The sequence below is a fragment of the Saprospiraceae bacterium genome (genome assembly GCA_016719615.1).
Classification (GTDB): domain Bacteria; phylum Bacteroidota; class Bacteroidia; order Chitinophagales; family Saprospiraceae; genus Vicinibacter.
The window spans coordinates 1,433,601-1,491,271 of sequence record JADJYQ010000001.1 but is presented as its reverse complement, the minus strand read 5'-3'; the positions used below and the strand labels follow the sequence as shown (position 1 = coordinate 1,491,271).

General features: G+C 36.4%; 52 protein-coding genes, 1 tRNA gene and 1 pseudogene (2 of these 54 cut by a window edge). 24 read left to right on the top strand and 30 right to left on the bottom strand.

The genetic code is table 11. The features are described 5' to 3' along the window. Positions 1–1,806 carry the 3' portion of a TonB-dependent receptor gene (locus IPM92_06140; protein MBK9107959.1) on the top strand. Its footprint begins 1,050 nt before the window's first position, so the window shows 1,806 of its 2,856 coding nt (coding positions 1,051–2,856); its start codon lies beyond the left edge, outside the window; its stop codon occupies positions 1,804–1,806. Here the strand turns inward: IPM92_06140 and IPM92_06135 are convergent. Together IPM92_06135 and IPM92_06130 are read right to left on the bottom strand one after the other, a co-directional pair. Further along, positions 1,803–2,504: an NAD-dependent deacylase gene (locus IPM92_06135; protein MBK9107958.1), complete on the bottom strand. Its 702-nt coding sequence runs from the start codon at positions 2,502–2,504 to the stop codon at positions 1,803–1,805. The two genes, IPM92_06140 and IPM92_06135, sit on opposite strands and share 4 nt — an antisense overlap. After that, positions 2,501–3,985: an NAD(P)H-hydrate dehydratase gene (locus IPM92_06130; GenBank protein MBK9107957.1), complete on the bottom strand. Its 1,485-nt coding sequence runs from the start codon at positions 3,983–3,985 to the stop codon at positions 2,501–2,503. The genes IPM92_06135 and IPM92_06130 overlap by 4 nt, the downstream gene beginning before the upstream one ends. 239 nt (positions 3,986–4,224) lie before the next feature. On the opposite strand from IPM92_06130, the gene IPM92_06125 reads away from it, so the two are divergent. From IPM92_06125 to IPM92_06095, 7 genes are all read left to right on the top strand, one after another. Continuing rightward, the gene (locus tag IPM92_06125) at positions 4,225–5,244 is read left to right on the top strand and encodes a PorP/SprF family type IX secretion system membrane protein (GenBank protein ID MBK9107956.1); all 1,020 of its coding nucleotides are present in this window, start codon (positions 4,225–4,227) and stop codon (positions 5,242–5,244) included. 11 nt (positions 5,245–5,255) lie between these two features. After that, positions 5,256–7,709, top strand: a complete 2,454-nt coding sequence (locus IPM92_06120) for a PD40 domain-containing protein (protein MBK9107955.1) — start codon at positions 5,256–5,258, stop codon at positions 7,707–7,709. A gap of 13 nt (positions 7,710–7,722) precedes the next feature. Next, positions 7,723–11,346, top strand: coding sequence for a gliding motility-associated C-terminal domain-containing protein (locus IPM92_06115; protein ID MBK9107954.1), 3,624 nt, complete (start codon positions 7,723–7,725; stop codon positions 11,344–11,346). A gap of 157 nt (positions 11,347–11,503) precedes the next feature. After that, positions 11,504–12,529: a PorP/SprF family type IX secretion system membrane protein gene (locus IPM92_06110; protein ID MBK9107953.1), complete on the top strand. Its 1,026-nt coding sequence runs from the start codon at positions 11,504–11,506 to the stop codon at positions 12,527–12,529. Next, positions 12,514–14,955, top strand: coding sequence for a PD40 domain-containing protein (locus IPM92_06105; GenBank protein MBK9107952.1), 2,442 nt, complete (start codon positions 12,514–12,516; stop codon positions 14,953–14,955). Before IPM92_06110 ends, IPM92_06105 begins: the two co-directional genes overlap by 16 nt. An 11-nt stretch (positions 14,956–14,966) precedes the next feature. After that, positions 14,967–18,584, top strand: coding sequence for a gliding motility-associated C-terminal domain-containing protein (locus IPM92_06100; protein MBK9107951.1), 3,618 nt, complete (start codon positions 14,967–14,969; stop codon positions 18,582–18,584). Positions 18,585–18,644: 60 nt separating this feature from the next. Continuing rightward, a complete protein-coding gene (locus tag IPM92_06095; GenBank protein MBK9107950.1) occupies positions 18,645–19,544 on the top strand; it encodes a class I SAM-dependent methyltransferase in 900 nt (299 codons plus the stop codon). Positions 19,545–19,555: 11 nt separating this feature from the next. Here the strand turns inward: IPM92_06095 and ychF are convergent, their stop codons facing one another. Beyond that, the gene (gene ychF, locus IPM92_06090; GenBank protein MBK9107949.1) at positions 19,556–20,650 is read right to left on the bottom strand and encodes a redox-regulated ATPase YchF; all 1,095 of its coding nucleotides are present in this window, start codon (positions 20,648–20,650) and stop codon (positions 19,556–19,558) included. 73 nt (positions 20,651–20,723) lie between these two features. Between ychF and IPM92_06085 the strand changes: the two genes are divergently transcribed. Then, positions 20,724–21,323, top strand: a complete 600-nt coding sequence (locus IPM92_06085; GenBank protein MBK9107948.1) for a DUF479 domain-containing protein — start codon at positions 20,724–20,726, stop codon at positions 21,321–21,323. Here IPM92_06085 and IPM92_06080 read toward each other — a convergent pair. Then, positions 21,295–21,972 (bottom strand): PorT family protein, encoded by a 678-nt coding sequence (locus IPM92_06080; protein MBK9107947.1) that lies wholly within the window; start codon positions 21,970–21,972, stop codon positions 21,295–21,297. The genes IPM92_06085 and IPM92_06080 overlap by 29 nt on opposite strands. Before the next feature lie 11 nt (positions 21,973–21,983). Continuing rightward, entirely contained in the window at positions 21,984–22,715 is a 732-nt protein-coding gene (ubiE, locus tag IPM92_06075) for a bifunctional demethylmenaquinone methyltransferase/2-methoxy-6-polyprenyl-1,4-benzoquinol methylase UbiE (protein MBK9107946.1), read from the bottom strand. Positions 22,716–22,897: 182 nt separating this feature from the next. Here ubiE and gyrA point away from each other — a divergent pair. From gyrA to IPM92_06060, 3 genes and pseudogenes are all read left to right on the top strand, one after another. After that, positions 22,898–25,427 (top strand): annotated as a pseudogene (gene gyrA, locus IPM92_06070) (DNA gyrase subunit A). A gap of 83 nt (positions 25,428–25,510) precedes the next feature. Beyond that, entirely contained in the window at positions 25,511–26,803 is a 1,293-nt protein-coding gene (locus IPM92_06065; protein MBK9107945.1) for a hypothetical protein, read from the top strand. 100 nt (positions 26,804–26,903) lie between these two features. Next, positions 26,904–27,380 (top strand): nucleoside triphosphate pyrophosphohydrolase family protein, encoded by a 477-nt coding sequence (locus tag IPM92_06060; protein ID MBK9107944.1) that lies wholly within the window; start codon positions 26,904–26,906, stop codon positions 27,378–27,380. An 85-nt stretch (positions 27,381–27,465) separates the two neighbouring features. Here the strand turns inward: IPM92_06060 and IPM92_06055 are convergent, their stop codons facing one another. From IPM92_06055 to IPM92_06035, 5 genes are all read right to left on the bottom strand, one after another. Further along, on the bottom strand, positions 27,466–27,858 hold the full coding sequence (locus IPM92_06055; protein MBK9107943.1) for a hypothetical protein: 393 nt from the start codon (positions 27,856–27,858) through the stop codon (positions 27,466–27,468). Positions 27,859–27,901: 43 nt separating this feature from the next. Continuing rightward, positions 27,902–28,294: a hypothetical protein gene (locus IPM92_06050; protein ID MBK9107942.1), complete on the bottom strand. Its 393-nt coding sequence runs from the start codon at positions 28,292–28,294 to the stop codon at positions 27,902–27,904. A gap of 30 nt (positions 28,295–28,324) precedes the next feature. Then, a complete protein-coding gene (locus IPM92_06045) occupies positions 28,325–28,912 on the bottom strand; it encodes a hypothetical protein (GenBank protein MBK9107941.1) in 588 nt (195 codons plus the stop codon). Between the two features lie 268 nt (positions 28,913–29,180). Continuing rightward, positions 29,181–29,699, bottom strand: a complete 519-nt coding sequence (locus IPM92_06040) for a hypothetical protein (protein ID MBK9107940.1) — start codon at positions 29,697–29,699, stop codon at positions 29,181–29,183. An 82-nt stretch (positions 29,700–29,781) separates the two neighbouring features. After that, complete coding sequence (locus IPM92_06035; GenBank protein MBK9107939.1) at positions 29,782–30,447, bottom strand: hypothetical protein; 666 nt, start codon at positions 30,445–30,447, stop codon at positions 29,782–29,784. 82 nt (positions 30,448–30,529) lie between these two features. Between IPM92_06035 and IPM92_06030 the strand changes: the two genes are divergently transcribed. Next, a complete protein-coding gene (locus IPM92_06030; GenBank protein ID MBK9107938.1) occupies positions 30,530–31,270 on the top strand; it encodes a hypothetical protein in 741 nt (246 codons plus the stop codon). Positions 31,271–31,416: 146 nt separating this feature from the next. On the opposite strand, the gene IPM92_06025 is transcribed toward IPM92_06030, so the two are convergent. Further along, positions 31,417–31,794, bottom strand: coding sequence for a hypothetical protein (locus IPM92_06025; protein ID MBK9107937.1), 378 nt, complete (start codon positions 31,792–31,794; stop codon positions 31,417–31,419). A gap of 118 nt (positions 31,795–31,912) precedes the next feature. On the opposite strand from IPM92_06025, the gene IPM92_06020 reads away from it, so the two are divergent. The 3 genes from IPM92_06020 to IPM92_06010 are packed head-to-tail and all read left to right on the top strand — an operon-like array spanning position 31,913 to position 34,663. After that, entirely contained in the window at positions 31,913–32,155 is a 243-nt protein-coding gene (locus IPM92_06020; GenBank protein ID MBK9107936.1) for a hypothetical protein, read from the top strand. Continuing rightward, positions 32,152–33,354, top strand: coding sequence for a hypothetical protein (locus tag IPM92_06015; GenBank protein MBK9107935.1), 1,203 nt, complete (start codon positions 32,152–32,154; stop codon positions 33,352–33,354). Before IPM92_06020 ends, IPM92_06015 begins: the two co-directional genes overlap by 4 nt. Next, on the top strand, positions 33,299–34,663 hold the full coding sequence (locus tag IPM92_06010; GenBank protein ID MBK9107934.1) for a hypothetical protein: 1,365 nt from the start codon (positions 33,299–33,301) through the stop codon (positions 34,661–34,663). Before IPM92_06015 ends, IPM92_06010 begins: the two co-directional genes overlap by 56 nt. Before the next feature lie 11 nt (positions 34,664–34,674). Here IPM92_06010 and IPM92_06005 read toward each other — a convergent pair whose 3' ends face one another. The 11 genes from IPM92_06005 to IPM92_05955 all read right to left on the bottom strand — a co-directional run bounded on the left by IPM92_06005 (position 34,675) and on the right by IPM92_05955 (position 43,961). After that, positions 34,675–35,166 (bottom strand): CPBP family intramembrane metalloprotease, encoded by a 492-nt coding sequence (locus IPM92_06005; GenBank protein MBK9107933.1) that lies wholly within the window; start codon positions 35,164–35,166, stop codon positions 34,675–34,677. A gap of 274 nt (positions 35,167–35,440) precedes the next feature. Further along, positions 35,441–36,724 (bottom strand): IS3 family transposase, encoded by a 1,284-nt coding sequence (locus IPM92_06000; GenBank protein ID MBK9107932.1) that lies wholly within the window; start codon positions 36,722–36,724, stop codon positions 35,441–35,443. Continuing rightward, on the bottom strand, positions 36,721–37,011 hold the full coding sequence (locus tag IPM92_05995) for a transposase (GenBank protein ID MBK9107931.1): 291 nt from the start codon (positions 37,009–37,011) through the stop codon (positions 36,721–36,723). Before IPM92_05995 ends, IPM92_06000 begins: the two co-directional genes overlap by 4 nt. 60 nt (positions 37,012–37,071) lie before the next feature. Then, positions 37,072–37,485: a hypothetical protein gene (locus IPM92_05990; GenBank protein ID MBK9107930.1), complete on the bottom strand. Its 414-nt coding sequence runs from the start codon at positions 37,483–37,485 to the stop codon at positions 37,072–37,074. 739 nt (positions 37,486–38,224) lie between these two features. After that, complete coding sequence (locus tag IPM92_05985) at positions 38,225–38,740, bottom strand: hypothetical protein (protein MBK9107929.1); 516 nt, start codon at positions 38,738–38,740, stop codon at positions 38,225–38,227. A gap of 212 nt (positions 38,741–38,952) precedes the next feature. Beyond that, positions 38,953–40,014, bottom strand: coding sequence for a selenide, water dikinase SelD (gene selD / locus IPM92_05980; protein ID MBK9107928.1), 1,062 nt, complete (start codon positions 40,012–40,014; stop codon positions 38,953–38,955). Then, a complete protein-coding gene (gene mnmH / locus IPM92_05975; GenBank protein ID MBK9107927.1) occupies positions 39,992–41,089 on the bottom strand; it encodes a tRNA 2-selenouridine(34) synthase MnmH in 1,098 nt (365 codons plus the stop codon). The genes selD and mnmH overlap by 23 nt, the downstream gene beginning before the upstream one ends. Next, a complete protein-coding gene (locus IPM92_05970) occupies positions 41,082–41,627 on the bottom strand; it encodes an exonuclease domain-containing protein (protein ID MBK9107926.1) in 546 nt (181 codons plus the stop codon). The genes mnmH and IPM92_05970 overlap by 8 nt, the downstream gene beginning before the upstream one ends. 24 nt (positions 41,628–41,651) lie before the next feature. After that, entirely contained in the window at positions 41,652–42,500 is an 849-nt protein-coding gene (locus tag IPM92_05965) for a hypothetical protein (protein MBK9107925.1), read from the bottom strand. Between the two features lie 113 nt (positions 42,501–42,613). Beyond that, positions 42,614–43,360 (bottom strand): hypothetical protein, encoded by a 747-nt coding sequence (locus tag IPM92_05960; protein ID MBK9107924.1) that lies wholly within the window; start codon positions 43,358–43,360, stop codon positions 42,614–42,616. Positions 43,361–43,364: 4 nt separating this feature from the next. Beyond that, entirely contained in the window at positions 43,365–43,961 is a 597-nt protein-coding gene (locus tag IPM92_05955; GenBank protein MBK9107923.1) for a YihA family ribosome biogenesis GTP-binding protein, read from the bottom strand. 107 nt (positions 43,962–44,068) lie between these two features. Between IPM92_05955 and IPM92_05950 the strand changes: the two genes are divergently transcribed. Continuing rightward, complete coding sequence (locus IPM92_05950; protein ID MBK9107922.1) at positions 44,069–44,704, top strand: outer membrane beta-barrel protein; 636 nt, start codon at positions 44,069–44,071, stop codon at positions 44,702–44,704. Here IPM92_05950 and IPM92_05945 read toward each other — a convergent pair. After that, positions 44,694–44,981, bottom strand: a complete 288-nt coding sequence (locus tag IPM92_05945; GenBank protein ID MBK9107921.1) for an ABC transporter permease subunit — start codon at positions 44,979–44,981, stop codon at positions 44,694–44,696. The two genes, IPM92_05950 and IPM92_05945, sit on opposite strands and share 11 nt — an antisense overlap. Continuing rightward, positions 44,962–45,717 (bottom strand): ABC transporter permease, encoded by a 756-nt coding sequence (locus IPM92_05940; protein MBK9107920.1) that lies wholly within the window; start codon positions 45,715–45,717, stop codon positions 44,962–44,964. The genes IPM92_05945 and IPM92_05940 overlap by 20 nt, the downstream gene beginning before the upstream one ends. Positions 45,718–45,795: 78 nt before the next feature. Here IPM92_05940 and bshC point away from each other — a divergent pair, with 78 nt between their 5' ends. Beyond that, entirely contained in the window at positions 45,796–47,415 is a 1,620-nt protein-coding gene (gene bshC / locus IPM92_05935; protein MBK9107919.1) for a bacillithiol biosynthesis cysteine-adding enzyme BshC, read from the top strand. 11 nt (positions 47,416–47,426) lie between these two features. Here bshC and IPM92_05930 read toward each other — a convergent pair whose 3' ends face one another. Next, positions 47,427–48,284, bottom strand: coding sequence for an acetyl-CoA carboxylase carboxyltransferase subunit beta (locus IPM92_05930; GenBank protein MBK9107918.1), 858 nt, complete (start codon positions 48,282–48,284; stop codon positions 47,427–47,429). Between the two features lie 152 nt (positions 48,285–48,436). Here IPM92_05930 and dapB point away from each other — a divergent pair, with 152 nt between their 5' ends. Then, a complete protein-coding gene (dapB, locus tag IPM92_05925; protein MBK9107917.1) occupies positions 48,437–49,159 on the top strand; it encodes a 4-hydroxy-tetrahydrodipicolinate reductase in 723 nt (240 codons plus the stop codon). A gap of 24 nt (positions 49,160–49,183) precedes the next feature. Continuing rightward, complete coding sequence (gene dnaG / locus IPM92_05920; protein MBK9107916.1) at positions 49,184–51,133, top strand: DNA primase; 1,950 nt, start codon at positions 49,184–49,186, stop codon at positions 51,131–51,133. 8 nt (positions 51,134–51,141) lie between these two features. On the opposite strand, the gene trxB is transcribed toward dnaG, so the two are convergent. Together trxB and IPM92_05910 are read right to left on the bottom strand one after the other, a co-directional pair. Beyond that, positions 51,142–52,077: a thioredoxin-disulfide reductase gene (gene trxB / locus IPM92_05915; protein MBK9107915.1), complete on the bottom strand. Its 936-nt coding sequence runs from the start codon at positions 52,075–52,077 to the stop codon at positions 51,142–51,144. Beyond that, the gene (locus IPM92_05910) at positions 52,078–52,605 is read right to left on the bottom strand and encodes a hypothetical protein (protein ID MBK9107914.1); all 528 of its coding nucleotides are present in this window, start codon (positions 52,603–52,605) and stop codon (positions 52,078–52,080) included. It lies immediately after the preceding gene. Positions 52,606–52,798: 193 nt separating this feature from the next. Between IPM92_05910 and IPM92_05905 the strand changes: the two genes are divergently transcribed. Together IPM92_05905 and yajC are read left to right on the top strand one after the other, a co-directional pair. After that, on the top strand, positions 52,799–53,098 hold the full coding sequence (locus IPM92_05905; protein ID MBK9107913.1) for a DUF1573 domain-containing protein: 300 nt from the start codon (positions 52,799–52,801) through the stop codon (positions 53,096–53,098). A 67-nt stretch (positions 53,099–53,165) separates the two neighbouring features. After that, positions 53,166–53,447 carry a preprotein translocase subunit YajC gene (yajC, locus tag IPM92_05900; protein MBK9107912.1) on the top strand — a complete coding sequence of 94 codons (282 nt, stop codon included), beginning with the start codon at positions 53,166–53,168 and terminating at the stop codon, positions 53,445–53,447. 12 nt (positions 53,448–53,459) lie between these two features. Here yajC and IPM92_05895 read toward each other — a convergent pair whose 3' ends face one another. From IPM92_05895 to IPM92_05885, 3 genes are all read right to left on the bottom strand, one after another. Continuing rightward, the gene (locus IPM92_05895) at positions 53,460–54,215 is read right to left on the bottom strand and encodes a hypothetical protein (GenBank protein MBK9107911.1); all 756 of its coding nucleotides are present in this window, start codon (positions 54,213–54,215) and stop codon (positions 53,460–53,462) included. 21 nt (positions 54,216–54,236) lie between these two features. Then, positions 54,237–54,313 (bottom strand) — tRNA-Arg (locus tag IPM92_05890). Positions 54,314–54,498: 185 nt separating this feature from the next. Next, complete coding sequence (locus IPM92_05885) at positions 54,499–56,583, bottom strand: hypothetical protein (protein MBK9107910.1); 2,085 nt, start codon at positions 56,581–56,583, stop codon at positions 54,499–54,501. Positions 56,584–56,643: 60 nt separating this feature from the next. Here IPM92_05885 and ung point away from each other — a divergent pair, with 60 nt between their 5' ends. Together ung and IPM92_05875 are read left to right on the top strand one after the other, a co-directional pair. Further along, positions 56,644–57,327: a uracil-DNA glycosylase gene (gene ung, locus IPM92_05880; GenBank protein MBK9107909.1), complete on the top strand. Its 684-nt coding sequence runs from the start codon at positions 56,644–56,646 to the stop codon at positions 57,325–57,327. Positions 57,328–57,384: 57 nt separating this feature from the next. Continuing rightward, positions 57,385–57,671: the 5' portion of a hypothetical protein gene (locus tag IPM92_05875; GenBank protein MBK9107908.1), read on the top strand. It continues 211 nt past the right edge of the window; 287 of the gene's 498 nt are visible here — the first part of the coding sequence; the start codon lies at positions 57,385–57,387; its stop codon lies beyond the right edge, outside the window.

Below are 57,671 nucleotides of genomic sequence, written 5' to 3'. Positions count from 1 at the left end.
CAATCTGCAAACAATATCCTTTCCGAAATAAACAGGGTTTATTTTACCAATGAAAATATTGATCAAACTTATCTTGAAAAAACAAACAGTAAGCCCAATAATTACAACCATCGTCTACAGGGACGTTTCGAGCTAACACTTGATAGTATGAATTCCATCCAGATAAGGCCCCGACTGTCGTACCAATCCAATTCAAACAAAATAAACAACTACTCCATAAGTTATTTTAACGATAGGCCCGGCAATCAATCCTCTAATACCGCGTCAACCAATGCATCAGGTTTTAATTTTTCAAACAATATACTTTTTAGGCATAAATTTAATAAACCACGGCGTACATTTTCAATGGATTGGAACATGAACTCTGCTCCTAAATCAGAAGATAACTTCCAACTTTCATACCTCCAGTTTAACAATCCGATGGGTGAGATATTAGATACCCTGCGACAATTGGAAAACAATGAGTACACAAAAATTGGTTGGTCTGCCAATTTTGAATACACCGAACCCATTACCAAAGAGCATTCTTTACTATTTAATTACAGATATCAAAATGCTGAAGATGATACCGAGGTTTTGACCTATGGAATCCCAACTATGGATGGTTCATCTGAAATTTTGATTCCTTCACTAAGTAATTTTTTTGTTTCTCAAAACAAGTCTCATCAACTTGGTCTGGGCTATCAATGGAATATTGATCAGAAACTGAACTTATCTGCCCGTGTAAATTGGCAAAATGCACGATTATTAAATGACCAGTTTCTGCCTTTTGCAAACGCAAATACCAAGAGTTTTAATAATTGGGTTCCATCGCTATTTATGCGCTATACAATAAACAAATCTAAAAATCTGATGATTCATTACAGGACATCGACGCAACTTCCACGCATTGAACAACTTCAAAATGTAGTTAATAATTCGAATCCAACACAATTGTATTTAGGAAACCCAAATTTAAAACAGTCCCTTCAACATTTTTCGAGCATAAGGTACAATGTTACCTTGCCAAACTCAACCTTGTTTTTTGCCTCCGTCAGGTTGAATATCTCTGAAGATTATATTACTAATCATAATTTTATCCGAAATCGCAACCATCCCATTTTTAAAGCTCTTGATGTTCCTTTGGGAGTTCAATTAAGCATTCCACAAAATGCAGGTAGCAATTACCAGTTAAGATCTTACCTGAGTTATACTTATCCTATTTCAACGATCAAATGTTTGCTCTCTACGGATCTTTCTCATAGTTACATGATAACCCCAGGACTCATTGACGGTGATCAGATCAATTCTAAAACACATACGCTCAGTTTAGGCTTGTCACTAAATAGTAATATCAGTGATAAAATAGATTTCAATATTCAGATCAGACCTTCCTACAATAGTTTCACGAATCAAAATATTGATGATCGCTATTTTCTGTATGATAACAGACTGCGAGTAAGCTGGCAATTCTATAAGCGTATGGTTATTAAAACCGATGCCAATTACAGAATCAACGAAAGTTTACAGGAAGGATTTAATCAAAATATTTTATTGTTGAACCTCGCATTTGGAGTTAAAGTGTTTAACAACGAAAGGGGAGAATTCGCTATCGGCGTGAATGACCTATTTAATCAAAATCAGAACCTACAACGAAATATTGCCGATACCTACTATGAAGATACCTACAGCAATAATCTGCAGCGGTTTTTAATGGTTTCTTTTACCTATAATTTGCGCAATTTTAATACAGGAAAAAGAGCTCTCGAAAAAGAAGGTCAAAATGATTTTTTCATGCGCCCAAGGGAAGGCCATGGCAGATTTTAAATTTTGCTGAATTCCAGCAAAGAAGGTAAAATGATTTCCATACCTGCAACAGCTTTTTCTTCGATCAAATATGCATGTTTGAAGGCTGCCATGCTTGGATGATGCTGTGGTTTGGGATCAATGTAATATAAAAGCGCCTCCGCAGACAAATGAACCAATAAACCTGCAGCAGGATACACTTGTAAAGAGGTCCCAATAACGATGAGTATATCTGCCTTTTTGATCAAATGAGATGCTTGATAGATCATGGGCACATCCTCACCAAACCACACGATATGCGGTCTCAGTTGACTGCCATATTCACATCGATCTCCGAGTTTCAAATCAGTTGTCCAGGGATAAATAATATCAGACTTGTAGCTACTTCTGACTTTTAAAAGTTCTCCATGCAGATGAAGCACGTTCTTACTTCCTGCTCGTTCGTGTAAATCATCAACATTCTGCGTAACAACCCAAACTTGATAATGAGCTTCTAAATCTGCAATAATCTGATGTGCAATATTTGGCCTTGAATGAATCACTTGCTTTCGGCGTTCATTATAAAAATTCAATACCAATTCCGGATTTCGTCGGAAACCTTCAGGGGTTGCTACGTCCATCACTTGATGACCTTCCCACAAACCATCTGAATCTCTGAATGTTTTTAAGCCACTTTCTGCACTAATTCCGGCCCCCGATAAAACGACTAAATTTTTCATTCCTTTTTTAATTTGAAAAAAGAGCGGGGTAGGGCATCAATGATATCACTTGCCATTATAGATTCCATAGCCATTTCATTCAGGAGAAAATCAGCAGTATAGCCATGTAAATAAACTGCCAGCAAGCAAGCATCCAGACTTGGATAATCTTGTGCAAGGAAGGCCCCAATCATTCCACATAATACATCGCCGCTGCCAGCTTTAGCCAATCCTGGGTTGCCACTTGAGTTGAAGTACACAATCCCTTCTCGACTTACTATAGCTGTATAATGCCCTTTTAGAACAATGGTGATATTGTACTTGCTTGAACATTGAATAGCCTTATCAATCCGTTCAAAATCTGTTTGACATTTTCCAAAAAGGCGATCAAATTCAACAACATGGGGTGTAATTACAATTTCAGCATTTATACTTTCAAAATACGATTCATGACTAATCATATTTAAAGCATCTGCATCCAAGACGACTTTTTTATCAAATTCATTTAATAGCTCCAACATTAAACATCGCATTTCTTCGCTGCATCCCATTCCGGGACCCATAGCGAGCACGGTGTATTTATCCAATTTGACTTGACCAATTGGATAAAACATAGCTTCAGGCAATGCAGTTTGAAGGATCACCCGATTTTCTTCAAATGAGACTATTGTGCATAAGCCACATCCTGTTCTCAAGGCAGCTTTTGATGCCATCAATATAGCTCCGACCATACCAGGACACCCACCTATTGTCAAGACATGTCCAAATTTGTTTTTATAGTCAAATGGCTTTCTGACCCTTATCAAATTTTGAATGTCTTCTCTTAGAACATACCATTTATCAGGCAAACACCAGCTTAAATACAAAGGATGCAAACCAATATCCAGAATGGAAATTTGACCATACGCAGCACCACTAACAGGAAGTAAAGCTGACAATTTGGGACTTTGAATACATAGCGTAAAATTTGCCCTTACATAAATATGATCGGGGAGGCCATTTGCATACATACCCGATGGGATATCAATGGAGACTATTTGATGTCCGCATATATTGAGATCTTGAATAACTTTAGAAACATCTCCTGATGGTTCCCTATTAAGACCGGAACCTAATATGGAATCAATGATCATTAAATCTTGCCGATATTTCAACAAATCAAGGGCTTCCTCCATTTCTAAAATCGGCCCTAAGCCTACTTTATTGAATCTATCCAAATTTATAAGAAACTCATTGCTTGCGCTGGCAGTTAAAGGAATTAGCGAAACATATACTTCCAAGTTTTTTGCTGCTAATTGACGAGCGATGCAAATGCCATCACCGCCATTATTGCCATTTCCGCAAAAGATCAGGTATTTAGCAGTTGGGCCAAACTTCAATAAAAGCCATTCGGTACTGACTGTAGCTGCGCTTTCCATTAATTCCAAAGAACTAATTGATTCTTTTTCAAGGGTATATAGATCCCAATGCCTGGTCTGTTCTACATTATAAATAGGAAGCATGATCCAAAATTGATGCAAATTACATACCGAACTGCATATGAAATGCTTGAGTAGGGACTCATCATTTGCGAAATATTATAAATTATTTTAATATATTTAGAAAATATTTCAGAGAATATTTGAATATTTGCACAAAATCTCATAAACTTGCTAATTCTTTGAGAAATTCCCATTTTCATCTCCGAATTTTCATTAATCAAGTTCACTTTCCATTTACTCACTTTTAACCGGTTTCATTTATGCTTAAACGGCATACGTATTTACTTATAATTATTGGGTGGTGTACACTCTGCACCATGGGAAAAACTCAGGATATACATTATTCTCAGTTTTTTATGCACCTACCAGGGCAAAGTCCGGCCAATACTGGCTCTTATGCTGGTGAACACAGACTTACCGCTAATTACCGCAGCCAATGGCAAACGGTACCCGTGCCTTATTTAAGTTTGAGTTTGTTTTACGACAGCAAATTTAAAATCCGATCAAAACAGGATTTTATAGGTGTAGGTATAGGTTTGGATTACGATAAAGCCGGAGATTCCAAATTGAGTTTGACGGCACTTAATACTTCTTTTAATTATGGACTAAACATCAATAGGCACCATCAATTCAGATTTGGCATAAGTCCAAGTGTCGGACAAAGAAGGTTATCGGAAGAGCTTTTAAAGTGGGACAACCAATGGGATGGTGAAAAATATAATAATGGTCTTTCACCAAAAGAAAGTTTTGAGAATTCCGGTGCTTTTTTCTTTGATTTGGGAGCAGGAATCTCTTACCAAATTTCGAAATCGAACAGGACATATTTGGGCATCGGAGCCTCCATCAATCATTTACTGGAACCCGATCAAACTTTTTATACTCAACAACAAAACAAAGTAGGTTTGCCAATGCGCCATGTTTATCATGCCACGCTGAGCATCGGGATTGCTGGTTTTGTTGATCTCATTGCATATGGCCAGTATCAGGAGCAAGATGTTTATGAAGAAACCGCTGCAAGTGGAATGTTCAAATTTTATCTGGATAAAAATCCAGGAATCCGACTGAATCTCATTTTAGGTGCCGGTATCAGATTAGAAGATGCATTTTATCCGATGGCTGGATTTCAATATAAAAATTGGACTGCAATTGCAAGTTATGATATAAATACTTCAGCCTTTAAAACAGCTACCAATCAGAGAGGAGGCTTAGAAATAAGCCTACAATATTTATTTAAAAATGTTGATCCCGTGGGCTTATACAAAAAATGTCCACTTTATTAATTCACGTAAATATGAGAATTTTCTTTTGTCTTATTACATACCTAATATATACTCAAATAGGCCAGGCGCAATCATTAAGCCAGTATAAAGAGTCTATTACAAATTATCTTCAAAGAGAAGATTACTATGCAGCTTATCATGACATCCTCATTGCTTTAAGTTATAAGCAAGAGCTCGACTCCTTAAATATGCTTGCAGGTCACGCCGCTTTAAAACTGAATGCATTTTCAACAGCAACCAAACACTTTAGAGCTACGATTGGAAAAGAAATCCTCCAACGGCATCCGGGAACAGAATACTATTTGGGTGAGTCCCTTTTTCGTCAAGGATTTTATAGTGAAGCTTTAGTTTATTTTAAATCCTACCAATCAAGCGGACATGATGATCCTGAATTGCAAAACAGAACAGTTAAACGCATCAGTTCTATTCAGTGGGCAAAGGAGCAAATAAAGCGGAAGGACCCACTCATCCAGCAAAAAAAATTAGACGATCGCATTAACTCACAACAAAGTGAGTTCAGCCCCGTCTTTGCAAACAATTCATTGTACATTTCTTCTGATCATATTTTAGAGAAAAAACGCAAGGGTGGCGAACCGCTCAGAAATCAAGGTACAATTTTGCGTTTTGATGAAAGTACTTTTAAGCCATTGCCATTAGATTCAGGGCTTCTGGACAAAGATTTGCATATAGTCCATCCATCCTTCAGCAAAGACAGCAATAAGGTATATTTTACGATTTGTGGCTATTTGCAGGACATTGACAGGATTCATTGCCAGATCTACGTAAAATATAAAAACGGATTAAAATGGGGTCCCAAATTAAAATTACCGGAACCTGTTAATCTTCCCCATTATACTTCTACGCAACCTCATATTTCCAAAGATCCGGAATCAGGCCTCGATAAACTCTATTTTGTGAGCGACCGTCCCGGCGGAAAAGGGGGGTTTGATATATATGCTGTACTCATTAGCGAAGATGAATTTCCTTCTCAGGCTGAAAATCTGGAAAACTTCAATACAAGTGAAAACGAAGTAAGTCCATTTTTCAACACAAAAACTTCTACCTTATTTTTTAGCAGTGAAGGTCATATTGGGTTCGGCGGTCTAGATGTTTACAAATACGACTTCAAAGGAAAAGAGGCTTTGAAAATTATAAATCTGGGGCCTTCTATAAACAGTAGTTATGATGATCTATATTATAACGAAGATGACATACAACGCAAAGCTTATATGGTATCCAATAAACCGGGATCTAAGTTTATGGATGAAGTCATACAGGCTTGTTGTTATGATGTTTATAAAGTTAAATACATCCCTGCAACCTTAGACCTCATCGTAAATACATTAGATAAATATGATTCCACAGGTTTATTCGGAACCAAGGTAGAAATTACTGATGTTACAGAAATAGATAGCCTGCATTATTCAAATCAATTAACAGATAAATCAATTTATCCCGTTAAAATTACAGAAGACAGAAAGTACAGGATCATAGGCAGTAAGGATGGCTGGATATCCGATACTTTGTTTTGCAACACGATTGATCTGGCTGATTTATCGACCCTGACTAAGAATCTCTACCTTACCGAAATTAAATCATTGAATGCTTATACATTTGAACGCACTACAAATGTTAATTTAAAAGGTGCAACCGTAGAACTTTGGGATCTCGATCAGAACATCATGTTGAAGTCTACAACAAATCCTGACAGCAATTTTTTCGATTTCAAATTGTTAAAAGGTAAAAATTATAAACTAAAAGCGTACAAGCCAAAATATGAAAGCACAGAAATCACCATTACACCATTAGAGACTGCCCTTGAGCCTGTATTGAATCGGAAATTATTCCTGGAATTAACTGCAATTGCAGATCTCCGAAAACTATTGCCCATTCGTTTATTTTTCGAGAATGACATGCCTGATCCGAGGTCAGACTCAGACAGCACCAGTGTAGGATTCCTCGATATTTACAATGATTATTATGGAAAAAAACTCACTTATATTAAAGAGTTTACTAAAGGCATGAAAAATGTAAATAGGGAAAAAGTAATTCTCGAAATTGATACTTTTTTCAATAGGAATGTAAAAGCTAATGCCGAAAAGTTGAAATTATTTATGGAAAAACTAATCATCATTCTGGCAGAAGGACATGAGATTGATATTTTCCTTAAAGGCTATGCTTCCCCGCGTGCAAAATCGGATTACAATCAGTTATTGTCATCTAGAAGAGTTTATAGTGTGCGAAATGAATTTGACCGCTACGACAAAGGAATATTTCACGACTATATTGTGAATCAATTTTTTCAAATTAAAGAGATCCCATTTGGCGAATCAAAATCATCAACAGATGTAAGCGATGATTTAGAAGATACTCGAAATTCAATATACAATCTGAAAGCTGCTTATGAGCGGAGGGTTGAAATTTTAGAAATATTAAAAGGCGTTGATGAAAATATTAATCAATAACTCAATGGAACTTATGATACAGAGATTCAATAAGATAATTCAGCTGTTGGTTTATAGTATTATCTTTTGTACGATAGCTATACCAGAAGCCAAATCAAGTCACATTGTAGGTGGAGAGATGTCCTATAAATGTCTGGGTGGCCAGGTTTATGAAATCACATTAACCTTAAGAAGAGATTGTTTTAATGGGAGCCCGGAGGCAGAATTTGATGATCCTGCACATATTGGAATTTTTGACAGTGAGGGCGCTATCGTCAGGAGTTTAGGACAATTTGGACTATTGCTTATGGATTTCCGAAACGATGACACCTTAAATGAAATCCTGAGAACCGAATGTGAAGTGGTAGGAGGGGATGTATGCGTTCATACAACAACATATCGCGCTAAAATAGAACTTCCATTTTTAAAAGGAGGTTATGTTTTAGCATATCAACGTTGCTGCAGAAACAAAACCATTACCAATATTGTCGACCCGGAATTAATTGGTGCTACCTATAGTGTAGTGATATCTGAAGATGCACTTCGTTATTGCAATACTTCTCCAAAATTTGGAGCATTTCCATCTATTTACATTTGTGGAGACAGGCCCATTGTTTTTGATCATCAGGCATTTGACCAGGAAGGAGATTCTTTGGTATATAGCCTTTGCGTTCCATATGCAGGCGCAGATACTGCAAATTCGAAACCCACCAGGCCTAGCAGACCTCCGTTTCCACAAGTAACTTATAAATTTCCCTTTGGATTGACTGATCTTTTGGGTGGTAATCCTGCTTTACGAATAGATCCCGCCACTGGTTTGATAACTGGTCAACCAAATGCAATCGGCCAGTATTTAGTCGGCATTTGTGTCGACGAATATAGAAATGGTAAATTGTTATCTAGAGTACGAAGAGACTTTCAATACAACGTCAGATTTTGTACTACCAATCCCGTAGCCAGGTTTACGGCCAGCGACACGGTATTATGTGTTGGCGATAGCACCATTAAGTTTACAAACAACAGTGTGAATGCACGCGATTTTACCTGGCTATTTGATTATCCAAATACCAATTACATATCAAAAGATACAAATCCGGAATTTAAATTTCCAAAACCCGGAAAATACCGAGTTGCTCTGGTAGCAAACCGGGCTAAAGATTGCATCGATACCAATTATTTAGATGTTTACTTGTATGGTGATGGCTATTTAAAGAGTGATTTCGATGTAAGCTATGAAAGTTGTAAAGACAGTATCGAGTTGCTTGTTACTGATCATTCATTTGATTCATTATTAAGCATCCGAAATTGGCAATGGAATGCAAGGCTCAATAATCGAATTCTAACATCTACAAATCAAAATCCAAAATTCATTTTTCAAGATACCGGCAAAGCAATCATTCAACTCACGATCACATCAGAAGGCGGTTGCACAGATACGATTGAAAAAGAATTTATCCTCAACTTACTTAACCCTCAATTTCTCGGAGATAAAATTCCAATTTGTATTGGCGAATCCACAAAATTGCTTCAAAATCCAGACCCAAGATTCAAATACACGTGGTCACCAACAACATCTTTAAGTTGCGCATTCTGTCCGGATCCTATTGCAAATCCGGCAGCCGATATTTTATATAAATTGACCATTTCAGATGGGAATTGTACAGAAGAAGATTCTGTATTCGTTAGTGTAAGCAATTTATTAAATATAGACATAGCAGGTGATTCAGTGATCTGTGATACTCATATTCAATTACTCGCTAATGGCGGTGTTGAAAATACGATTGAGTGGTCTGATCAAGCTGATTTTTCAAACATTCTTGCGAGTGGATCCTTTAACTTTGAAACACAGGTAAATGGTAAAAAAACATTTTATGTAAGAGGTAAAAGTGGATTCAATTGCCCTGGTTCAGATAGTATTACTGTAAGTAATGAGGAAGTCTTAAGTAACATCAGACTTGATTCTGTGCGCGTTTGTGAAGGTGACACTTTTAATTTGCAAATTCAAAATGACAATCCCGAGCATCAACTAAAATTTGACTGGGATCCAGAGACGTATATTATTTCCGGAAAAGGAACGGAGAATATTACACTCACGATTCCCAAATGCGGCGAATATACATTTAGCGTAAAAGCCACGAATCAATATAATTGCAGCGCTTCTGATTCCGTCAGAGCAAACATTATTTGCAAACCAATTGCTGATTTTAAAGTTGAAAAAAATTGTGATAACACGCTCGTAAGTTTTTCGAATGAGAGTTCACCGGGAAATTACGCATGGGATTTCGGAGATCTCGAAACTTCAAATGAAAACAGTCCGGTGCATTTTTATAAAATTCCAGGTCGCTACACAGTAACTTTGAAAGTTGGAGCAGAATGTAATAATGAAATTACGAAAATTGTAGATGTAGGACTTATCATGGTTAGTTTGCGAGAAAGAGTAGTGAGTTGTATGGGAAAACCTGTAAAACTCAACGATAATCCCGATACCAATTATACTTATCAGTGGTCACCTATAGAAGGTTTAGATAACCCCAACAGCCCGAATCCAACTGCATCCATCAGTGAAACCAAAACTTATAAAGTCAGAGTAAGTGATCCTAATATACCCGATTGTTATGTGGATCGGGAAATAACTGTTTTTGTGCCGCCGCCAATCAATTTAAATGTCAATAACGATACAGTGTTGTGTTTTCAAAAACCCATCATTTTATATGCAAGTACCGACCCCGGAGCCAATGTACCCAGCATAGAATGGACAGATGAAATTGGAATTTTGTTAGGTACAGGTTATAGTTTGGAAAAACTATTTTTGGATTCCATGTATGTCTTTGCGTATGCCACAGATATATATGGCTGTGGAGATGTGGATTCGTTTAGAATTATACCTTTAGATACAAACTATACTATAATCGGGAAAGACAGATTATGTCCGGGCAAAGATGGACCTATTGAATTTATTAACCGGGATGGCCATACTTATCGCTTTGACTGGTCGCCGGAGCGATTTATTGTAACGAACAAAGATCAGGCTCGAATACTGGTTAAACCTGCAGATACAACAGTATTTTTCCTGACATTTATAAATGAATATGGTTGTGCTTATCAAGACAGTTTCAAAGTAAATATCAGTAGGTTTGATCCTCCATTATTGGCATTTGCTGATCCGGATACCATTTATCTTGGTCAATCTTCACAATTAAGTACTACACCCGGTTATATGGATTATGAGTGGATCATTCCTTACAATCTGGATTGTATTAAATGTCCGGATCCAGTCGCCAGTCCGGAAAATTCTACCTTGTATACGGTTAAAGCTAAAAATGACGATGGCTGTGAAGGCCAAACAGATGTTAGTGTTTTCGTTAAACGTCCAAAATGTAATGAAGAAGATGTTTATTTTCCAAATGTGTTCAGCCCAAATGATGATCAGGAAAATGACATCTTGAGAATTCGAAGTAACTTTTTGGAGTCTGTCGAGTTATATGTGTATAATCGATGGGGAGAAAAAGTATTTGAAACCAAAGACATCAATCAATGGTGGGATGGTACCTATAAGGGAGTTAAATTGGCACCTGATGTATATGGTTATTATTTTATTGCCACTTGTGTAGATGGCAACACTTACGCTAAGAAGGGAAATGTTACATTGTTAAGGTGATAATCCTCTGATTCTTAAGAATTCTTTTATATTTGTGAAGAGTTCGTTCATTTATGGACGCACTCAAGGCGAATATATAAATAGATTAAATAATTTGATCAACTATAAATTAGTAGTAATGTGCTATTTATAGTTTTTGAATTCGATATTACATCCTATGTATAAAGCAGTAAGAATTTTGCTTGGCGTGTTCATTTACCTGTACTCATTGAATACAGTTCATGCCCAGGACATTCATCACTCTCAGTTTTATACCACTCACCTCAATTACAATGCTGCAGCTACCGGCCTTTTTAATGGGGACCAGAGGTTATGTCTAAATTACAGGCGACAGTGGTTTATTGATGACATCGTGCGATATATGACCATAAGTGGATCCTATGATTTCAAGATTTATCCAAAATCCTGGAAAACCAAAGGAATGTGGAATATCGGCATTCAATTTAATTATGACCAGGCTGGTGATTCAAAACTAGGCCTTGCTTATTTAGGGCTATCAACTGCTTATACTTATCCGATCAACAATCATCATATTGTTTCCTTAGGTGCTGGTTTATCTTTTGCACATCGGAGATTCAAACCAGACGAACTTACCTGGGATGCTCAATGGAATGGAGACATATTTGATCCAACGCTACCTACCGGTGAAAATTTTGGAAACACTTCAAACAACTTCTTTGATGCAAATGCAGGATTTAATTACAGGTGGCAGAAATCTAAAAGAACACGCCTTGATGTTGGAGTTTCTGCATTTCACTTAACCAAACCTGAACAAAAATTTTTTGATCAATCTTTGAATATTAAACTGCCGATTAGATGGAGCTTTCAATTGATGCCATCCATCCAAATTACAAATGCATTCGATCTTCTACTTCATGGACTCTACCAAAAACAACAAGCTTATGAAGAAACATTACTTGGCGGATATTTGAAGATATACTTGAATCAAAGAAGAGGACAGGAGTTAAATGTATTACTTGGAATGGCCAGTCGTTTGAATGACGCATTGATCCCAAAAATTGCAGTTCAATACAATAATTATTATGGTGGAATCAGTTATGATTTGACCAATTCTGAATTTGAATCTGCTGTACGACAAAAGGGTGGACCGGAATTTACTTTCGTTTATATTTTTACAAAAGCCCGCCCGTTTGCTCAATTAAAATCATGCCCAATTTTTTAATTCTCACCACGATGTTTAGTAAATTGGCATATTTAATTTTCTTTATTTATAGTGTCTCTTCACTAAGTGCACAATCACTTTCTTCTGTGCTTACGGTCGCTGAAAAGTCAATGTTCTCTAAAAACTACTATGATGCCTTTCTAAAATACAAGGAAGCTTTGGAGTTTCAACCTGAGAATAATGAATTCAGATATAAGGCAGCGCTGGCCGGGATGCATTTTGGTTCTTATAAGCAGGCTGCAGAACTTTTTGAATTAATATCCACCGGTGAGGACAAAAACAAATACCCTGAAGCTACTATGCACTTAGGGCAATTGCGCCATATTCAAGGTGACTATGAAAAAGCCATTTTAGCTTATAAAATTTATAAAACAGAATTCGCAACAGATTCTTCGCCGAATCTTTTAAAAATTAATCGCGATATTAAAGCATGTGAATGGGCTCTTACTCAGATTAATAATCCCAACAAAGGTGTCAACATCGTTCGGATGGATAATCATATTAATTCTGTATTTTCAGATTTTGCACCAAATTTTCATAGAGATACACTTATTTATTCCTCTCTGCGGTTTGAAAATGTCGCTAACTCAGAGATTCCAAAAAGGCATAATGCCTCAGTTTTACAATCTGTAAAAGATGGAAATGCCGAAAGAATGCTCTCTGATTCATTTCCCGGATTAAATATGTCTGTAGCTCACAGCTCGTATGCTAAAGACCGGTCTTTAGTTTTTTATACGATTTGTGAAGATTTAAATGATTATGATAAAAGATGTGATCTCTACATTAGCAAAGTAGATGCCACAGGCAAATGGTTAAGCCCCGTAAAACTACCTGAACCTATAAACCTTGCACAATTCAGCAGTACACAACCTTGTTTTGTTTCATCTTCGAATGAAAATGGTGGTGTGTTATTCTTCGCTTCGAATCGCACCACGAATAGCAAAGGAGGTTTCGATATTTGGTATACATACCTTGATCCAAATGGCAATTTTTCAGAACCTTTAAATTGTGAACAAATAAACACCATTGAAGACGAACATGCTCCTTTCTTTTATGAGAGATCTAAAACTTTGTATTTCTCTTCCAGAGGACATCTAGGTTTTGGAGGACTCGATTTTTATTCTTCGAGGCAGAACGATATTGGCTTTGTAAATCCAGTCAATATTGGTTATCCGCAAAACAGCAGTTTTGATGATTTGTATTATTACATCACTGAACATGATACCCTGGCTTATTTGGCTTCCAACAGAACAGGAACTTTGTTTTTAGATGATGCCAATGAAGCATGCTGTCTTGATCTTTTTAAACTTTCGATTTTATCCTGCGAAATAGATCTGAATGCATTGGTTTATAATTTTTATACACAGGAAGCAATCAATGGTGCAACCGTCGTTTTGATTGACATAGAAAACCAAAATTTGCCGCCTATAGTAGTTCAAAACCTATTGAGTAATGAGTTTAAATTTAAAATTCTTTGCGAACGAAATTACAAATTGCTTGCTCATAAAGATGGTTATACCAGTGATTCCCTGGTTTTTTATTCAGGGAAGACAGGAGAATTTAAGTCACTTACCAAGAAACTGTTTTTAAAACCTTCGAAAGTTGAATTACAATTACTAACTTTTAATAAAAACAATAATGATCCTCTTGATGGCGTAACGCTCCATATTAAAGACCTTGATGGCAATCTGGACACAAGCATTCTCAACATACAAAACCATGTATTCACCATACCAGCTCTTCCTTGTCATAGATATAAAATTACAGCATCTAAGCCTGATTTTGCAAACGCAGATACCCTCATTTTAATCGATTGCGGCAGCAGTGGCATCATCCAGAAAAAACTTTATCTGCCTACCATTTTGTTTAGCCTATTGCCCGTTAGCTTGTTTTTTGATAACGACAGGCCTTCTCCGGGTTCGCACGATACTACTTGTCATACCGGATATGCACACACCTTCAGAAACTATTATGCTAAGAAACCAAAATTTGCAAAAGTATCCAATGAGCTCCACGTATTTGATGGCGTCCAACCATCTTCCGAGATGGATGATTTTTTTGAGGATGAAGTCAAACGAGGCAAAGAAATTTTAGACAAGTTTTTGTTAGTTTTAGAATCTGATTTGAAGAAAGGCAAGAAGTATGAAATCTTCTTGAAAGGATATGCTTCTCCGCTTGCGAAATCTGAATACAATTTGAAGTTATCGCATCGAAGAATTCATAGTGTCTATAATGATATATGGAATTATAAAGATGGACTTTTCAAAAAATACATCAAGTCAGGATATTTAAAATTGAGCGAAAAACCATTTGGGGAAAGTCAGGCTCCGCGAGGTATCAGCGATCAGAAAAAAGATCTTCGCTCTGTTTTTACTGTTGAAGCCTCGCGAGAACGGCGTGTTGAGATCATTGAAATTAAAGAGTAACAACGGAAGCCATGAAAAACCTGAATATAAATAGTATATACCGCCGAATAGCATTGCAATTATTCTTTTCATTTATATGGATAGGGATTACTTCCATAACCAATACTTTACAAGCGTCACATATTGTTGGCGGTGAGTTAACCTACAGGTATCTCGGACATAATCGCTATGAATTAAAACTAGTGGTCAGAAGAGATTGCATCAATGGATCTGATACCGTGCCTTTCGATAATCCAGCTATCATCGGCGTTTTTTACAGAGATCATCAAAAAGCTTTCAGAGTCGGTACAGACGGAACTTTTCGTCTAACTCAAATGAATAATGATACCATCAAACAGAAACCTGATAACGTTTGTCCGGGCACACTGCAAGAAGTATGCGTTCATGAAACCAGGTATATAGACACCGTAACCATACCATTTGATGACAGAGGTTATTTTATCGTTTACCAGAGGTGTTGTAGAAACTTTACACTTACAAATATTGAAGATGCGGATGAAGTAGGTACTAGCTTTGTTGCTGAAATCAAACCTTTATCAGCCGATCATGTAAACTCTACGCCTGCTTTTGGAGAATATCCTCCTATCTATGCATGTGTCCATAAAGAATTCACCTTTGATCATTCCGCTACAGATGAGGATGGCGACTCACTTGTTTACAGCCTTTGTACACCTTTCCTTGGAAAAACAAAACAGTTTCCAGCTGACAGACCCGACAAGCCTCCATATACACACTTAAGCTGGAAGCCCGGCTTCGAATTAAACAATCTATTTGGATCACCTGCAACCATTGATCCTTCAACAGGGCTCTTTAAAGTAACTCCTGGTATTATTGGACAATTTTTAGTAGCTGTTTGTATTCAGGAATTCAGAAATGGTGAGTTCCTATCTGAAGTTAGAAGAGACTTTGAATTAAATATTGTGAATTGCGGTGTCCAACCTTTTGCAAAATTTTCTCAAAAATCAAATATTTGCGATGGGCTTCAGGTCCAGTTTCAAAATGAAACAACCAACGGTCTGGAATTTACCTGGTTCTTTGATTGGGATCATGATAAAACTAAACAATCAACTGTACTAAATCCTACATTTACCTATGCGTCAGAAGGCACTTATAAAGTTGTACTTGCTGTAAAAAATGTAACCTGTGTAGACACCTTCATACAAATCATTAAAGTTATAGACCCTCAACTAAAACCTGAATTTTCTTATACTTTAATATGTGATACTTCTGCAACTTTAACACTTAAAGATTCAAGCAGCTCAAAATATCAGATCGTCGAAACCAGCTGGTGCATTTTTGGACCAAACGATTCGATCAGGAGTCAAGAAAAAAATCCACGAATCATCATTTCAAAAGAAGGATTCTATGAAATTACTTTGAAAATCAGAGATACTTTTGGTTGCTACGCCGAAATTGTCAAAGAAATTAATTTTAAATTCGTTGATGCCGAGCTCATTGGAAACGAAGCAAGTATTTGTAAAGGCGATTCGATCAGATTGGTAAAAGATTCAAAACCCGGTCTTAAATTCAATTGGAATCCTACTAACACGCTCAACTTAAGCAATCCCTCAAACCCTTGGGCAAAACCTTCCACCACAACAATCTATTCTGTAACCATCACAGATGGCGGCTGTGAAGTCATTAAGCAAATTGAAATACGGGTTAAAGAAAAAATAAAGCTTAACATCACAGGAGATAGTATTAGCTGCGATGGGTATGTGCGTTTAATTGCACGTGCAGACTCCGCAAAATTGTTTAAATGGGGAACTGATCTGACCTTCACTCCAGCTTCTTCGCTGGACTCGATACTCCTTGACACTATTTCTGCCGATAAAAGATATTTTGTGACTGCCGGTTCAATAGAATCGCAATGTCCGGACACCGCAGATTTTCTGGTGAGATTTAAAGGCTTCAAAATCGAATTTTCAAAAGAATATGTAATTTGTGCTGGCGACAGTCTGGAAATAGTTCTCAAACAAACAAATTCCCAGGATACAATAAAAATCGAGTGGGAAGCGAATCCAATCATCATTGGACCCATCAATCAATTGGTCACAAAGGTGTATATCCCAAGTCCCGGAAGGTATGTCCTTAAATTTAAAGTCATCAATCAATTTGATTGCACTTTTGAAGACAGTATCATTATTTCAGCAATAGATCATCCAGTTCCAAAATTGTTTACCGAAAATGAATGTGGTTCCTTAAAAGTAAAATTCACGACCGATGCAAAAGGAAATATTTTTTGGAGTTTTGGTGATGGGGTAGGAAGTTCTATGTTAAATCCTGCAGAATACACTTATCCAAAACCCGGAAAGTATCTCGTGCGTTTAAAATCAGATTCAGTTTGTCTTAGAGAAGTTGAACAAGAAATTACTGTTGTAGAACTCAAAATAAATTTGACAGATACAGTTATAGCTTGTTTTGGAGAATCTGTTTCTTTAAATCCGGGCGGTGACCCAAAATATTCTTATAAGTGGAGTCCGATGGAAGGCCTTGATAATCCAAATTCACCAAATCCAACAGCAACAGTTTCTACAAGCAGATGGTATTTTGTTACCGTGACTGATCAGGATTTTCCGGATTCCTGTGCGCTTTACGATAGTATTTATGTTTTGGTTCCTCCCATTTTAGAAGCTCATGCCTCTCCAGACACCTTCCTTTGTGAAAAGGCAAAAATTAAATTAAACGGTACATCTAATTTATCAGATGTACAATACGTTTGGTGCGACGAAAACAATAAAGTGCTGGGAGATAAGCCTGATATTGAAGTTGAAATCGAAAAGACTTCAAGGTATATTTTGAAAGTAACAGATAAATTTAATTGTTCCACTAAAGATACTATAGAGGTCATCCTATATCATGTCAATGCGCAAATAACAGGCGCTGATAAAATTTGTATTCGGGATACTGCCATGTTAAATGTAATCCCAAATCCTCCGGGAATGTATATGTACCTGTGGGAACCTGCAAATATCATCCTTGGAAATCCGATGGATTCTTTCATAAAAGTATATACGGATACAACCCGAGAATTGAAACTAACGATCAATAATAAACTCGGATGTGAATGGATGTTTTTCCATACCCTCATTATAAATGATCCGCAAGTTTCATTAACTGTTGATGCGTATCCCAAAATTGTGGTGGCTGGACAAACCTCACAGCTTACAGCAACATTTAATCCTAATTGGACTTATAAGTGGTCTCCTGCGGATGGCAGTTTAAATGATGTGAATATACATAATCCTATCGCCAGTCCTACCAAAACAACTACTTATACGGTGAGTATAACCGATGAAGCGGGATGTACTGCAAGCGCTTCAGTAACCATTGTCGTTCAAAATTGCATTGATGCTGTATTTCTCCCTAATGCATTTTCACCGAATAATGATTCCAAGAACGAACAACTCTGTGTGCGAACAAGGCCTGGAACTTTAAGCAAAATGGAATTATTGGTTTTCAACAGGTGGGGTGAAAAAGTATTTCAAAGCAGCGATCCTGCCTTTTGTTGGGATGGCAGTTACAAAAACAAAATATTATCTCCGGATGTATTTGGGTACATTCTTAAATTTAGTTGTCTTGGTGAAGAAGAACAAATTAAAAAGGGAAATATTTCTTTGTTGAAATAATTTTATCATTCATCCTACTCATATTTTTTTGAATTTTTTCAATAAATTATCGAACACCTCATGCATCAGATAACGAAATGCCCAATTTGCGGTGAAGCCGATTTTATTCCATTATTTGATTGCAAAGATTACACACAAAGTCAGGAATGGTTTTCGCTCATTCGTTGCAAACATTGCCAATTTACGATGACCAGTCCAAGACCCGATACCATTGATTTAGGGAATTATTATAAAGCTAACAATTACATCTCTCATAGCGATACCTCTAAAGGCCTGATCAATAAGTTATATAAGTTTGTCCGTAATTTTACACTGCATCTAAAAATCAGATGGATTCAGAACTTACAAAAGAAAGGTAAACTCATAGATATTGGTTCCGGAGCAGGTTATTTTCTTGATGCCTGCAAAAAATCCGGATACGACGTCATTGGAATTGAACCAGATGAACCATCTAGAAATCTTAGCTTTCATAAATTTAAAGTGGAGTGTTTTCCAGAATCTCATTTAGATACAATAGGCGACAAAGAAGTAGATTTGATTACCATGTGGCATGTACTCGAACATGTTCCTGAACTCGCCTCGCGGTTAAAGCAAATTCAACGCATTTTAAAACCAAGCGGCTTTGCAATTATTGCTGTTCCTAATTGTAATTCCTTTGATGCAAATTATTATCAATCGCAGTGGGCGGCTTATGATGTACCCAGACATCTATGGCATTTTTCGCCTGATAATATAATTCAACTTCTTGGCCAACATGGTTTTGAATGTATAAAAATCAAACCTATGTTCTTTGATGCATTTTATGTATCCATGCTAAGTGAATCTTACAAATCAAATCCTCTCGCCTTGATAAAGGGAAGTTTTATTGGATTACTATCCAATATACTTGCCTGTTTTTCCAAGAAAGCCAAGTCTTCAAGTCAGGTATATGTTTTTAGAAAGTTAGTGCGCGAAGCTTGATGAAAGAAATATCAAACATTAAATAAAAAATGCATGATATCGGCATCCTGTACAACATATTCTTTACCTTCTGTTGACATTTTACCTGCTGCTTTTACTGCGGCCTCTGATTTAAATTGAAGGAAGTCAGTATACTTGATAACTTCTGCGCGAATAAATCCTTTTTCAAAGTCCGTGTGAATAACGCCAGCCGCCTGTGGAGCTTTTGAACCTTTCACCACCGTCCAGGCACGCACTTCTTTTTCACCTGCTGTGAAATAGGTAATCAGATTTAATAATTCGTAAGCAGAACGCGATATTTTGTTGATCCCGGGTTCCGTAAGTTGCATCTCATCGAAGAAAGCTTGTCTTTCTTCTTCCGGAAGTTCTGTGATCTCAGCTTCTATACCAGCAGAAATATAAATCACCTTTGCATTTTCTCCGGCAACTGCTAACTCAAATGCAGATGTAAATTCATTCCCCGTGTGGATAGATGCTTCATCCACATTACATACATACAGAACCGGTTTGCCGGTAAGCAACAATGCTGATCGAACAGCAGCTTCGCTGGCCTCGTCTTGAATAAATGATCTGGCAGGTTTACCGGACTCGAGATGTTTATAGATATCTTCTGCCAAACCAAGTTCTCTAAGTACTTCTTTATCGCCGCTTTTGGTTAATTTGCGAATCCTGTCGATGCGCTTTTCCATGGTTTCAAGGTCTTTGAGTATCAATTCCGTATCAACTACTTCTTTATCGCGGACCGGGTTCACAGAACCATCCACATGCACCACATTGTCATTTTCAAAGGCTCTTACCACGTGAATAATGGCATCCACTTCCCGGATATTAGCTACAAATTGATTTCCAAGACCTTCCCCTTTAGAAGCTCCTTTTATAAGACCTGCGATGTCGACGATATCTACAGTCGTTGGCACTATCCTTTGAGGTTTCACAAGATCAGATAGGGCGTTTAATCTGGGGTCAGGAACAGTGATCACACCTACATTGGGATCTTTGGTGGCAAAAGGATAATTTGCTGCAAGGGCGCCAGCTGATGTAAGCGCATTAAAAAGCGTTGATTTTCCTACATTCGGCAAGCCAACAATTCCACATTGTAATCCCATTTTTAAAATTTAGTGCGCAAAATTAGAAAAATCTACTTTTGTAGCTTGAATAATCTGCTATTTGCTATTCCAAATGAATTATCTGGTACATTTATCAATATCTTATCCTTTCCCGGACTATGTTCCCGGTAATTTTATATTTGACCTTCTGCCCAGACAAAACAAAAACAAACCACTTGCTATACTGCAAAAGGGTATTCAGTTACATAAACAGATTGATCATTATTCTAACAACCATCCCTCTTTACAAGAGATCAATAAAAGTTTGCATCCTTTTGTTCATAAATATGCCCCAGTAGCTAGTGATATTATCTGCGACTATTTACTCTATCGATTGTGGGTTCCAAACATATCAACTGAGTTTGATGAATTTGCGAACTGGAACTACAAAATTCTGATGGAATGTTTGGACGTTTTTCCGGAAAAACTCCAAACTTCTACGCGCATGATGATTGAGCACAAATGGCTCTATCAGTATACTTCCATAAATGGTCTTCTAAATGTGCTTACCCGGATGAATTCAAAACTCAGGTTTGAAGGAGATTTGACTAAAGTTTTGGAACCTCTATCTAAAAATGAAAAGTATTACCTCGAATTATTTCAATCATTTTATACGGACTTGAGGGAATTAAGTAATTTATGGATTATCCCTCAAAGTGAAATGAAATTGTAAAACTTTTGGAAAACAATTTTTCAATGACCGTCGATTCAGGAAGTGCTGAATCATAGATTAGGATATTATTGATGCCGTGTGAAAATTTAATTTCCGGTGAAAAAATAAAGAACGGCAAATAAAATTGCATTCCAGCACCAATTTCCACATGAAAATCGTGCGGTGAAATTCTGACAATATTGAATTGATTTTTATCAGAGCGGCTATTCGATGAAAAATCGTAAGAATACTTTACACCGCCCAAAAAATAAACTCGTTTGTCTTTATATGGCGCACTGGTAAACCGCACCAGCAAAGGCAATTCTCCAAAAACAGATTCAATGCGTTCTTTTTTTTCCACATTACTGTTAATTGCCTGATATGAAAGGGTGCGATAGGAGAGCGATATACTAGGTAAAACCCTAAAATCAAAATTTTGTCCCAATTTAAAATTGGTGATCATACTCAGCGTAAGTCCAGGATTACTGACGCCTTCATTCCATTTAAAATCAGGATTCTGAATAAATCTTCGGGAATGTTCCAGTTTATAACCACTGGAATTATATCCGATCGTCAATCCAAAATAGTGCGTTTTGTTTTTGAAAGTATTGTAATTGTAACTTTTTGCATGATCCTGAGCATTCAGCAAAAAAGGAAAAATGCAGACCAAAAAGAAAAGGCTTATTTTATTGCTGAGTAAATGGTGCATATTCCGAAAGTAAGTGGCTTGAATGTGCAATCTTTAAATTGCTGTTGCTGCATGATCGCAATGAAACGCTCATAATCGGGAAATTGTTGCACCGATTCAAACAGATAACTGTATGCCCTGCGATCTCTGGACCATAAATTTCCAATCAAGGGTAGAAAATATTTAAAATATAAATTAAACATTTGTTTAAACGGAGTGATTCTGGGTTTTGAAAACTCCAGAATCAGTAATGAGCCGCCTGGTTTTAAAACTCTAAACATTTCAGAAATTCCCTTTTCGACATTTTCAAAATTGCGAACACCGAAACCAATAAATACCGTATCAAAAGTATTGGATTCAAAATTTAATGCCTCTGCATCTCCCTGAATTAGATTTATCTGAAATTCCAATTTCTTTTCCAATACTATTTTGCGGGCTTTCTCAAGCATCCCATCTGATAAATCTACAGCATCAATGATTGAATTTGGAAATGCTTTCGCTGCTTCAAATGAAATAGCACAGGTGCCTGCTGCCAAATCGAGGAATCGCAAGTTTTCTTCTTTTGAGTATGGAATACTTTGAATCAGCCTTTTTCGCCAAATTTTATCAATTCCCAGTGAAAGTATACTATTGAGCAAATCATAACTGCCTGAAATTCTGTTAAACATCTCAGCCACTTGTGACTTTTTAGAACCTTCCTGATGATATGGATTTACCTGATTCAGCCTTAAATTTTGCCCAAAGTTAGCCAAGTCTGAACAAAGACTTCGAGTCGCTTGAAATTAATATTTTAAATATGTATAATCAATTGTAAATTAATTTTTTAAACTTTAATTTTTTACATAAAAGCCTGTGAAATACGGTCTGTGTTTTATATCTTTGCAAACTTTATTTTGGATTAAGAATTATGGAGGAACACGACAAAATTATACCAGTCAGTATTGATGAGCAGTTGAGGAATTCTTACATCGATTATTCGATGTCCGTCATAGTCGCAAGAGCTTTACCTGATGTTCGGGATGGATTAAAACCGGTGCATCGAAGAGTGATGTATGGAATGCATGAACTCGGTTTGCCATATAACAAGCCTTTCAAAAAATCTGCAAGGATTGTAGGGGAGGTCCTTGGTAAATACCATCCGCACGGCGATAGTTCGGTCTACGATGCTATGGTTCGTATGGCGCAGGATTGGTCGATGAGATATCCGTTGGTAGATGGTCAAGGTAACTTTGGCTCGATGGATGGAGATAGTCCGGCTGCAATGCGTTATACGGAAGCCAGGTTGTCGCGAATTTCTGATCAATTATTGGATGATATAAACAAGGACACTGTTGATTGGAGATTTAATTTTGATGACAGTCTGGAAGAACCTACTGTTTTGCCATCTAAAGTTCCGAATCTTTTAATCAATGGCTCTTCGGGAATTGCTGTAGGGATGGCCACGAATATGTTGCCTCACAATCTTACTGAAGTTTGTTCAGGAGTTATTGCGATGATCGAGAATCCGGCTATAACACTCGAAGAATTAATGCAGATGATTCCCGGACCTGACCTCCCTACAGGTGGCACCATCTATGGGATTACTGGAATCAAAGATGCTTATGAAACCGGAAAAGGCAAGATTCTATTACGAGGTAAAGCAGAAATTCAACCATCTGATAACCGAGAGATTATATTAATTTCAGAAATCCCGTATCAGGTCAATAAAGCATTGATGATTCAAAAAATGGCCGATCTCGTCAATGAAGAGCGGATAGTTGGCATCAGTGACATTAGAGATGAATCAGATCGCGAAGGTATACGCGTTATTGTCGAACTTAAAAAAGACGCTATAGCCAATGTGGTTCTCAGCAATTTATATAAGTTTACTCCTTTACAAACAAGCATAGGTATTAACAATATTGCGCTCGTTAATGGCAGACCGGTATCCCTGGGACTTCACCAGCTGATATCGGAATTCATCAGTTTCCGCATCAAAGTCATTGTTCGCCGAACTCAATACGAACTGCGCATTGCCAGAGAAAAAGCACATATACTCGAAGGACTCCTCATTGCTTTAGATCATTTGGATGAAGTCATTAAGTTGATCCGTTCTTCAAGAACTGTTGAGGATGCGAAAAACGGATTGATGACTCAGTTTCTTTTATCAGAAGTGCAATCAAAAGCCATCCTGGAGATGCGCCTGCAAAGATTGACCGGACTTGAAAGAGATAAGATCAAAGATGAGTACGATGGCCTGTTGAAAGAAATAGAACGCCTTGAAAAAATATTGGCTGATGAAAGCTTGCAACGCGAAATCATTAAGCAAGAGCTTACGGAGATCAAAGATAAATTTGGCGATGCCAGACGAACAGAAATCACTCAGGTAGACGGAGAAATCAATATGGAAGACATGATCGCAAATGATCAGGTCATTGTTACAATTTCGCATTTGGGTTATATTAAAAGAACCAAAGCAACCGAGTACCGGACTCAAAGCAGAGGTGGACGAGGATCAACTGGAAGCAAAACCCGCGAAGAAGATTTTATCGAGCATATGTTTGTTGCCTCCAATCACAATTATCTTTTACTTTTCACAGAACTTGGTAAATGTTACTGGTTGCGCGTTTTTGAAATTCCTGAAGCCAGCAAAACAAGTACCGGAAGATCCATTCAGAATCTCATTACGCTGGCAAAAGAAGACAAAGTACGAGCTTATATAAATATTGAAGATCTGGAAGATAAAGATTTTTTGCAATCGCATTTCATTATGCTTTGTACCAAAAAAAGGGATTATCAAAAAAAGTAGCGTAGAAGATTTTAGCAGACCCAGAGCCAATGGAATCATTGCGATCAGTATCAATGATGGCGACCAACTCATGGAAGCTAAATTGACAAACGGTCAAAGTGAAATCGTCATTGCCAATCGCAAAGGACGTGCAATTCGCTTTTCAGAAGCAAAAGTTCGCGCCATGGGAAGAAATGCTGCCGGTGTGAGAGCTATCAAATTGGATACTACCAATGATCACGTTGTAGGTATGGTATGTGTCGATCCTAACGATCCGGAAACTACAATTCTGGTAGTCTCTGAAAAAGGTAACGGAAAAAGAACTCCACTTGAAGACTATAGTGTAACCAACAGAGGCGGCAAAGGCGTTCGAACCTTAAAGCTTACGGAAAAAACCGGAGATCTTATTGCTATCAAAAATGTGAGTGATTTGCAGGATTTAATGATCACGACCACACAAGGCGTTGTGATCCGGATGGAAATCAGCGAATTGCGCTCTATGGGCCGTGCCACACAAGGCGTCAGACTGATCAGATTGGATGAAGGGGATCAAATAGCGGACGTAACTGTTATTGAAAGGGAAGAAGAAACTTTACAAGAAATTGACAACGAACCAACAAATGAAGTAGATCAAATTCTTCCGTTGACGAGTGATGATAGTGAAGAATAATTTTTAAATGTATCTTAACTAAATTGTTTCCGAACAACGAATTATTTTAGCGAATAAATAGTTATATCCATAAAACTAAAAAAATGAGAAATTTTCTAATCCTTATTTTTTGGGGCCTATGTGTTTCCGCGTTTTCTCAAGAGGCTCAAAAAGATGTCAAAAAGGCCGATAGTAAATTAGCCAATTATTTCTTAGATCCTGCCGCGAACCTATCTAAATTATGGGAAGCAAAAACGCTCATCGATGGTGCCAGTGCAGATTCAAGTGTTGCAAATGCATTTAAAACCTGGAATGTCAAGGGCAAAGTATATAATGCAGTTTGTGCTTTTGAAAGCGACTCCATACTTATAGCTCAGCAATTCAACAAAACCTATGCTGTAAAATATCCGGATGCGGCTATGACTGCCTACAACTCTTGGCTCAAAGCAAAAGAATTATCAACCAAATCTTACGAAACCAAAGAGATCCTGGCTGCACTTACAGAAACTTCAAGATCGCTTAATAATTATGGTTTAAAAGCATATGAAAGCAATGATTTTAAGTTCGCATATATTCAATTTGCATCGGTTGTTGAAATTGACAAAATAGTGACCACCGGCGGACAAAAAAGCATTTTCCCCAATGAAGAAGATCTAAAAAAACAAAAGTATCTGGCAGCAGCCTGTGCTGTGAATGGAAATATGCTTGTTGAAGCAGCACCATATCTTGAAGAATTAAGAACCTTGAATTACAATGAATCTTACATTTACGAAGGGCTTTATCGTTATTATACAACAATAGATTCAACTAAGGCAGAAGCAGTACTTGATGAAGGTCGCAAGAAATTTCCAAATGAAACATCACTCTTATTTACAGAGATCAATCACTTCCTAAAAAAAGGAAAATTAAATGAATTGGTTGACAAGCTAAAAATGGCTATAGAGAAGGAACCAAACAATGTTTCCGTATACACAACACTTGGAAATGTTTACGACAATTTATGCCAGGCAGAATGGGATGGCGGAAGGATTGAAAAGGGAAATGAACATTACCTCAATGCAGAAAAATATTATTTAGAAGCCGCTAAAATTAATCCTAAAGATTTTAATACACTTTATAGTATTGGAGCACTTTATTATAACAAAGCAGCATTGATTTCGAAAGATGCCAACAAACTAAGTTCTGATTATACCAAAGAAGGCACTAAAAAATACAATGAGAAAAAAGCTGAAATGGAAAGTTATTTCGACAAAGCATTGCCATTTTTCGAACAGGCTGAAAAGCTAGACCCACAGGATAAAAATACATTGATCGCCTTAAAGGAAATTTATGCCAAAAAATCCATGTTCGATAAATCGAATGCTTACAAAGCAAAATTGGAAGCTTTAGGAAATTAATTTTTAGAATAAATATTATATTTGAAGAGGTACAGTGCATAAACTGTACCTTCTTTATTTAAAACCGTAGGTATACTGGAAACTAAATTAAATATCAAATATGAAAAATAAATTTGAAGAGCCGGAAGCATTAAATAGGGTAGGAGACTTTCATCATTTATTTAATATGCCTGTTTTGGAAGATCCGCAAATTCCACCAATGGAAAGGTGCAATTTAAGAATCTCTTTGTTGGCAGAAGAATTGCGCGAACTCGAAGAAGGAATTGAAAAGAAAAACATTATTGAAATAGCAGATGCTTTGTGTGATCTACAATACGTATTATCCGGTGCAATTCTTGAATTCGGATTAGGATCAAAATTTAAAGCATTATTTGATGAAGTTCAACGATCCAATATGAGCAAAGCATGTGCTACGCTTGAAGAAGCCATCGCTACACAGGAAAAATATGCTCATGAAAAACAAGTGGAATCAGAAATTATCATCAAAGACGGCAAATTTCTGGTGTATCGCAAAGAGGACGGAAAGGTTCTAAAATCTGTCCATTACAGTCCCGCGAATCTGGAGAAACTTCTCTAAAAACCAGCACTTATTTATCTATCGCCATAGTAAAAAACCGTGCTTCATTATTGGATCATATTCCAATCTCAAATCAAGTCTTCAATTATTGAGGCCGTTTTTCATAAAGTGGCCCTACTTTAAATTCACCGGAAGTGGGCTCCGTTCTTTTGATGCGAATGCCATAGGGAATTTCATCCAGAAACTCCGTTCTTGACCTTGCAATACTTCCTTTGCCATCATGGACTTCAATTTGAAAATTGGTCATGATTTTTTGAGAATCTCTTTGAATGATTAGGTATTTCAAACCTATGCCAAGCTGAGCCAATCGTTCCCGAATTTCAACCAGTTTTTCAGATGGCATGGCTTTATCAAAATGAACTTCAATCCAATTTTTGTCTACATAGAATTCATCTGCAAATTCTTTTGAATTCGAGGATTTTGTGTCACTTTGACAAGCTAACAGCAAGCCTAAAAAGAAAATTGCTATAACTTTCATTGAAAACTGAATCAAAACATTCAAATCTAAATATTTCGTCTTATTAAACAGGAGTATTGGGATCAGCTGGTGGTGGAGTTGAGGGCGTAGTGCTCTCAGGCGTTTTCTGATCATCATCATCACCTGTAATTTTGTCCTTTAAATCCTCCAGTTTATCACCTACTTTTTCGAAAAAGTCTTCGGCTTTATCAATAGCAGCCTCTACTTTTTGTTCAGCAGCTTTATAAGTTTCAGATTCCTTTACCTGGTGTATTTTTTCGGTGGCAGCCACTTTAAGGTCTTCAACTTTATCCTCCGCCCAGTCTTTAGCTTTTTCAACCATAACCTCACCTTTGTCTTCCAGTTGATCTAGTTTATGCTCCGCTTTTTCCATGAGCTGATGCGTGCTTTCCTTAGACTTTCCAAGTAGTTTGTCGAAAAAATTCTTAATTCCCATGTTCGTTATATTTTGTTTTAAAATGATGTATTAATTTGATGCAGGTGGAACTCTTGGCTCCTCAGGATCTTTTGGAAGCTCAAGAGGCTCTATTCTTTTTGTATTATTCTCAACCGAATTCGTTGCATCCATTTTTTCAGTATCCTTAAGCCAGGTCTCTGCTTTGCTGAAAAAATCCTCATGTTTTTTTCCTGCACTTTCGCCAAAGTCTATGGGTTTATCTGCAATACCATCCCCATCTTTATCCGGATTTTCCATACGTTCCTGCTCTTCTAAAGCCTTTGCTTTCTCAAGAGTAGCATCGACAAACCCTTCTACCTTTTCAACAGTATCCTGAGCTTTTTGTTTTAAATTTTCCCGGAATTCTCGTGTAGATTCTTCAATATTTTCAGCTTGCTCTTTTACTTCATTCCACAATGCTGAACCTTGTTGTTTGACCTCTTCGACGGTACCTGAAATAAACTCTTTGGTCTTGTCCATCAAATTCTCCTCATCTAACGAAGAATTTGCAGAAGATTGAATGGGGGAGCCCTTCGGAAAATCATCGTCTTCAATAAGATTTGGGGTTTTTGGTCGTTTCTGACTAAAAAGTGATTTGAATTGATCTAATAAACTCATACGTTCAACAAAATTAACAATGTGCGGCTTAAAAGTCCAGTATTTTTAAAACTTCAGAATAATTTAAAATTTCATTTAATCAACATACTGTCATATTCAATAAGTAAATACGGGCATTCAATAAACCGACGATTAAATTGATTCATAAATTAAGATCATTACATTCTGAATTTCGTCCAATTCGGTATAAAAAGCATCTTACTAACCATCCTTTGACAAACCTGGGTTATTGATCCAGGTTTGTTTTTTTGCCCTTTGTTAAATTTATTTAAGATAATTGGAGCTTCAGATCCTGACTGAACTTGAACAGGTTTGGAAAAATGCCTGGACCAAAAGAATGAAAGGGTCTGTTTTTCAAACACATCTCTGCTTTGATTTGGCCGCCTGGTGTTTTATAAATTTTTAATTCTGCCGCTGCTAAATCTTCCAGCCAATCTGTCTTCCGCATCAATTTCATACATCCTGATTTTCTGATGCTATCATAATCATCCAGTCTTTCAAAACCATAGTGGTATCCTAAGCTAACCACTTCTGCCATAGCTACATGGTTGTTGAAAAAATCGAGTTTATCATCTGCCTCAAGCAAGATTTCATCGGCTATTTGTCTAGGTCTGAGCCAACCATAAAGCAAAAATGGAAAAGAGACAATTGCCAAACTGAAGAATGATCTTGGAAGTAGAGCCCAATCGTCAAAAAAATAAGCATTGATGCATACTCCAAACAATACACCGAGGAGGATCTGCACAAAAAATCGCAGTTGAAAATTAGATTTATAAAGTACTTTCATGGAAAGGCAATTTTAAAACGCTTATCAAATATAAATAGATATTTGAAAATTTACACGACGATATCAATTTAGAAATCTTCAATCAAAATGAATCTTTACGCCATAAAATCCCAGCCAAAACAACAAAAAACAAACAATAGACATAACGAACAATCGGATAAAAGGATGTCTCGGAATCATCAATAAGCATCACTGCAATTCCGATGGCACCAAAAGCCATAGCGAAATAACCCAAAGCTTTAGGGAAGGATGCATCCCGGGTGATCGCCAATCCGATGGGTATCAATCCCAGGCAGAAAAACATATAACTCATTCTGCGGAAACAGGAAACCCATTGGTAGGTCACCTCCATTGAATTGACAAAAGATTCCTGAAGTGCCTGTGCCAAGGTCGTCACCTTCCAGCCTCCCCATGCGCCCATATCCATAAAATAAGCTTCCGAAATAGAGCCCACCAGCAGCGCCAGACAACAAACGAAAATACCAGCTTGGATGATGGGATGTATGGATGACATTCGCATCAAACTTCCCAGCGAAACTAAAGCCATGATGGCCATAAAATTGCCGAATACCAGAACTCTGAAAGACCATATAAAAAGTGTTTGATTTTCGTGAGCTATGGCAAGAGAATTGAGATTTATGTCCTCTTGTATTGCACCAGGCTGCATAAGATACCCACCTGTGATCAAGAGGGCAGCCATGATGAAAAGGGTAGCGGTAAAGCGAAGATTAAAACTTGATTGATCCATTTTAAATTATTAATTAAGTAAAATCTACTAATTTCGGTTTAAAATTAATTCAATTTAAATTGATATTTATTCCAATATAGAAATGTTACGAATCTTTTTTGTATTAACTTTCATATCCTGCCAACGTTATACAAATTTCCCATTACAAGGTGATCACCAACTCGTTTCAATGTATCATAAATATGATGGATATTTTAATGATTCTAATCGCGCCGGACACATTGAAATAAAATTTACTCTTGGAAATCACTTTCATTTCTTTGCTCAGGTTGATTCTATTTCAGAAATTAAATATACTTATCACAACAATGATACGATCATAATTTTCAAATCCTATAATTCCAATTGTTTTAATCTGAATTCTACTTTGCAAAATCATTCTGACCAGCGCGCAAACATTTCAGGCCTCTACAATGGAGTCCCTTGGAATACTAATTTATATATTCCTAAATTTTTCGAAATCCAGGGTACCTTAAAATCGAATTTAGCAGTTATATCAAAATCTAAAGGCATAAAACTTGAATGGGACGCTGACAGATCTTCAGCTCAAGTCAATGCTGTGTTGCTTGAGATTTCTTACTACGCCACTTTAAACAACATATTTCTAGACAATGCAGCAGGTAAAGATGTTTTTAAAAAATTTATTCTACCAGATACCGGAGAATTTGAATTAAGCTCATATCTGTTAAAGGATTTTCCGCCCGCAGAAATCATTTTGATTTATATAAGGAAGGTAAATTATACAAACCTAATTATCAATGGCAGAAATCTGCCAATCAAGGTAGAAACCGAAGATCAAAGCCATTTTAAATTGGTCAAGTAATTTACAGCTGCGTCTTCCAAATTGAAGAGGCTTTTTTCCCATAATTTATAGTATGGGATTTATCACATTTTACGTGATTCTGATTTCCTTTTGTTACGATGAGAGGTACTCCTATTTAAGATACTTTCTATTTTGTTAACCTACACTCACTTACTTTGCTTTAAAACTGTAATTAAATCATACAGTTTTTTATTCTCTTCAATGAGTTTTTGAGTCATATTATTTTGATTTCCAGGCAAATATGAAGCTTGTTCTGATATTTTCATCTTAAAAAACTCAGGAAACCGTGTATTTAACTCTTTGTATATCAATGCCATGATATCAATGTTGATGAGCATGGACAGTTTGACGATCTCGTATATGTCAGAATAGATGGGGCTATTGAAGCGATGATATAAGCCTGTAGCCGATATCCCAAGCTGCTTTGCCACCCAAGTGTATTCAATGCCATTATTAGAAATAAGGTCCTTAATAAACTGACCTATATGTAGATTTTCGTACTCAGCTTGTGGATAATTTCGCATTATTATTGAATTTATTTACAAAAATATAATGAAATATTGCATTATTAGTTAATTTCAATCACTTATTTGTTATTGTTTTATTACACAAATGTTATATTTGTACCTAAATCTGCTACTCATGAGCCAAAACTTACACGACATTGTCAAATCTCTTGTTTCCGGTTCGGAAAAAGAAGCCTGGCTGACAGCCGGCAAATTGCTCAGTCCTTATCAAAAGGCAATCATAAAAGAAAATGGTTGGAGCCTGGTAAAATACACACTCATGCTATACAGCAATAAGGAGCCATTGGTAAGTGATGTCGTAATACTTTGTAAAATTATTGGAATCCCAGTTCAACCCGTCATAGACAAGCTCATATGAACTATGCAGAGTCGCGTTTGCGCTCGATTGGGTTCGATCCCGATCAGCACTGGGCATTCTTCTCATCTCATCCAGATGAGCCTCATGCCCCTAAAATAAAAAAGCCGGTCTTTTGGTCGGATGAAAAAGGAAACCTCTGTATTGGCGTATATGATCTTAATAGAGAGTTTTACACCATCGACTTCAAGGACAGCAAGTCAAAACTAGATAACAGGATATTCCATTACATCCGGTACAGTGAGCCTAAAATAGTAGATGGCAAAGAAAGAAAAATCACTCCATGTGTTTCCGGCCAGGGAAGTTTCCCATATATCCCTTTATCCGTTTTATCCAAATATAAACTACAACAAAAGATCAAAACACTGATCATCACCGAGGGCCAAATCAAAGCTTTTGTAGGATCCAATTTTGAAATGGATATTGTTGGAATACCTGGAATTCAGGTTTGGAATACTGCATCTTTAAGCGGAATTTTTTATTCCATTGCTGAAATCATTAAAGAGTGTAAGGTTGAATGCCTTATTTGGCTTACTGATGCTGATACTTTTAAAATGGAGTGGTCAGAAGGAAAAGACTTAGGTAAGCGACTCAATGATTTTTGTAATAGCGTCATCCAGTTTAAAGAAAGAACCAGAGACTTTAATTGCCGGCAGATTTATGCACATATTAACTCTAACAGCTTAAGTAAAGGTATTGATGATTTACTTTTGGATCAGAGTGATAAAGCTGCATTAATCATAGATGAATTACTCAAAGACGATTCTAAATCTGAGTACTTCTCAAAATTGGACATTTCCAATAAGTCCATAACCAAGATCAAAGAATACTTTGGTCTGGAGGACAATGTAAAATCGTTTTACAACAAATTTGAAAATGTCATTGGGCTGCGCGAATTCGGATTTTTAAAAGGCTCATACCGTTATGATGAAATCTCTCAAAAAGTGGTTTATGTCAAATGCGGAGAATCGAATCAATTCATCATGGTTGACTCAACTTACTTTATCAAAGGACCGGTACCAACAAAATATGGCGAAATTGAAAACACGCTAAAGCCTATAAAACCAGCCGGTATAAAGGCTATGTTCAAAAATAAATCCACCAATTTTTTGGATGAGGCCAACCTTGCTTTATTCATGAAAAAAATTGCTCTACGATATTCCTTATTACAATGGATTTATAAACCGGCCCGATCACATTAATTATAGAAGAGAATTTCCGGCAACAGATCAGCACGGTCACGATATGAAATACTACAACAAGTATTTTGAATTAAGTCATAACCCACAAGCCGGTGATTGTCCTTTATCAATTGATTTTGTAAAGCACATATTCGGTACCGGAGAAATTCACTTTGATGGTAAAAAATACAATGAATACGATCTAGGTTTGGATTACATCCAATTGCTTTACCTCGAGCCTACTCAGTTTTTACCAATACTATGTCTAGTCAGTAAGCAACGCGGTACTGGTAAAACCAAATTTTGGGAATGGATTGGGGCGATTTTTCAGCAGAATGTAAAACCTATAAATAGCCAAATGCTAAACGGGCAGTTTACGTCCTTGTTTGCATCTTCATTGCTCGTTTACATCGATGAAGCTTTTTTAGACAAAAAGGAAACCATCGAAAAGCTGAAAAGCTTGGTAACGTCTGATAAAGGTAAAATTGAGCACAAAGGTGTTGATGCTGACATTATAGACAACTTTTTAAAAGTTGGAATTTCTACAAATGATGAAACCAGCTTTGCATATATTCCTGGTGATGAAGTCCGGTTTTGGGTGCGTAAAATACTACCTATCCCTCAGGAAAAGTTAAACAAGCATTGGTTTGAAAATTTACGTAAAGAAATTCCGGCGTTTTTAAATTTTATGCAAAACAGAAAACTAGTCACTGAATACCGGCATAGGGGATGGTTTCATCCAGAAATCATTAAAACGGAAGCACTACAAGCCATCATCAATGAATCCAGGTCAAGCATTGAAATTGCGATTGAAGAAGCGCTGCGAGAGCATATGTCCATTGTCAAAAAGCCAGTCATTCATTTGTCGACCAAAGATATTCGCGATCTGATTGACGATAATAAAATACAGTTAACACAGATTCGTTGGGCATTAACTTCGCGTCTGGAATTAGTCAATCAGGGAATCTCAAAAGAATATGAAAAATATTACCTGACGACAAATTCAGTAGGGGATCCGGAAGTAAGATCTGAAATTAAAAAATCTACTTTCTATACAATAACCGCTACTTCAATTTTTTCAGTTGCGCAAATCCTTGAGCTTTTTTCAACAGAAGAAATTTTGGAAATGGAGGAAATCGAATTGAAGCTCTATGAAAAAAGTTTATTTTGGTCGAAATTTAATCATCTCAATAAAGGACTGCTTTTTCAGATTGAAGAATTTAAACCAAGGACTGAAAATAGTTTGGAAATTTTAATGTCTGAAAGCTCATCATTTGCATTTGCGTTGAAAGTATGTACACATGATATCAAAGATCAAATAAAAAATTAATTATAAACAGATCAAGTTGTTTTACTCTTAGTTAAATAGTTCATTTTTATTACCCCGAGTACAATACTCAAATTCATGATAAAATGCAAAAAAATGGTAGTTGGGATTGAATCTGTAATTAAATATATTTTACTTAAAACAAGATGGCCAATTATAGCGAGTATGAGACCTTTGGTATTATAATAAAGATGCCCCAATCCAACAATAAGAGTAGCAAATAAAATCAAAGTATCTCCATTAATGTAAAAGAGCTTATTTAAATAATGAAACAAATAATATCTCATTACAATTTCTTCAAAAATAATTCCTACTAAAATAAAAAAAACAAACAATATAAATTCCTTATTGGTTTTTGGAATAATAAAATTTGGTATGGCTAAACTTTCAATTATTGCATTACTTTTCTTTATTACTAAGTCAAATGTTGCAATTATTGTCGGAAACAATATAAAAAAATATAAGTAATCTACAAATCTTGGAAGGGATTGAAAATCCATCTCCATACATTGTTGAATTAATATACTCATTAATTGAAAACACAAAAACAAACAAAAATATGAAAAACTCAATTAAAACACTTTTAGTTAAAACATAATAATAAGATTTATGAATTTCCGCTCTTCCAAAAGCAAGATATATATAATACCCTATAATTATACCTATAACCAAATAATGAATCACGAACAACTAAATTTTATTAATAAATTAAAAGTCAAAAGAGCCTAGCTTTATAAAAGTTAAGCTCCTTTGATTTTTACTAATGTTTAGTAATTAACCTTACCTCCATCTAAGCCAGCCTCTCCTCAAAACAGGACCTAAAGAACCACACACTGCTCCAACTAAAGTTTCTTCGGCCAATTCTCCTACATCAATAGAACCGCTTTGCCGATATTGCTTTACAGCCGACCACGTTGCACCCAGTAATGCTCCTGCCGCATCATGTGCCCAATCTTGAGTTGGTTCCCCCACATCGTTAAGGAAACTCTTATCTGCCCAAAACACGGAAGAGTTTTCGCCAATTAAAGTAACAAATTCAAGCAAGGGAGTCTCAGTTTCCATTGTGTCGCAAATATTAAGCCATGCTGTACGAATCACTTCTATTGAATCTACTAATGCTGAATTGTTAATAGTATTATTAAATCGCAAACTAACACAATAAACAATGTAATACTCCCCATTTATTGGACCAAAAGTTGAGTTCGTTAAGTTAATAAAATTCATATTAAGCTGCATGATTTTTAATGGAATCATCGTATCGTTTATTGGGAGTTTGTCCGGTAGTTTGGTGCATTTTCCGGTGGTAATAGGCGATATGGTTTTGAACTCCTTCAAAAAGTTCAAAACCATTATCGCATGGATTGAATAAATATAATCGTACTTTAAAGTTTTCCAGAATCTTTCAATCCAGGTATTATCTGTAGCTCTTCCTTTGCCATCCATTGAGATCAATATCTTTTCAGATTCCAAATAATGAGTCCACATCGCACTTGTAAATTGAGAACCTTGATCCGAGTTTATAATATTGGGTTTACCATTGACAGCAATGGCTTCTTTTAAAGCAGCAACACACCATTGTTTACTCATACTATTACTTATACTCCAGCCCATGATTTTGCGACTATAAACATCAATGAAGGCAATCATGTACATAAATCCTTTAGCCATCGGGATGTACGTAATATCGGTACACCAAACCTGATTGGCATGTGTGATTTCCAGATTTCTGAGTAAATACGGTTTAATAAATTGCTTTAGGCCCTGTTTTGTTAGGTTTTTGCGACGATATATTGTTTGCCATCCCATAACCTTAAACAACCTCCTTATTCGTTTAGGACCTACCGGATATCCTTTTTCCTTTAAAAGATTCACCATTGATTTAACCCCTTCTGTCGGGTGCTGTAACAAATGCTTATCCATGATATTCATCATTTTAACATTTTCAGGCTTTTCCTGAACAGGCTGGTAATAAAGTGTGCTCCTTGGTACGTTCAATAGATCACACTGTTTGCGAATACTCAGCTTTTGTGGTTTCGTATGCACCATCTCTATTCGTTGTTTCATATCCCCAGTTTCTTGCAACTTTTTTTAAAATCATTCTCTACTTTCAATTGGCCGATTTGTGCATACAATTTCTCCATTTCAGCTGAATCAGTATCATCCTGAGCTGATTTTGAGTTGTCGAAAATAGATCCCATGTTCTCTAAAAATTCAGTTTTCCACTTGGAAATCATAACGTGATTAACATCAAACTGAAGACTAAGATCAGCCATAGTCTTTTTGTTTTTAATGGCTTCTAAAGCCACACTGGCCTTAAAAGGCCCCGGTAAATTGCGTCTTGTTTTTTTCATAGGTCTAGTAAATTTAAGTGTTTTTTTTAACTAAACCTCTGGTCTCAATTTAGGGGAGTATTACACAAGTCTTCCAATCATTGCATTTTCAATAGAATTTATTATACCATTGCTTAAAAGATAGGCTCGATTATTTGCTAAGGTGTCTGATAAATAATAGTGCCTAAACGTATCATGAAGCGTATAATATTTGTAAAACTGCCATAGTGAGCTCGTATTACTTGATATATACGATTGAGGCATGTTATCCAAAACAACTTCTTCGCGTACAGAATCTAAAAACTCATTTTCGCTTGCAAAACCAGTGGTATCAAATTCTGAATAGCCAAATTCAAGAATATCATTATGAACATCTCCAATGTCCTCATAACTTCTCGTACTTAATTTAGGATTCTTTGAATCGCTCCTAACATGATCATCCTTGTTACAGGCTACAAATGCAACTAACAAAACGAAATACATTAAATTTTTCATAAAAATTAAAATTGATGTTACGCCTAAATTATCGCATTAGGCAATTCGTAAAACGTAATATTTTAAGTGAGACGTTTTAAGTCAACTCACTTATATAAAATTACATTTTACTTAAATTACTTCTTTTTAAATTTGCAAAAGGTGCATTCCTTAAAAGTTAAATTAAAATGTAACTTTAAATCCAAATTTCAAAGTGATATTTTTCATGGTAGCTCAAATCTAAACATATCAATAGCCTCTGTCAATAGCATTATAGTTAAACAGGAAAAACACCCCCAAAAAAAGGGGATATTTCCGGGTAGGGTATAAGTGTATAACCGGGTCTTGTTTACGTTATGCTTTTGAACTCTTTACACCAAAACAACTCCTATGAACAAAACTAACCCTGTCGGAAATTACTTCCACGACTTTGCCTCAACCCAGGATCTTACACTGACTAGAAAGATCTGCGCGAACTTTTTATGCAGCTGTCGGATCAGACGAATTTGCCGGATTAACGCTCGCTGAGCGACGATCTATGGTGAACACCTACCGAGAACTCCAGGCTATGCTTAAAAGCTTGCTGCGGCTTCATCAAGAATATCTGAATGGTGATAAATTATTTTAGGGGAGTATTACAGATGGCTATTTTTTAATTCTGGCGCTAGGGGAGTTGTTGAAATTTTTGATTATTATGAACACCGGAAAAAAATAATTATTGACCGATTATTTTGCAAATTATATTGCTTCCAATACATTTTCACTGAATTAATGTTAAATTACTAATCTTGAATAAGCGATAACGAAGTCCAAAATGAAACACATGATGAATGTAATTGTCTTCAATATTGTAAACTACTTTATCAAAATTACCCATAGTATAGTTCAACTCCAGCTGGACCTTTTCAAACGGCATCCAATAAATGCCTGATCGAAGGTCAGCTCCATAAATATAATTTCTTTCGCCATATTCAACTGAATTAGTCTCAATACGTTTCTGAAGGACAATTCCACTTTGAATTCCTATACCTGGTTTTTTAATAAAATATGAAACCAGTAAAGGGAGCTCCAAATAAGTATAAGTAACTTTAAAAAATTTATCCCGAAAAATAAAAGTACCGGGTTGAAATTTTGCACCCCGTTGAGACAGAGCAATGCCAGATTTGAATATTAAACTGTTTACTCTGTATTCAATTGGTATTCCAATATGTGGGTGAATCACAAAATGATATCCATCAAATCGATGTCTAAACTGCCTGGAATCTAGATTACTCAAATTCAATCCTCCACTGATCCAAATAGAAAATTGACCAGCAAGATCAAATTTAAAAAGAACATAAGAGTATTGATATCAGGAATTGCTTCATAGTTTAAAACAATAATTTAGGCAAGCATATCAAAATTGTATTATAAATTTACATACAAATACTTGATTATCAAAATTAGAAATAAATTTCCCATAATTTATATTATGTTAATATGCTTAGATCATACTACATCTATCCATTTAAACCCTGTGTTTAAGGCCTGCTCAGGTATGGCTTCCATCTTCCCGATCAGCTCAGCATATAGATTTTCTGCTTGTAAAATCTCTTTTACCAGTTCAATATCGCCTGCGGCGACGGAAATCAGTAAACCACCACTAGTCTGTGGGTCTGCAATGATATATTTCCAAGCTTCATCGGCCAGTCGAATTTTCTCTCCATAACTCTTCCAGTTGCGGTGTGTTCCACCAGGTATCGCCCCCTGATTTATATACTCATGTAATTGACTGTCTAATAATGGTAAGTTAACATAATGTATTATGGCCATGCATTTCGAGGCTTCACACATTTCTAATAAATGTCCGCCGAGTCCAAAACCCGTAACATCTGTCATGGCATGCACTCCTGGAAGTGCTGCGAGCTTTTCACCCACAGCGTTGAGTCGAAGCATACTGGCCTGCGCAGTTTCTTTGTCCTTCTCCTGTAAAACTCCTTTCTTCTCCGCTGTAGTTAATATTCCCACGCCTATGGCTTTCGTCAAAAATAAATGATCACCTGGCCGTGCCCCGCCATTCGTTTTTATATTTTCAATTGGAACGATTCCCGTTACTGCCAAACCAAAAATTGGTTCTGGACAATCAATCGAATGTCCTCCAGCTAATGGAATTCCGGCTTCTTTACAAACAGCTTTTGCTCCATCTAAGACTACACTTGCCCAATAAGCATCAATTTTATCAATTGGCCAGCCTAAAATACCAAGCGCCAATAATGGTTTACCGCCCATCGCATATACATCGCTGATAGCATTGACTGCTGCAATTCTTCCAAACTGAAAAGCATCATCGACAATAGGCATAAAAAAATCAGTGGTAGAGATAATCGCTGTACCATTTCCCATATCATAGACGGCTGCATCATCCTTATTTTCATATCCAACCAATAAGTTTGGGTGTACTTCTATTTGGTTTGTTTTGAGAATATGTTCCAAAACTCCAGGCGCAATTTTACATCCACAACCTGCTCCATGGCTGTATTGTGTAAGTTTAATGGGTAATCTCTTTTCCATTTAAAATGATATTTTTATATCGAAGTAATTCATCTATAATTTCATCTTCAGAATTATCTCCGAATGTACAATGAATAATTTCAGGGCTTTGATTTTGTTCTAAGTTATAGGTATAACATTTATCGTAATAAAATAATGCAATGGCAGCTGCTTCTCTTAAATTGTTAACTTCTATTGCTTGAATGGCTTTTGCAGTAGCTTCATGCCCCAAGCGTTTTTCGATTTTTTGAAAAGATAAAATCAAATCCTGTGCATTCGTCGTTGCATAACTTTCAACCAAAATTTCAACCCGTCGCTCCAAAGATCTTTGCACATCTATGAGTACAGATGATTTCATTTGGTTCCATAATGCTTCAGGAATAAAATTACTGCCAATAGATCTGCTTTCATTTTCTAACCAAACATAGTTGTATTGTGATTCAATACTCGCTAATTCCTTGTGCAGATTATTTTCAAATTGCTCATTCGTATTTTGCACTTCCTCCCCTATCCAGCCGAATGCAGATCCTTTGTGGTGTGCAATTCCCTCAAGGTCCAACACAGGTTCGCCTATTTGTTTCAATTGCATTAATAATTTAGTTTTTCCGATACCGGTCTTACCACCTAAAATGAGAATCTGTAGTTTCATTTTTTGAAAGCCATTCAAAACAAAATTCCTGTAAGCTTTATATCCTCCTTCCAGAATATGCGTTTGAATCCCGGCCATATTAAACAACCAGGCCATACTAGCACTGCGCATCCCGCCGCGCCAACAATAACAAAAAAGTGGTCTTCCTTTACTCAATCTAAAAGCCTCCTTGGCAAATTGATGAAGTTTGCTTCCGGCTAATTCCAATCCTTTCAATACAGCCTGCTGTTTTCCTTTTTCCTTGTAAAGGATCCCAATCTCCGCGCGCTCTTCATTGGTAAATAAAGGGATATTTATAGCAGTTGGTATATGGCCTTTCAAATATTCAGCAGGTGAACGAACATCCACTAAAACCCAATCGTCCTTATAGAGATTACTATGAATAGATATTCTCTGACTATCAGGTATGTTTTTAAAAGCGTCAATATGTATGGTTTGTTTACTCATTAAATTCCTCGAAATATCTCACAAATATTTTTGCGAGATTTAATGCATCTGGCAACGCTCGATGCCGATTTCCTTCAAACTCAAAATTTTCTATCAACAAGGCCTTGTCCAAGCCTACCCTTTTAGGCAATCCCTTAATTCTTGCAAAAACGGCTTTCATATCTATAAATTCTTCCAACCAATCCATTTCCAAATTAGCTATTTCACAAGCATTCGTAAGGAGTTGCAGATCTGTTTTACCCCAGGTAAATATACGTAAGGAATTGCCTTCGTCATATTCACACCAGTTTAAAAATTCATCAAAAACGATTTCAAATTTCTTTGCACGGTCCAAATCATTTTGTTCGATACCTGTTAGTTGCTTACAGTAAGAAGATAAAAGTGGATATTTCTGAGGTCTTATCAGCCTTGAAAATGTATTTTCAATTTTACCATAAGGATCTACACGACAAGCTCCGATTTCAATAATTTCCTGTTCCCGATTTTGAATTGTTTCGTTCCAACAAGTAGCCTCTAAATCGAGAATAATAGAATACATGCGCAAAGACTTAAAAGCAAATAATTAAAACCGGTCTGCTTCCCAATGAATAGAAGTCCAGTCGATTTCATTTTGAAGATCGAGATTCTGCAAACGATTTGCATAATAAAGCAATCCTAAAAAATCTTCACTAAAATATCTGCCATAAGTATCTTTTGTGAGTATTCTCTTCAAGTGATAAACACCGAGATTTTGTAAGCCTATTTCGATAACATCTTCAATAGTTCCTTCCAGTTCTTTTGGATGTATTATAAGACCAGCCTCGCTCTTTTGAAAAAGTATCATTTGCAATTGAGCGCAGAGATTTTCAATAGATTTTGACGGCAGAAAGTATTCTTCTTCCGGCAATTGAACCAAACTGTAGACATCGTGCTGTGGATTCATCTTAGACAAAAGCACAAAGCCGGCGTAAGCTACCAGGTGTGTCGGCAAAACGTAATTATACATTCGATAAGCATCAGCAATGCGTTCTCCAAGTTCACGGGTGTAAATCATTTCTCTCTGGTCATCTTTTAAAAATTGACCATTTGTACTAAAATAATCTTTCAGTTGGACTATATGCGATTTATGATCCAAGCTATTCGCGTTTTCGTCAAGATGATTTCCAAAAACATCCATAGGTCTGCCAAAAGTTAAATGAATATGGCTTTTGTTTTTTAATACTCTGAATAAAAATTTATAATAGGATCCAAATCCTGCTTTTTTGGCTCTCGCAGTAAAACGTTCCTGACCAGTGGTAGTTAAATGTTGTATGATTAATGATCTTGCCTCCAAAACGGATTCATACGTCAACACAACCGGAACTATAACGATTTTTCGGGTAGAATTCTTTTCAACCAATAAACGCTGCGCCTGAATTAAAGATCCCAGCAATCCTAACTTCAATTTTGATTCAAGTTCTCCTGATCTGCTCCGCGTGCCTCCCGGAAAAAATATAGTATTGACACCTTCATATACTGATAATTTTGAATAAGCGGTTAGTGTATTTAGATATATTGGATTTTTTTCCTTCGATCAACTTTATAAGCTCCCAGCCGGTTCATAAAAAATGCGAAAAATTCACTATCAAATAAATTGAGACCTGCACCATAAGAAAATGCAGGCAATCCAACGGAAAGGTCAATGGAATAACCAATACATATTGAATCGAGATTACTTGAATGGGTTGGAACGAGCACGATGGTGTGATCTTTAAATAAATCTCTAATTTCTGAAACGTATCCATTGATGAGAATTGCAGTTCGGTTTTCGTTTTTCAATTTTTTTAACCGAAAAATATCAGTCCACTTAAATGGAAATAGCAATGTATGAAATAAGCGATCACTCCAGGTTCTAACAAACAAAAAAGTCTTCGGGTTAAAATGCCCCATGATTTCCTGGCTAAAACGATTAATTAAACGGCCAAGTGTTTCTAAATTACCCTTATGCTTATCCGATAATAATTGATTGGCATTATATTCATTTTGGATCCGTCTATAGTACTGCATTTCATTGGGAGGATCCGCTTTCCAGGGATTCGTTTTAACGCGTTGCTTTTCCTGATGCATCGTTTTAGCAATGGCCTGATCGACCTCATCTTTGCCAAGCAATTTAAACTGTTCAAAAACATCTGCATTTAATTTTTGCAAAAATGCTTTTCGCTTGGAAACAAATTTGGTAATTGGCCAATCCTGAATCTCCTCAATTAAATGTTCATAAACCTGATAGGCATCTGTCTTTTTAGTAGACTTCATCTTTTCAGTTTTCAATAATTTGTTTCAAAATCGATTGAAAAGAATCCAGGAGTTCAATTTTGCCACTGGACGTATATGCACTCACTTCAAAAATTGGTGGCGTGGTCTCCCAATCTTTTAACATTTCATTCTCCATTTCCATTTTAAATTTCTTCAGTTGTGACTTTGAACATCTATCTGTTTTCGTAAATATAATATAAAAAGGCACTTCAAGTTTAGCTAAATATCGCATAGTTTCCAGATCAATCTCCTGAGGTGGTATTGATGCGTCTACTAACAAATTCAACAAACAAAGATTGCTTCTGTTTTTTAAATATTTAGGAATTTCAAAGGTCCAATGTGCTTTGAGTTTTTTAGAAACTTTGGCATAACCATAACCCGGCAAATCCATTAAAAGCCAGTTTGAATCGATCAAATATTGCACAAATGCCTGTGTTTTACCCGGAACCCCAGATACTTTTGCCAATTGCTTGCGATGGCAAAGCATATTAATAAGGCTGCTTTTACCTACATTGGAACGCCCCCAAAAACTGATTTCAGGCATAGTGCCTTCCGGTATTTTGGAATAGCTGGGAAATGATCCCATAAATTCGACTTGCATCCTCGTTTCGTTTTCAACACAAAGTTCGTTAAGAATATCCTAAAATGCTAATGTACAAAAAATAACTTATTAAATAAAAACGTATATTTGTATGAAACTAAATGAATGTGAATAAATATTTTTTAAGCTTTATTGTACTTTTTTTTGGGTTTAATGCTAAATCACAGTTAAACCTGCTCGTTTATGGAGGTCTGCACAGTGTGGATGTAAAAGCATCTGATTTTATAATTACCAATCAGTCTACCTTAGATTCTTTTCAATTTGCTTTGGAAAAAGCGTCTTATGGTTATCATTTTGGCATTGGTCTCCAATTAAAATTCAATCATTTTTATATTCAACCTGAATTGCAATTCAACTCTAATAAAGCTAACTTTAAAGTAAAGGATTTCTCCGTTCCCAATACCCTTGATTCCATCAAATCCGAAAAATATCAATACATCGATCTACCTGTAATTATAGGATTCAAAGCCGGACTCATTAGATTATACGCTGGACCTGTTGCGCATTTTTTTATTCATAATTCATCAGAGCTTTTTGATGTTGGTGGTTATGATGATAAATTTGAAACTGCTACATTTGGATACCAGGCTGGCCTGGGTTTTGACATCGGTTTTATTGGAATTGATATCAAACATGAAGGAAATTTCAGTAAGTACGGAGAACACGTTACTTTTTTTGGAAAAAAACTGAAGTTTGATAAAAATGCTTCACGCTTGTTGGGGACGATAAGTTTTAAATTTTAATCCTTGGATCTGTAAGTGAATATAAAATATCAACAAACAGATTTGTTACAATGAATACACTTACCGTGACTACACAACAACCTAAAACCACAGGTACATCAAACTGACTCAAACTCTGAATGGTTAAATCGCCCAATCCTCTGAAATTAAATACATATTCTACAAAAAAAGCGCCGGTCAACAAAGATGCCAGCCAACCACTCAATGTCGTGATAATTGGATTCCATGCATTCGGAAATACCTGTCGAAAAAGTACTTTAGAATTTTTTAATACCATAAGCCCTGGCAGTTAAAATATAGGGTTCATTCAATGCTTCTATAAGCGATGCCCTCGTCATTTGACAAATCATAGCTATTGGTCTGATTCCTAATGCAATTGACGGCAAAATGAGTTTACTCCAATCTGTAATTTCATTTCCAAAATCATCCAATCCAAATACAGACCCTTGAATAGGTAATCCAGTATAGTCCCTTAAGTAATATCCAAATATCAAAGCAAAAATAATCGCTGAAATATAACTCGGCACACTATAAAACAATGTTGAAACACTTAAGATCGATTGATCGATTCCGGTATTTCTAAAAAGCGCTGCCAAAATTCCCAATATCATCCCTACGACAAAAGCAAATACAAGTGCTGCAGCTCCTAACAAAAGTGTTGAAGGAAATGCTTCTCTAATTAAATTTGAAACAGACTCTCCACTTACATAAGATTTCCGTAAATATGGCCATTTTAAAATAAGCCTCTGATGTTTTAATTGAAAAAGTGTGGCATACTGATATTCCTTTAGACGATTATCATTTGAATGCGCGATCTGAACAGGACTAATATCCTCCAAATATTTGAGGACTTGTATATAATAAGGCCTATCTAAAAAATATTGTTGCCTGAGCTTATTCAATGCTTCCGGATCTGTTCGCTGGCCAAATTGAAGACTGGCAGGATCGACCGGAGCCTTATAAACAATCAGACTAATGGCGATAATCACAGCCAGAATAGACAACACTAACAATCCGATTTTATTTAAAAAATACCTTAGCACAGTTCCTTCCATTTAAAATGTAAAAGTAAATACCTTTGCCAAGCATCTATGAAAAAATTAAAACTCAATTTTCAAACGATTCAAGCAGACCAATTATCAGGTCTCAGCAAGTTTGATCTGCATTACATTTATCAACCGGAGGCACTGGAACCCATTATCGGCGCGAGTTCCTACCAGCAGCAAATAACGCGGGCTTTGAAAGAAAGGCAAAGCTTTCAAGGACGGCAGGAAATTATGGATCTCCTGTTGGCGCAATATAAGGATACGCACAATTGTCAACTTACTTTAGATAATATCCGCAAACTTATTCAGCCAAATTGTTTTACAGTCATCTGTGCTCATCAACCTTGTATTTTTGGAGGACCCTTGTATTGGATTTACAAGATTTTGTCAACGATTGCTTATTGCCGTCAGCTCAAAAAAGAATACCCTGATAACGAATTTATCCCTATCTATTTTTCAGGAAATGAGGATCACGATTTTGATGAAATTAATCATCTCTATATTTTTAATAAAAAAATTCAATGGAATGAAATTCCTGGGAAAGCCGTTGGCAGATTAACTACCCATAATTTAACTCAAGTAATACATGAATTAATGGAGGTATTCAAAGCGAATACTTTTGCACAACAATTTCTGGAAGAAGAACTCCATATTGTTCAAAATTCCAGCAACTATGCTTCCTATTTCAGACACTTTACAACGAAGTTATTCAGCAACTACGGATTGATCTATTTTGATCCGGATGATCCGCTAGCAAAAGAAAAATTGATACCCATTCTACTACAGGAACTTTCTGAACAATTTATCTACAGTTCCACCAAACAAAGTAGCGAACTGCTACTCCAACAAGGCTTCCAACTTCAGGTAAACCCCAGAGAATTAAATTTATTTTATCACCATTCCAGCGGCAGAAAACGGATTGTAAAATTAAGTGCACATCATTTTTCTCTTGTCGATAATACAAAAACATGGACTTTGGATGAAATTCAATTGGAAGTTAAATTACATCCTGAAAACTTTAGTCCGAATGTAATGCTCCGTCCTATATACCAGGAAATACTTTTCCCCAATGTTGCATTTATTGGTGGTGGAGCAGAAATTAATTATTGGATGCAATTATACAGTTCATTTGCAGCCATTCATGTATCGTTTCCTGCTTTGATAAGAAGACATTCATTATGGTATATAGACCAAGCCATGTCTCAAAAAATCCAAAAATCCGGAATTCTTAAATTAGATTTTTTTAAGTCTAAGAATGAATTGGAAGCACAACTTCTGGCTACTCATGAAAATATATCTCCGGTACCTGCAAAAGCTTTTCAAGATATTGAAGATGTACTTTTAAAAATAAAGCAACTGATCTCTTCACTCGATGCTTCTACGCAATCAAGTATTGCCGCTGAAATCCAAAAAATGATTAAATCCAAAGAGCACATCGAGCAAAAAATCAGAAAATACCAAAAATCTAAATTTGATACAGAATTACAAGTCATCTATAAAATAAAAGATCAATTATTCCCAGAAGGAATTCCGCAGGAAAGGCATTTTAATTTCCTGGCTTATTATTTCCAATTTGGTGAATTATACTTTGATGTATTACTGGAGCGCCTGGAAATGCATGCCACCGAAATGTTAATCGCAGAAGAGCAGGAAGCTCAAGATTAATTCCAAAACACTTACTCTTCGACAGCATTGGGAAAAGTAAGCTCAATGAGATCTGACAAGGTATTTTTAAGATCTTTTCGGTCGATAATAAAATCGAGAAAACCATTTTCCAGTAAAAATTCAGAACGTTGAAACCCTTCAGGTAGGTCTCGTTTGATGGTTTCCTTGACCACGCGTGGTCCGGCAAAACCAATGAGTGCATTTGGCTCCGAAAAATTAATATCTCCCAACATTGCAAAAGAAGCAGTCACGCCACCAGTTGTTGGGTCAGTAAGAAAGGAGAAATAGGGTATTTTATGTTTGGCAAGCAATGTCAACTTGGCTGACGATTTCGCCATCTGCATCAATGAAAAAGCAGATTCCATCATTCTGGCTCCACCAGACTTTGAAATAATCATAAATGGAACTCGATGTTCAATACAAAAATCAATAGCCCTGCTAATTTTTTCGCCCATTACAGATCCCATAGAACCCCCAATGAATGTAAAATCCATAGCTGCTGTAACCAATTCCCTTTTATTGACCTTGCCGACTGCAACAGAAATGCTGTCATCAAATCCAGAATTTTTTTTGGCTTCTTCCAGTCTTTTAGAATAGGACTGTAAGTCTGTAAAGTTTAAAAAGTCGCTGGATTCGAGATTATCAAAAAGTTCTACATAATCTCCATCATAGATAATTTCAAAATATTTTTCAGAGCTTATCCGGGTATGATAATTGCACTTCGGACATTTGTATAGGGATTCCTTCAACAACTTTGTAGTTGTCATTTCAGAACATTCCGGACACTTGAACCAAATGCCATCGGGTGTTTCCTTTTTTCCCTTCGTCGCTGTTGAAATACCTTCCTTGAGTCGCTTAAACCAACCCATTACTTCTTGATTTATGATCCTTAAAATTGCTCATGGGAGTGGAGCAAAATTATACTATATTCGCTGACCCTGCTCTATAATTTTAACTTAATCTGCTAATTTTGGAACCAAATTGACTTTATAATTTATAAATACTTTACAATCAGATAGTTGTGAGAATTTGCTTAATCGGATATGGAAAAATGGGCAAAGCCATTGAACACATTGCTTTGGAAAGAGGACACCAAATAAGTGGTCGCATCTCAAATGCCAATGCTTCTGACTTATTGCCGGCTTTAAAAGATTCAGACCTTGCTATTGAATTTACAAGACCTGAATCTGCTATTGCACATTTGCAAATATGTGCAATAGAAAAAATTCCGGTGGTTTGCGGCACTACCGGTTGGCTCAAAGAATGGGATTCCATTAAACACAATATACTTGAAAATGAAGGTGCATTAGTGTATTCTTCTAATTTTAGTGTGGGTGTACAATTGTTTTTCAGCATTAATAAAAAATTAGCCGAATGGATGGCCAAGCATCCCAATTATCATTGCTCCATAAAAGAAATTCACCACATACATAAATTGGATGCACCGAGTGGCACTGCGATAAGTTTGGCAAACGATATCCTTCAAGTACACCCTTCCTACAAAGATTGGCAATTGGAAAATTCTTTTTCTGATCATTTACTTCCCATTCAATCCATTCGCGAAAATGAAGTCGTAGGAACTCATTTTGTTAAATATCAATCTGAAATTGACGAAATAGAAATCAAACATGAAGCTTTTACTAGAACTGGATTTGCAAAAGGGGCAGTACTTGCTGCTGAGTGGGTCCTTGATAAAAAGGGAGTATATACCATGTTAGATGTATTGGACCTCAATGCAATATAATTTTTATGACAATAATTGCCCGGCATGATCCTTCGTAAATCTATAGATGCTGTCGTTGAAACCGCGAGAATAGAAGATGTAGCCAGAGACTATGTTGACCTCAAACCACGTGGTTCAAACTTAATCGGATTATGCCCTTTCCATAAAGAAAAGACACCTTCGTTCTATGTATCTGCTTCGAAAAATATTTATAAATGTTTTGGATGTGGAAAAGGAGGCAATCCTGTACAGTTTTTAATGGAAGTAGAGCAACTTACTTTTCCTGAAGCAATTCGCCAGTTGGCAAAGAAGTACCAGATTCAATTGGAAGAAACCCAACGCACTGAAGAAAATATTGCTGAAGAAAAAGAACTCGAAAGCCTACATATCATTAACCAATTAGCATTGGAACATTTTAAAAGCAATTTATGGACGAACCCTATAGGTAGATCTGTTGCGTTGTCTTATTTGAAACAAAGAGGATATTCTGAATCCACCATTGAAAAATTTGACTTAGGTTTTGCATTAGATGATGTCGATGATTTACTTCAGTTTGCAATGCAGAAAGGATATAAAGCTGAATTTTTGCAAAAATTGGGGCTGGCAAACCAAAACAACAGAGACTTTTTTCGGAACAGACTGATATTTCCCATTCATAATTCTACCGGAAAGCCCATTGCATTTGCAGGAAGAATATTTTCGAGTGATTCCAAAGTAGCGAAGTATATTAATTCGCCTGAAACCGAACTCTATCAAAAGAGCAAAACGCTTTATGGTCTGCATCTTGCAAAAAAAAGCATTCGAGATAAAAATCAATGCATATTGGTAGAAGGGTATACAGATGTCATTTCACTTTCGCAAGCAGGCATAGAAAATGTAGTAGCCTCTTCGGGCACATCACTCACCGAAGAGCAAATACAAGCCATTAAAAGAATAACACCCAATATCATGATTCTTTATGATGGAGACCCGGCAGGCATTAAAGCCGCAACGCGAGGTGTTGATCTGATTCTTCGGGAAAATATGAATGTAAAAATTGCTGTCATCCCCGATAATGAAGATCCCGACGGGTATATCCAAAAACAAGGTTCTACTGCATTTGAACAATTTCTAACGCAGAATGCTGTCGACTTTATCCTTTTTAAATTAAATAGCCAGATTCAGGAAATCCAAAATGATCCTGTTAAAAAATCAACGGCAATTCACGACATCATACGCAGTATTTCGATGATTCCGGATTCCATAAAAAGATCGATCTACATCAAAGAAACTGCGGCCATTACAAAAGTTGATGAACAAAGTCTGATCGAAACTTGCAATAAACTATTGCATGAACAACAAAAACAAAAGTCCTTTCAGGAAAAGAGAATTGCTTTAGATCGAGACGAACAAATTCTCAAAGAACTTTCTTCAAAAGAAACAGTCCAAGGTAAAGCACAAACTTTTATTGCCGGTTCTGATGAATTTCAAGAAAAAGATATTTGCAGGATTTTAATTTTATATGGCCATCTTTGGTATGAAGAGACACAGGGTATTTCTTACGCTAGTTATATCATTGAAAACATTGCAGATACACTACCCTTTTTCGACAATGAAATCTATAAGAGCCTGATTTTAGATATATCCGGTCTCCTCAGTGATGGAGAGTTACCTGATTTGAATTATTATCTGAATCATACAAACAAAACATTTGCTGAATTAGCTTTGGATTTTTCATTTAATAAATATGATTATAGTTCGAATTGGTCTGAAAAACTTGGAATCTTTCTTCATACACAGAATGAGCCTGATCTTAATTTTGCTTCCGACGTTACGCAATCAATTCTAAGATTCAAACTTAAAAAATACAACAAGGCTATTACGGATTTCGAGTCTAAAATTAAATCAAGTGAATTGAGTGAAGAAGAACTTGAAATCGAATTAAAATCACATCAATATATCATTCAACAACGCAATTACATTGCCGGATTATTGAGGACAGTCATCATACAATAAATCAAGGATCAAATCAATCCATGTTCAGCGAGATATCTCTCTGCGTCGAGTGCGGCCATACAGCCTGATCCGGCAGCAGTAACCGCTTGTCTGTAAATTCTATCCTGCACATCACCACATGCAAAAACGCCACTGATGTTGGTCTTTGAGCTGCCTGGTATGGTCTTAATATAATTTTGCTCATCCATATCAATCCATCCTTCAAAAGATTTTGAATTTGGGCTGTGTCCAATTGCAATAAATGCTGCTTTTACTTCGATTTCAGAAGTTTCACCACTTATATTATTTCTCAATTTGATACTTTCAACTTCTTCATTCCCCTTAATCTCTTCAATCTCCGTATTCCAATGCATTTTGATGACAGGATTGTTCATTACGCGTTCTTGCATAATTTTAGAAGCTCGCATCGAATCCTTACGAACCAATAGATGTACCTCGGGGCATAGTTTAGATAGGTATGAAGCCTCCTCTGCTGCTGTATCTCCACCTCCAACAACTGCAACTTTTAGACCTTTAAAGAAAAAGCCATCACAAACAGCACAGGCAGATACTCCTTTGTTCATGAGCCTTTTTTCAGAATCAATACCTAACCACTTGGCGCTGGCACCTGTAGAAATAATAATCGAATGTGCTTTAAATTCTTCGCCACTCTCTGTCCAAATAGAATGTATAGGACCTGAAAAATCGACTTTAGTAATGACTTCGTACTTAATCTGGGTATTGAACCGCAAAGCCTGATTCATAAAATCATCCATCATTTTTGGACCTTGAATTCCATTGGGGTAACCCGGATAATTTTCAACTTCGGTAGTAATCATAAGTTGCCCTCCCGGCTCAATGCCTGTAAACAAAAGAGGATTCATATTTGCTCTCGCAGCATATATGGCAGCGGTGTATCCAGCTGGTCCTGACCCAATGATGATGGTGTTGTGTATGATATTCATTTATTCACTGATTATATTTTGCCGTTGACAATAAGTTGTAACATTTGTAAGTGTTTTTGGTTCATCGTTATTCAATTCCACCACAAGTGATGCCCGCTCATAATACTGATATCTGAAATTCATCAAGGCTTCCAGTTTTGGCATAATTTCATCCAAATTTTGAAACAAAGGCCTTGGCTTTTCCAAAATCCTTTGTTCCAATACGCTCAATCCTACTTTTAACCATATTGAAAAGGATAAGTTTTGGATTAAAAACATATTATCAAAATGCGCAGCTGTCCCGCCACCAAGGCTCATCACCACCGGCTTTTGAATAAGTTGATGCATTAAATAATACCGTTCTAAGCTTCTAAATGCAGATTCCTGATACCGATCCCAAATTTGCTCAATAGACCTGCCTTCAGCTCTTTCTATGACCTGGTCTAAATGTATACATGGAACTTCCCAATGCAATGCAAGGGCTTCAGCAAAATAAGATTTTCCGGAAGCAGGCATCCCAAGAATACAAACAGGCTTTAAAAGTTTCACCGCTATTGGATTTAAGCTTATTTTTGAATATGAATTATGGCCAACTACCAATCATTTGCTTATTGAATATAAGCCTTATTATTTGTTGTAAAATAAGGAATCCGGAAACAAGCAATTAGCCCAAATTGAATCCAACAAAATTACAGCTTCAAATAACAAGCTAAACTCCCGTGCTAAAATGCATATTCCCGTATTGCAAAAAAACTTTGGCGAGGCCACCAGAGGTGATACCCTTGAGCATCATTTTAATGTTTATAATAATGGCTTAGATACACTCAACATCCTCGAAATGAGTCCCTCTTGTCCCTGTATCATTGCCAATATAAATCAAAATAAAATTGCTCCAAATGATTCAGCTATAATTCATGTTTTCTATCACACTGCGACAAAAATGGGCTATGATGAAAAAGAATTATTAGTCAAGAGCGATGGATTTCCTCCACAGCTAACCATTCGACTTACTGCCGAGATTCGGGCGAATAGTCACAAATAGGCAGGAAAAATCAAGCAAGTATGTCTATTTTTACAAATTAATTCATTAATTTTATAATTCATTAAAAATGAGCGTCTTAATTTTATATATTGTTTTGTTTGGAATCATGTACGTATTCTTTATACTTCCGCGTCAAAAACAGCAAAAGGCCCAAAACAAATTTTTGACTGAAATAAAGAAAGGCGACCAAGTAGTAACCCAGTCAGGAATTATTGGTCGAATCACTAAAGTAGAAGATCTCGTAGTTGAATTACAACTCGATTCCAAATCTTTTATTAAAGTATTAAAGTCTTCTGTATCAAAAGAAGGGACTGATGCATTAAAAGATAAATACCAACTTGAACTGTAAATTTCTTTTGGATTATCTTTTCATTTGTGACATTTCTTGTTGAAATGTTTCCATAGAATATAATTTGTAATTTCCTTTCGGGTAATCAAAATCCGTTACTTGAACCTCCTTGCTAAACTCCTTGGCGAGCATAATCATTTCCATAGCAAAGCCACCGCTGCCCATTCGCATATTATATTCCAAAGGTGTCCCCTTCAAGTCTATATGTTGTTTGCCATTCGTAATATAAGATGCATCAAATTTTAATTGATCTGTAACGTATAATTTTAAATCCAAATCTCCACTGGCTTCTAGTGATTTAGCTTCACCCGTTGGCATTTTCATTTTGACATCTACCCTATAGCAAGGGTAGCCTAGAATATCCTTCACATCTTCGCGATATTCTTTTATTTCAAATGGATCACTACTTGTCTGTTGGCTGCTTATCGCATGCATGCTTTTTTTCGAATCTGCTACGAGATATTTTTTACCCATTAAATCCATGAACATTTTTAAACTATCCGATTGCGAATCATAATAGGTTTCAGTTTTCATCATCATCATGTTGAACACAGTTTTCTGACGGGTCCCATCTGCAAATATTTCGAGTTTTATATTACCTAAAGATGCACCCATTTGGGCAGGAGCCTCTTCCCCATTCAATAAAATTTTCTCGACTTCCATCGTCAATTTGCCTTTTGTAAAGGATTGAGCATGAATTTGAAAAGCAAAAAAAACCAAAATAAAGCCCTGTAAAAAGCAGTTTTGAGCGAATTTGAAATGTTTCATGGCGTGATTATTAAAAGAATATGGTGATCCCGTTTGGATTCGAACCAAAGACCTACTGCTTAGAAGGCAGTTGCTCTATCCAGCTGAGCTACGGGACCAAAATCATGAAAAATATAATAATGAAATGAGTCAGGATGTATTCAATCAGTAGATAAAATTCAATAAATCACTGCATTTCAATCGTTTATACTTTAAGCTCAGAAAGCCACCTCAAATGCATTCATTGAGAAGCTTTCCCATGTAAGGGACGCAAAGATAAAAATTAAGAATAAACCTTAATGCCTTATATCGTGAATAAGATCTTAAAAATGCGTCCTGATTTAGTTGACATTCTGATGGCATAAAGCCCATTGATGAATTGATCTCTTTTCAAATAGCTTATAGATGCGTTAGGAGATAATTCCGTGATCTGCCTTCCAAAAAGATCGTATATGCTCAACCCGGTGATGGTTTCACCTTCCCAATGGATGATAATTTCGGAAGGATTCTGCATAAACTTGGGCCATTTAGACGATTCATCTTCAACTGCTACCGTTGATGGGACAAAAAAGCTAAAATCCCTTTCACAATTTTTACAATCAGTGACGGTAAGTGTATATCTCCCAGACAAGAGATTACAAACATTACTTGCCGTCCAACCCGTGCTCCATTTATATTTATAAGGTTCGCATCCACCCTTCATTTGCACCCCGATACATCCTTTGCCCGTACCATCATCTTTAATAATTAAGGTATCCATCACTTCCAAAGGATCTAAAAAACTTACTTTAAAAGAAACGATGCTATCACATCCATTCATGGTTGATTTCAAAAAGAAAGTATCTTCCGTATGATTTTTATCAAACAATATATGATGCAATACTAAACTTGAGTCATGACAAATGCGCTCTTCTGCATTGCTAAACTGCGGCGGAATGAGCTCGATTTGAATATTAACAATACTGTCACATCCAAGATAATTGCCACCTATCAGCCTAACAGTACCAGTTTGATTTCTTTTTGAAAAAAATTTGCCAAGGATCGCAATGCTATCGTTTTCACAAATGGAAACATTGAAATTTTCAACAAAATCGTGGCATTCAAATAATTTAAGCGTCCAGAAATCCGGAGCATTGATATTTGATGGCGATAAATCAAAATCAAGGCTAAAACTACTAGCTGTTAAATAAATGTGTCCTGAATTATCTGTTGCGAGTGCCGATGCATTATCTCCTTTCGTTCCACCATAAAATTTTTGCCATATCACATTACCAGATGTATCTAATTTCATCAATAATACATCGCTGGTACCGCCATGAGGTGTAATTTTTATGTCTTTATCATTTGAATTTGAATTGCTGACAAGAATTACATTTCCATCTGCTGAAAACTTCGCTTGATAAGGCACATCATCCAGACTACCGCCAATCGTCTTACTCCAGAGTATATTGCCCTGAATATCAATTTTGGTAAGCCAAATATCTTTCGCACCTTTAATAGAATCAATGGGCCCACCTTTTGTGTTTACAGTCCCAAATAAAAGATAAGTATTATTTGAAAGTTTAAGAGCATCCCCAAAAAGATCATCACCTGCGCCCCCAATGGTCTTCATAAATATTTTGGTAAGATTTCGATTCACTTTTAAAATAAAAATATCCTTTTTTCCTTTTGCCATTCCTTGAAAATCAAAATCGCCAGATTCCGTTTCACCAAACACCAACATCTGGCCTCCAAATTCTTCTGCATTTAAAATCTTCTTAACCGTTTCGTCTTTAGTTCCGCCAAACGTAACTGTTTTATTGATCACTCCGGCTTCATTTAGTGAAGAAATCAATATGTCATTTCCTCCTTTGCTTGGCGTTGTTGCGACATCCCTGTCTATAGATTTTGTGTGCCCAGCCATAAAAATTCGGCCCATTTCCAGATAATGCAGGGCATTCAATTGATCATTGTTGGTGCCTCCAAAATTTTTTTGCCATATAAGTTTTCCATCAAACGGATTGACAGCAATAATCCAGATATCATTGAGTCCATGTAAACCGGAAACATCACCACCTCTTGCCCCAGTAAAACCGCCCATCAATAATTCGCCGGTAGGCAAGCCACGTACTGAATTTGCCTGATCAATGGAAGGGCCTCCATAAGTTTTGAGATACCTTAAAGTGCCTGAAGGATTAAGATTGCAGAGTAAAAAATCATCACCACCTCTGTGGCCGGCAATTTCAACAGATGACGAACGACCTACGCTGATAATAGTAGTATCATTATAAATGATCATCGCATTTGCTACATCAGATGCATTACCACCAAATATCTTTGACCAGATTTTAACAGGTTGACTATGCGCAACTAAAGCCTGAATACACAAGGCCATCATAATAAGTCTCATTTCTTGTATGTTTGTTGATTAGAATAAAAGCTAACTGACCGATAGACAATCAAATATACTATGAATAATGTAAATATTGAAACATCCTGGAAAGCAATTTTAAAAGAAGAATTCGAAAAGGAATATTTTAAAAATCTAAGCCAATTTTTAAAGGCTGAAATTGCTCAGGGAAAAATAATTTATCCTCCAGGCAAACTCATTTTTAATGCTTTCAATAGTTGCAGCTTTACGAAACTAAAAGTGGTTATATTGGGACAAGATCCTTATCACGGACCGGGGGAAGCTATGGGTTTATCTTTCTCAGTCCCAAAAGGAATAGCCATTCCGCCCTCACTTCATAATATTTTCAAAGAACTGAACAGATCCTATGGTTATGGAATACCCAAGAACGGAGATTTAAGTACATGGGCACATCAAGGCGTGCTGTTGCTAAATGCCTCTTTAACTGTAGCCCACAAATCGCCGAATTCACACAAAAACTCAGGCTGGCATCAATTTACGGATGCCGTTATTAGCCTCATCAGTGAGCACAAACAGCATGTAGTTTTTATGCTTTGGGGCAATTTTGCAAAGTCTAAAAGAGGTTTAATTGATCCTTCAAAACATTTGATCCTAGAAAGTGCCCATCCCTCCCCATTGGCCGGAACAGCGTTTTCCGGCAACGATCATTTTGCAAAGGCAAACACTTATCTTGAATCAAATGGCATTCAACCAATAGATTGGAAAATTGAAGCTGCAATTTGAAGAATCAACAATATATCGTATATTTGTAGTATTCTTAAACACTAAAACCTATTTTTTATGAAGCTTAAAAATTTATTATTCATTGCATTTATAGCTCTGAGTTTTAATTCATTTGCACAAGAATATAAAAATGCAATTGGATTACGCGCAGCTTGGGGTTGGGCATTGACAGGAAAACATTTTCTCAATGAAAAAAATGCAGTTGAAGCCATTGTCAATTATCGCAATTATGGTGCAGGAGTCTATGATTACAATTATTTCAGTTTAACTGGCCTTTATCAAACGCACAGCGATATCAAATCCGTTGATGGTTTGAGATGGTATTGGGGCTTTGGAGCACAATT

Bases quoted from the DNA above. Each gene is read 5' to 3' on its own strand.
- IPM92_06125 (MBK9107956.1), top strand. From the start codon at position 4,225: ATGCTTAAACGGCATACGTATTTACTTATAATTATTGGGTGGTGTACA.
- IPM92_06105 (MBK9107952.1), top strand. From the start codon at position 12,514: ATGCCCAATTTTTTAATTCTCACCACGATGTTTAGTAAATTGGCATAT.
- IPM92_06100 (MBK9107951.1), top strand. From the start codon at position 14,967: ATGAAAAACCTGAATATAAATAGTATATACCGCCGAATAGCATTGCAA.
- IPM92_05990 (MBK9107930.1), bottom strand. From the start codon at position 37,485: ATGAAAAATTTAATGTATTTCGTTTTGTTAGTTGCATTTGTAGCCTGT.
- IPM92_05955 (MBK9107923.1), bottom strand. From the start codon at position 43,961: ATGCAAGTCGAATTTATGGGATCATTTCCCAGCTATTCCAAAATACCG.
- IPM92_06050 (MBK9107942.1), bottom strand. From the start codon at position 28,294: ATGGGAATTAAGAATTTTTTCGACAAACTACTTGGAAAGTCTAAGGAA.
- IPM92_06115 (MBK9107954.1), top strand. From the start codon at position 7,723: ATGATACAGAGATTCAATAAGATAATTCAGCTGTTGGTTTATAGTATT.
- IPM92_06135 (MBK9107958.1), bottom strand. From the start codon at position 2,504: ATGAAAAATTTAGTCGTTTTATCGGGGGCCGGAATTAGTGCAGAAAGT.
- IPM92_06015 (MBK9107935.1), top strand. From the start codon at position 32,152: ATGAACTATGCAGAGTCGCGTTTGCGCTCGATTGGGTTCGATCCCGAT.
- ychF (MBK9107949.1), bottom strand. From the start codon at position 20,650: ATGGGATTACAATGTGGAATTGTTGGCTTGCCGAATGTAGGAAAATCA.
- mnmH (MBK9107927.1), bottom strand. From the start codon at position 41,089: ATGAGTAAACAAACCATACATATTGACGCTTTTAAAAACATACCTGAT.
- IPM92_06130 (MBK9107957.1), bottom strand. From the start codon at position 3,985: ATGCTTCCTATTTATAATGTAGAACAGACCAGGCATTGGGATCTATAT.
- IPM92_05995 (MBK9107931.1), bottom strand. From the start codon at position 37,011: ATGAAAAAAACAAGACGCAATTTACCGGGGCCTTTTAAGGCCAGTGTG.
- IPM92_06095 (MBK9107950.1), top strand. From the start codon at position 18,645: ATGCATCAGATAACGAAATGCCCAATTTGCGGTGAAGCCGATTTTATT.
- bshC (MBK9107919.1), top strand. From the start codon at position 45,796: ATGAAAAAATTAAAACTCAATTTTCAAACGATTCAAGCAGACCAATTA.
- trxB (MBK9107915.1), bottom strand. From the start codon at position 52,077: ATGAATATCATACACAACACCATCATCATTGGGTCAGGACCAGCTGGA.
- IPM92_06120 (MBK9107955.1), top strand. From the start codon at position 5,256: ATGAGAATTTTCTTTTGTCTTATTACATACCTAATATATACTCAAATA.
- IPM92_05930 (MBK9107918.1), bottom strand. From the start codon at position 48,284: ATGGGTTGGTTTAAGCGACTCAAGGAAGGTATTTCAACAGCGACGAAG.
- IPM92_06030 (MBK9107938.1), top strand. From the start codon at position 30,530: ATGTTACGAATCTTTTTTGTATTAACTTTCATATCCTGCCAACGTTAT.
- IPM92_06060 (MBK9107944.1), top strand. From the start codon at position 26,904: ATGAAAAATAAATTTGAAGAGCCGGAAGCATTAAATAGGGTAGGAGAC.
- IPM92_06025 (MBK9107937.1), bottom strand. From the start codon at position 31,794: ATGCGAAATTATCCACAAGCTGAGTACGAAAATCTACATATAGGTCAG.
- yajC (MBK9107912.1), top strand. From the start codon at position 53,166: ATGAGCGTCTTAATTTTATATATTGTTTTGTTTGGAATCATGTACGTA.
- ung (MBK9107909.1), top strand. From the start codon at position 56,644: ATGAATAATGTAAATATTGAAACATCCTGGAAAGCAATTTTAAAAGAA.
- dnaG (MBK9107916.1), top strand. From the start codon at position 49,184: ATGATCCTTCGTAAATCTATAGATGCTGTCGTTGAAACCGCGAGAATA.
- IPM92_06035 (MBK9107939.1), bottom strand. From the start codon at position 30,447: ATGGATCAATCAAGTTTTAATCTTCGCTTTACCGCTACCCTTTTCATC.
- IPM92_06040 (MBK9107940.1), bottom strand. From the start codon at position 29,699: ATGAAAGTACTTTATAAATCTAATTTTCAACTGCGATTTTTTGTGCAG.
- IPM92_06055 (MBK9107943.1), bottom strand. From the start codon at position 27,858: ATGAAAGTTATAGCAATTTTCTTTTTAGGCTTGCTGTTAGCTTGTCAA.
- IPM92_06085 (MBK9107948.1), top strand. From the start codon at position 20,724: ATGAATTATCTGGTACATTTATCAATATCTTATCCTTTCCCGGACTAT.
- IPM92_06045 (MBK9107941.1), bottom strand. From the start codon at position 28,912: ATGAGTTTATTAGATCAATTCAAATCACTTTTTAGTCAGAAACGACCA.
- IPM92_06110 (MBK9107953.1), top strand. From the start codon at position 11,504: ATGTATAAAGCAGTAAGAATTTTGCTTGGCGTGTTCATTTACCTGTAC.
- IPM92_05945 (MBK9107921.1), bottom strand. From the start codon at position 44,981: ATGGTATTAAAAAATTCTAAAGTACTTTTTCGACAGGTATTTCCGAAT.
- IPM92_05895 (MBK9107911.1), bottom strand. From the start codon at position 54,215: ATGAAACATTTCAAATTCGCTCAAAACTGCTTTTTACAGGGCTTTATT.
- IPM92_05960 (MBK9107924.1), bottom strand. From the start codon at position 43,360: ATGAAGTCTACTAAAAAGACAGATGCCTATCAGGTTTATGAACATTTA.
- IPM92_06020 (MBK9107936.1), top strand. From the start codon at position 31,913: ATGAGCCAAAACTTACACGACATTGTCAAATCTCTTGTTTCCGGTTCG.
- IPM92_06065 (MBK9107945.1), top strand. From the start codon at position 25,511: ATGAGAAATTTTCTAATCCTTATTTTTTGGGGCCTATGTGTTTCCGCG.
- IPM92_06000 (MBK9107932.1), bottom strand. From the start codon at position 36,724: ATGAAACAACGAATAGAGATGGTGCATACGAAACCACAAAAGCTGAGT.
- IPM92_06005 (MBK9107933.1), bottom strand. From the start codon at position 35,166: ATGGAGATGGATTTTCAATCCCTTCCAAGATTTGTAGATTACTTATAT.
- IPM92_05885 (MBK9107910.1), bottom strand. From the start codon at position 56,583: ATGAGACTTATTATGATGGCCTTGTGTATTCAGGCTTTAGTTGCGCAT.
- selD (MBK9107928.1), bottom strand. From the start codon at position 40,014: ATGGAAAAGAGATTACCCATTAAACTTACACAATACAGCCATGGAGCA.
- IPM92_05970 (MBK9107926.1), bottom strand. From the start codon at position 41,627: ATGTATTCTATTATTCTCGATTTAGAGGCTACTTGTTGGAACGAAACA.